The 57671-nt window shown below is 43.6% G+C and carries 35 protein-coding genes, 1 tRNA gene and 1 pseudogene (1 of these 37 running past the window's edge); 19 read left to right on the top strand and 18 right to left on the bottom strand.

Going from position 1 to position 57671, the window contains the following annotated elements; all coding sequences use genetic code 11:
- Positions 1 to 984 carry the 3' portion of a translational GTPase TypA gene (typA, locus tag Q1W14_RS08225; RefSeq protein ID WP_300700595.1) on the top strand. Its footprint begins 816 nt before the window's first position, so only the last 984 of its 1800 coding nucleotides appear in the window; its start codon lies beyond the left edge, outside the window; its stop codon occupies positions 982 to 984.
- Positions 985 to 1058: 74 nt separating this feature from the next.
- Here typA and Q1W14_RS08220 read toward each other — a convergent pair whose 3' ends face one another.
- Together Q1W14_RS08220 and pckA are read right to left on the bottom strand one after the other, a co-directional pair.
- Positions 1059 to 1706 carry a nitroreductase family protein gene (locus Q1W14_RS08220; protein WP_300700592.1) on the bottom strand — a complete coding sequence of 216 codons (648 nt, stop codon included), beginning with the start codon at positions 1704 to 1706 and terminating at the stop codon, positions 1059 to 1061.
- A 198-nt stretch (positions 1707 to 1904) separates the two neighbouring features.
- The gene (gene pckA, locus Q1W14_RS08215; protein WP_300700590.1) at positions 1905 to 3512 is read right to left on the bottom strand and encodes a phosphoenolpyruvate carboxykinase (ATP); all 1608 of its coding nucleotides are present in this window, start codon (positions 3510 to 3512) and stop codon (positions 1905 to 1907) included.
- 322 nt (positions 3513 to 3834) lie between these two features.
- On the opposite strand from pckA, the gene upp reads away from it, so the two are divergent.
- Complete coding sequence (gene upp, locus Q1W14_RS08210) at positions 3835 to 4494, top strand: uracil phosphoribosyltransferase (RefSeq protein ID WP_300700588.1); 660 nt, start codon at positions 3835 to 3837, stop codon at positions 4492 to 4494.
- A 149-nt stretch (positions 4495 to 4643) separates the two neighbouring features.
- Here upp and Q1W14_RS08205 read toward each other — a convergent pair whose 3' ends face one another.
- On the bottom strand, positions 4644 to 5237 hold the full coding sequence (locus Q1W14_RS08205; protein ID WP_300700585.1) for a hypothetical protein: 594 nt from the start codon (positions 5235 to 5237) through the stop codon (positions 4644 to 4646).
- Positions 5238 to 5383: 146 nt separating this feature from the next.
- Here Q1W14_RS08205 and Q1W14_RS08200 point away from each other — a divergent pair, with 146 nt between their 5' ends.
- Positions 5384 to 6592 (top strand): HAMP domain-containing sensor histidine kinase, encoded by a 1209-nt coding sequence (locus Q1W14_RS08200; RefSeq protein ID WP_300700582.1) that lies wholly within the window; start codon positions 5384 to 5386, stop codon positions 6590 to 6592.
- A 116-nt stretch (positions 6593 to 6708) separates the two neighbouring features.
- Here Q1W14_RS08200 and Q1W14_RS08195 read toward each other — a convergent pair whose 3' ends face one another.
- Entirely contained in the window at positions 6709 to 10143 is a 3435-nt protein-coding gene (locus Q1W14_RS08195; RefSeq protein WP_300700579.1) for a bifunctional proline dehydrogenase/L-glutamate gamma-semialdehyde dehydrogenase, read from the bottom strand.
- Positions 10144 to 10461: 318 nt separating this feature from the next.
- Positions 10462 to 11334, bottom strand: a complete 873-nt coding sequence (locus Q1W14_RS08190; RefSeq protein WP_300700577.1) for an AraC family transcriptional regulator — start codon at positions 11332 to 11334, stop codon at positions 10462 to 10464.
- Between the two features lie 218 nt (positions 11335 to 11552).
- Here Q1W14_RS08190 and Q1W14_RS08185 point away from each other — a divergent pair, with 218 nt between their 5' ends.
- The 3 genes and pseudogenes from Q1W14_RS08185 (at position 11553) to Q1W14_RS08175 (ending at position 16566) form a co-directional block, all read left to right on the top strand.
- Positions 11553 to 12509, top strand: coding sequence for a DUF4432 family protein (locus Q1W14_RS08185; protein WP_300700575.1), 957 nt, complete (start codon positions 11553 to 11555; stop codon positions 12507 to 12509).
- A gap of 27 nt (positions 12510 to 12536) precedes the next feature.
- Positions 12537 to 14735, top strand: coding sequence for a hypothetical protein (locus tag Q1W14_RS08180; RefSeq protein ID WP_300700573.1), 2199 nt, complete (start codon positions 12537 to 12539; stop codon positions 14733 to 14735).
- Positions 14736 to 14763: 28 nt separating this feature from the next.
- A pseudogene (locus tag Q1W14_RS08175) lies at positions 14764 to 16566 on the top strand (hypothetical protein).
- Positions 16567 to 16772: 206 nt separating this feature from the next.
- On the opposite strand, the gene Q1W14_RS08170 reads toward Q1W14_RS08175, so the two are convergent.
- On the bottom strand, positions 16773 to 18479 hold the full coding sequence (locus Q1W14_RS08170; RefSeq protein ID WP_300700571.1) for a hypothetical protein: 1707 nt from the start codon (positions 18477 to 18479) through the stop codon (positions 16773 to 16775).
- A gap of 39 nt (positions 18480 to 18518) precedes the next feature.
- Positions 18519 to 20762 (bottom strand): GH92 family glycosyl hydrolase, encoded by a 2244-nt coding sequence (locus Q1W14_RS08165; protein ID WP_300700545.1) that lies wholly within the window; start codon positions 20760 to 20762, stop codon positions 18519 to 18521.
- Positions 20763 to 21283: 521 nt separating this feature from the next.
- Between Q1W14_RS08165 and Q1W14_RS08160 the strand changes: the two genes are divergently transcribed.
- The 7 genes from Q1W14_RS08160 to Q1W14_RS08130 all read left to right on the top strand — a co-directional run bounded on the left by Q1W14_RS08160 (position 21284) and on the right by Q1W14_RS08130 (position 34832).
- Positions 21284 to 24421 (top strand): TonB-dependent receptor, encoded by a 3138-nt coding sequence (locus tag Q1W14_RS08160; RefSeq protein ID WP_300700543.1) that lies wholly within the window; start codon positions 21284 to 21286, stop codon positions 24419 to 24421.
- A 7-nt stretch (positions 24422 to 24428) separates the two neighbouring features.
- Positions 24429 to 26351 (top strand): RagB/SusD family nutrient uptake outer membrane protein, encoded by a 1923-nt coding sequence (locus Q1W14_RS08155; RefSeq protein ID WP_300700540.1) that lies wholly within the window; start codon positions 24429 to 24431, stop codon positions 26349 to 26351.
- A gap of 18 nt (positions 26352 to 26369) precedes the next feature.
- Positions 26370 to 27065 (top strand): DUF3823 domain-containing protein, encoded by a 696-nt coding sequence (locus tag Q1W14_RS08150; protein ID WP_300700538.1) that lies wholly within the window; start codon positions 26370 to 26372, stop codon positions 27063 to 27065.
- A gap of 222 nt (positions 27066 to 27287) precedes the next feature.
- Entirely contained in the window at positions 27288 to 29312 is a 2025-nt protein-coding gene (locus Q1W14_RS08145) for a hypothetical protein (RefSeq protein WP_300700537.1), read from the top strand.
- 18 nt (positions 29313 to 29330) lie between these two features.
- The gene (locus tag Q1W14_RS08140) at positions 29331 to 31421 is read left to right on the top strand and encodes a DUF6259 domain-containing protein (RefSeq protein WP_300700535.1); all 2091 of its coding nucleotides are present in this window, start codon (positions 29331 to 29333) and stop codon (positions 31419 to 31421) included.
- Between the two features lie 25 nt (positions 31422 to 31446).
- Entirely contained in the window at positions 31447 to 32544 is a 1098-nt protein-coding gene (locus Q1W14_RS08135; protein WP_300700534.1) for an alpha-mannosidase, read from the top strand.
- Positions 32541 to 34832, top strand: a complete 2292-nt coding sequence (locus Q1W14_RS08130) for a GH92 family glycosyl hydrolase (protein WP_300700533.1) — start codon at positions 32541 to 32543, stop codon at positions 34830 to 34832. The genes Q1W14_RS08135 and Q1W14_RS08130 overlap by 4 nt, the downstream gene beginning before the upstream one ends.
- A gap of 104 nt (positions 34833 to 34936) precedes the next feature.
- On the opposite strand, the gene Q1W14_RS08125 is transcribed toward Q1W14_RS08130, so the two are convergent.
- Positions 34937 to 35941 carry a 2-oxoacid:ferredoxin oxidoreductase subunit beta gene (locus Q1W14_RS08125; protein ID WP_300700532.1) on the bottom strand — a complete coding sequence of 335 codons (1005 nt, stop codon included), beginning with the start codon at positions 35939 to 35941 and terminating at the stop codon, positions 34937 to 34939.
- A gap of 24 nt (positions 35942 to 35965) precedes the next feature.
- The gene (locus Q1W14_RS08120) at positions 35966 to 37813 is read right to left on the bottom strand and encodes a 2-oxoacid:acceptor oxidoreductase subunit alpha (protein WP_300700530.1); all 1848 of its coding nucleotides are present in this window, start codon (positions 37811 to 37813) and stop codon (positions 35966 to 35968) included.
- Positions 37814 to 38020: 207 nt separating this feature from the next.
- Between Q1W14_RS08120 and Q1W14_RS08115 the strand changes: the two genes are divergently transcribed.
- From Q1W14_RS08115 to Q1W14_RS08100, 4 genes are all read left to right on the top strand, one after another.
- Positions 38021 to 38092 (top strand) — tRNA-Arg (locus Q1W14_RS08115).
- A gap of 6 nt (positions 38093 to 38098) precedes the next feature.
- A complete protein-coding gene (locus Q1W14_RS08110; RefSeq protein WP_300700529.1) occupies positions 38099 to 38533 on the top strand; it encodes a hypothetical protein in 435 nt (144 codons plus the stop codon).
- A gap of 118 nt (positions 38534 to 38651) precedes the next feature.
- A complete protein-coding gene (locus Q1W14_RS08105) occupies positions 38652 to 40889 on the top strand; it encodes a TonB-dependent receptor (RefSeq protein ID WP_300700527.1) in 2238 nt (745 codons plus the stop codon).
- A gap of 46 nt (positions 40890 to 40935) precedes the next feature.
- The gene (locus Q1W14_RS08100) at positions 40936 to 41247 is read left to right on the top strand and encodes a heavy-metal-associated domain-containing protein (RefSeq protein WP_300700525.1); all 312 of its coding nucleotides are present in this window, start codon (positions 40936 to 40938) and stop codon (positions 41245 to 41247) included.
- A gap of 110 nt (positions 41248 to 41357) precedes the next feature.
- Here Q1W14_RS08100 and secDF read toward each other — a convergent pair whose 3' ends face one another.
- The 5 genes from secDF to Q1W14_RS08075 form a co-directional block, all read right to left on the bottom strand.
- A complete protein-coding gene (gene secDF, locus Q1W14_RS08095) occupies positions 41358 to 44372 on the bottom strand; it encodes a protein translocase subunit SecDF (protein WP_300700523.1) in 3015 nt (1004 codons plus the stop codon).
- Between the two features lie 83 nt (positions 44373 to 44455).
- The gene (locus tag Q1W14_RS08090) at positions 44456 to 46540 is read right to left on the bottom strand and encodes a M3 family metallopeptidase (RefSeq protein ID WP_300700522.1); all 2085 of its coding nucleotides are present in this window, start codon (positions 46538 to 46540) and stop codon (positions 44456 to 44458) included.
- A gap of 33 nt (positions 46541 to 46573) precedes the next feature.
- Positions 46574 to 47677 carry an endonuclease/exonuclease/phosphatase family protein gene (locus Q1W14_RS08085; protein ID WP_300700521.1) on the bottom strand — a complete coding sequence of 368 codons (1104 nt, stop codon included), beginning with the start codon at positions 47675 to 47677 and terminating at the stop codon, positions 46574 to 46576.
- Between the two features lie 13 nt (positions 47678 to 47690).
- Positions 47691 to 48578 (bottom strand): rhomboid family intramembrane serine protease, encoded by an 888-nt coding sequence (locus Q1W14_RS08080; protein WP_300700520.1) that lies wholly within the window; start codon positions 48576 to 48578, stop codon positions 47691 to 47693.
- Positions 48562 to 49242 carry a rhomboid family intramembrane serine protease gene (locus tag Q1W14_RS08075; RefSeq protein WP_300700518.1) on the bottom strand — a complete coding sequence of 227 codons (681 nt, stop codon included), beginning with the start codon at positions 49240 to 49242 and terminating at the stop codon, positions 48562 to 48564. The genes Q1W14_RS08080 and Q1W14_RS08075 overlap by 17 nt, the downstream gene beginning before the upstream one ends.
- 237 nt (positions 49243 to 49479) lie before the next feature.
- On the opposite strand from Q1W14_RS08075, the gene Q1W14_RS08070 reads away from it, so the two are divergent.
- The gene (locus Q1W14_RS08070; RefSeq protein WP_300700516.1) at positions 49480 to 49746 is read left to right on the top strand and encodes an HU family DNA-binding protein; all 267 of its coding nucleotides are present in this window, start codon (positions 49480 to 49482) and stop codon (positions 49744 to 49746) included.
- A gap of 215 nt (positions 49747 to 49961) precedes the next feature.
- Positions 49962 to 51779, top strand: a complete 1818-nt coding sequence (gene argS, locus Q1W14_RS08065) for an arginine--tRNA ligase (RefSeq protein WP_300700515.1) — start codon at positions 49962 to 49964, stop codon at positions 51777 to 51779.
- Positions 51780 to 51920: 141 nt separating this feature from the next.
- Here the strand turns inward: argS and Q1W14_RS08060 are convergent, their stop codons facing one another.
- The 4 genes from Q1W14_RS08060 to Q1W14_RS08045 form a co-directional block, all read right to left on the bottom strand.
- Complete coding sequence (locus Q1W14_RS08060; RefSeq protein ID WP_300700514.1) at positions 51921 to 52358, bottom strand: hypothetical protein; 438 nt, start codon at positions 52356 to 52358, stop codon at positions 51921 to 51923.
- Positions 52359 to 52363: 5 nt separating this feature from the next.
- On the bottom strand, positions 52364 to 54157 hold the full coding sequence (locus Q1W14_RS08055) for a tetratricopeptide repeat protein (protein ID WP_300700513.1): 1794 nt from the start codon (positions 54155 to 54157) through the stop codon (positions 52364 to 52366).
- A 737-nt stretch (positions 54158 to 54894) separates the two neighbouring features.
- On the bottom strand, positions 54895 to 56802 hold the full coding sequence (locus Q1W14_RS08050) for an LruC domain-containing protein (protein ID WP_300700511.1): 1908 nt from the start codon (positions 56800 to 56802) through the stop codon (positions 54895 to 54897).
- A 233-nt stretch (positions 56803 to 57035) separates the two neighbouring features.
- The coding region (locus tag Q1W14_RS08045; RefSeq protein ID WP_300700510.1) for a topoisomerase C-terminal repeat-containing protein at positions 57036 to 57671 on the bottom strand (636 nt) is incomplete at its 5' end.

The raw sequence follows: 57671 nt of genomic DNA, 5'->3' as shown, positions 1-57671 counted from the left end.
GCGTTGGTAGGTATCGATGGATTTGAGATTGGTGACACTATCTGTGATTTTGAAAATCCGGAAGCATTGCCACCTATCGCTATCGACGAACCGACTATGAGCATGTTGTTTACTATCAATGATTCTCCTTTTTATGGTAAAGAAGGTAAGTTCGTTACTTCTCGCCACATCCATGACCGTCTGATGAAGGAATTGGATAAAAACCTTGCCCTACGTGTACGTAAGAGTGAAGAAGATGGTAAATGGGTTGTTTCGGGCCGTGGTGTACTCCACTTGTCGGTATTGATCGAGACTATGCGCCGCGAAGGTTACGAGTTGCAGGTTGGCCAGCCGCAGGTTATTTTCAAGGAAATTGATGGTGTAAAAAATGAGCCTATTGAAGAGCTTACCATTAATGTTCCCGAAGAATATGCCAGCAAAATGATTGATATGGTAACTCGTCGTAAGGGTGAAATGGTGAAGATGGAAAGTGCAGGCGAACGTGTAAACCTCGAATTCGATATGCCGTCACGTGGTATTATCGGTCTGCGTACCAATGTACTGACTGCATCTGCCGGTGAAGCTATCATGGCACACCGCTTCAAAGAATACCAACCTTTTAAAGGTGAGATAGAGCGTCGTACCAATGGTTCTATTATTGCTATGGAGTCGGGTACAGCTTTTGCTTACGCTATTGATAAATTGCAGGATCGTGGTAAATTCTTTGTCTTCCCGCAAGAAGAAGTTTATGCCGGACAAGTAGTAGGTGAACACTCTCACGATAATGATCTTGTGGTGAATGTTACCAAGTCTAAGAAGTTGACCAATATGCGTGCTTCCGGTTCCGACGATAAAGCTCGTTTGATTCCTCCCGTACAATTCTCTTTGGAAGAAGCATTGGAGTACATTAAGGAAGACGAGTATGTAGAAGTTACGCCGAAGTCTATGCGTATGCGCAAAGTTATTCTGGATGAAACAGAGCGTAAGCGTGCGAATAAGAATTGATTTTTTGCATATATTATAAAAAAGGAGTGCCTTGCAAAAGCGAGGCACTCCTTTTTTATTGCTATTCCTTATAATTAATCTATGAACCTGATTTTTGCGGCATTTCTAGGTTTTGCATCCGGTGTTTCATCAGGATATCCGAAAGCGATGCAGTAAAGCAGCTGATAACCTTCTGGAATATCCAGCCTCTTCAAGTATTCGGCAGCACCGGGAGAAGACATCATAAATCGGGTAGGCCCACCGAGACAACAGGAACCGATGCCCATAGACCATGCGGAAAGAATCATATTCTCACCCAACAATCCACAATCAATTTGCGATAAGTCATACGATAGGTCGTTGGCTATAAATATTACGGTAGAAGCATTGCGGAACATATTTTTGAAGTTCGGATCTTTCGTAGCATCCGGATTCTCCTTCTTATATACCTCAGTAATGCCGTTGATGAACTCCGGATTATCTACTACACGTATTTCCCAGGACTGTTTGTTTTGTCCGTTTGGAGCATTGATGCCACAATCAAGGATAATTTGCATTGTATCACGATTGACAGCTTGTGGTTTATATTTGCGGATGCTACGTCGTGACATTATGTTTTCTATCACAGCATTTTCTTTACTTCCATTTACATCGGTAGCTGTACTCTCTTTTTGTACTTGTGTGCCGCATCCACAGCACAATAACAGGCTGGCGCCTACTAACATCAGTTTGATACTTTTCATATTGCTTTATTGGGTTATGGTTTCTGCAAATCTAATAAAACTTTCGGATTATTGAGGTATACATTCTCATTATATAATCCTGTTGTTGAGTTTATCTGCAATTGTGATATTTTGCAATGCTTTTGCTGACTTCAGAAAAAGAAGAAGGTGCCTCTCGAAAGAGGCACCTTCTTACATGTATAACTGGTTTTATGCAAATTATAATTTCGGACCAGCAGCAACCAAAGCTTTACCAGCTTCAGTTCCAGTGAACTTAGAGAAGTTCTTGATGAAACGGCCAGCCAAGTCTTTTGCTTTTTCTTCCCATTGACAAGCACATTCGTAAGTGTCACGAGGATCAAGGATCTTCGGATCAACACCCGGCAATGCAGTCGGAACAACGAAATCGAAGAAAGGAATAACCTTAGTAGGAGCCTTGTCGATAGAACCGTCAAGGATAGCGTCGATGATACCACGAGTATCTTTGATAGAGATACGCTTGCCGCTACCATTCCAACCAGTGTTAACCAAGTATGCCTTAGCACCAACCTTCTGCATCTTCTTAACCAATTCTTCTGCATATTTAGTAGGATGCAAGCTCAAGAAAGCAGCACCGAAGCAAGCAGAGAATGTAGGAGTCGGTTCAGTGATACCACGTTCTGTTCCAGCCAACTTAGCAGTGAAACCAGACAGGAAGTAATACTGAGCTTGTTCTGGGTTCAGGATAGATACCGGAGGCAATACACCAAAGGCATCAGCTGACAAGAAGATTACTTGGTGAGCGTGAGGACCTTTAGAGATAGGCTTAACGATATTGTCAATGTGATAGATAGGATAAGAAACACGAGTGTTTTCAGTTGCGCTCTTATCTGCGAAGTCAATCTTACCAGCAGCGTCAACGATTACGTTCTCTAACAGAGCGTCACGTTTGATAGCAGCGTAGATATCCGGTTCGCTTTCTTTATCCAAGTTGATAGTCTTAGCATAGCAACCACCTTCGTAGTTGAATACACCTTCGTCATCCCATCCGTGTTCGTCATCACCGATCAACTTACGTTTCGGGTCAGTAGACAAAGTAGTCTTACCTGTACCAGACAGACCGAAGAAGATAGCAGAGTCAGTGCCTTCCATGTTAGTGTTAGCAGAGCAGTGCATAGAAGCGATACCACGAAGAGGGTTCATGTAGTTCATGATAGAGAACATACCTTTCTTCATTTCACCACCGTACCAAGTATTCAAGATAACTTGTTCTTTAGTCTTCAGGTTAAATACTGTAGCAGTTTCAGAGTTCAGACCCAGTTCTTTGTAGTTGTCAACTTTTGCTTTAGAAGCGTTGAAACATACGAAATCAGGTTCTCCGTAAGCAGCAAGTTCTTCAGCAGTCGGGCGGATGAACATGTTAGTTACGAAATGAGCTTGCCAAGCAACCTCTACAATGAAACGAACTTTCATGCGAGTAGCCTCGTTAGCACCACAGAAAGTATCAACAACGAACAAACGTTTGCCGCTCAATTCCTTAACAGCTTTAGCTTTCAAGTCATTCCAAGCTTCTTCAGTACAAGGTTTGTTGTCGTTTTTGTATTCTTCAGAAGTCCACCATACAGAATCCTTGCTGGCTTCATTCATTACGAAAAATTTATCTTTAGGAGAACGACCTGTGTAAACACCTGTCATTACGTTTACAGCACCCAGTTCAGTTACTTGACCTTTTTCGAAGCCTTCCAGACACGGTTTGGTCTCTTCAGCGAACAATACATCATAAGACGGGTTGTGGATGATTTCCTTTACGTCTTTGATACCGTACTTGCTTAAATCTAAATTTGCCATTTCTTTTAAGATTTTTAAATTGGTATTTGGTTTATAATCTCTTTTCTTATCTCTTTTTACCTTTCGTAAGGGGGAAAATCAGTATTAAGAATTCTCTTTTTTCACTGCCTTTTAGTAGGCCCCTTGTTTTTCGCCTACAAAAGTAATACTTTCTTTTGAAAGACGAACTTCATTACAGAAATTTTTCTTTAATGGGAAATCTTTTATAAAAAGGTAACAATATCTGCAAACTGAACGTTGCAAATTTAAAGGAAATCGCTTCCTTTGTATTCGCTTTTCATAAATGAGCAATAACTAAAACATATTAACTTGATAATAAACAATGAAGATTGTCAATTTTGCTGAGACTAATTCTGTCTTGAACCAGTACGTAGCGGAGATTCGTGATGTAGCAGTCCAGGGCGACCGTATGCGATTCCGTCGGAATATTGAGCGTATCGGAGAGATAATGGCGTATGAGATGAGTAAGGAACTGACTTACTCCGTGAAGCAGGTACAGACCCCTTTGGGGATCGCACCGGTTAGTACATCCGATAATGATGTAGTGATTGCTACTGTTTTCCGTGCCGGATTGCCTTTGCATACCGGTTTCCTGAATGTATTCGATCGTGCCGGAAATGCTTTTGTTTCTGCATATCGTTATTATAAAGATAAAGAGTGCCGTGTGGTAGATGTGCATATTGAGTATATCGCGACTCCCGATCTGACTAATAAGACTTTAATGTTGGTCGATCCGATGCTTGCCACCGGCGAGAGTATGGAACTTGCTTGGCGAGGCTTTCTGACGAAAGGTATACCTGCCAAGCTGCAAATAGCTTGTGTTATTGCTAGCCAGCAGGGAGTAGATCACTTGGCGAAGCTCTTTCCTGATGATGAGGTGACTTTGTGGTGTGCAGCTATTGATCCTGATATGAACGAGCACTCATACATTGTACCCGGATTGGGTGATGCGGGAGATTTGGCGTTTGGAGATAAGATATAGTATCAACTGATTTTATCCCATTTGTCAAACACTGGTGTTCCGCTTGTCAGGCACCAGTGTTTGTCACGATAAACACCAGCCTTTGTCGCGATACACGCCAGTGTCTGACAAGCGGAACACCAGTGTCTGACAAATGACTTATACCGCCGTTAATTGTTCTTTCTGTAGTTACGTTTAATGATAGTAACATCGTAGAAGCTATTATTTGCCAATAACAGGTCTTCTTCATCGAAAGGACGGAGTTTGTACCAGAAATAAGTATCAGCAGAGGCAGTCAATAAGCCAAACATTCCCATATAAAATACGATTGCATTTCCTGTGCAAAAACCGTGAATGGTAGGTAATAATCCTAGTAATATGCCAGGTAATAATAAGGCAACCCGGTAATATTTCAAAGTAATAGGGCAAGTCAGATAGAATCCGACTCCAGTTAAACTGCCTTGCCAACGCAGTGATTTTCTATTCTTTCCGCTGAACCAATAAAGAACACCAGTCTGAATTAACATATAAACAAGGGCAAGTAGTAGTAAAAATAAGATGAATCCTCCGTCTTTGAACTGTTTGCCGATGGTGCCCATTCTATATCCTATATTATAGGAAGAAAACTCGTCCCATACATAGACAAACAAGCAAGTGCCTGCTATTAATAAGATAAAGAAGTATATCAATCCTCTGATGTTAATTGATTTTGCTGATAATTTTACTTCTACACCATCGGGGTGACTAATGTTTTCCGTATCCATATTTTTGTTTCTATTAAGTTATTCTATTGATTTGTATGCTGCAAAGATAGGGAAGTATTGAAAGGTAGAAGGTTATCAGAATGTTATCTTTATGTTAAGACGGAAGGAAAAGATTGCTTATATTTGCCCAAAATACCGTGTGCTTGATGAAAAAATCATATTATATACTTCTTACAGTTACAGCGACCGCCGTCGTCCTGTTTATGATGGGCAACTGGATAGGGCGTAACTTCAAGATGAACAAGCAACAAGTGATGCGAAACATACATGAAGCTTACTGCCACGCTACAGATACGTATGAAGCTGATAGCACGAAGGTGCTTTCTGATCTTTTCCGTAGTGAATTGGATGAAGTAGGGTTGCTGCGTATTAAGTTCCGGTTGGATACTGTATCTCTAGTGAGTGATTCGGTGGCTTTGAAACAAGACTTGCGGTATTTTTCCGATTATCAGAAGTTACTTGATAATCATTATACTTTTGCATGCCCTATTAATAATACGCAAGGTGTTCGTGCCCGTATCTTGAACTTCCGTGCCGAATTTGTCGGTAAATTGCTCTACAATTTCTTTGGGACAATATTAGCTTTGGGCGTATTACTATTTTGTATTCGCAAACAGGTGGATATTATCCATCGGCAGGATGAACTGGCACGAATACGAGAGGATTTCTCTTATGCAATGATCCACGACATGAAGAATCCTATCAGTTCCATCTTGATGGGGCTCAAAGTTCTTCGTAGCGGTAAAGTAGACGATAATCCCGACAAACGTGAGAAATATTTCGAGATACTCGATACAGAGTCGCAGCACTTGTTGGCTCTTACCAATAAAGTGTTGACCATCTCCAAGCTAGAACATGGACAATTGTTGTTGGACTTGGATTTGATCCATCTTCGTCCTATGATTGATGAATTGGTGAATACTTTCACTGCCAAAGCCGAAAAGCCCATAACCTTTCAGGTTAATTTGCAGGAAGATGCCGTATATGCTGACGGAGAATATCTGAAAGAGGCATTAAGTAACTTGATAGAAAATGCTATAAAGTATTCGAAAGATACGGTGAATATAGAAATTACATCTAGCCTTTATAATCGTTTTACCCAAATCAAAGTGAAGGACAATGGTATAGGTATCCCTCTTGCCGCACAGCGAACGGTATTCGATAAGTTTGAGCGGGTAGTATCTAAATCGGGCGGAAATGCAAAGAAGATTTCCGGTTTTGGATTGGGACTTAACTACGTGATGAATGTGGCGAGAGCGCATGGTGGCTATGTCAGTGTAGAGAGCAAAGAAGGAAAGTACAGTGAGTTTACCGTATCATTGCCATTGCCTGCAAGGAGTGAAGAAGATAATTGAAGCCTCTTTTAATAAAGTAAGCAATTTGTTAGCTTAAAGAAAGTTTCCCCAATATACCTGTAAAATTTTGGATTGTAATCCTAATAGTTATAGGCATATTGGGGATTTAGTATACATTATTCTACCGGTGGTACTTCCGATATACTACCATAGCGATGATACTCGAACGAGATACTTTGTTCCTTAATGTAGTGGATCAGTTCTACACGTCCGTCTTTTACCGGTGGTGCAGTAGCGATATATTTGTCAAAGTGTGCGGCATGTTCGTACATCTTCATCGGGATATCGGCACGACAAGTACGGATACGTTCGTAATCTTTCATTGTAGAGAGGAATTCGTCGAGTGATTCCTTTATAATTTGGCAGCCGGTAGAGGCTAGCGTTTCCGTGCGGTCATCAGTAGGATCGCAGCTGATAATGAGCGGAGTGTGACAAGTTTTTGCTGCCAAAGCTACCATATGGATTTGTTCGTCGCTATCACCGGGGAAGAGGCGAAGTACCATATTCTTCAGGGATAAATAACGGAAAGCATTCTGCTCGCCATAAAGGTTGTTGATGTCTCGGGTACGAGCAAACTCCTTCTTGTAGGCTTCTACATAACTCTTCTCATAATCAGTAATACTGCCGGGCTTGTCGGTGATCTTCAGGAAGCAGGCACAGTAATTAGGACCTCCTGCCTTTACGCCACCACCAAAAGCTGATAGTTTCATGCCACCGAATGGCTGACGGTTAACAATAGCTCCCGTAATGCCACGGTTGATATAGAGATTTCCAGCCTGAATAGAGTCTTTCCATTCTTTCTGCTCTTTTTCGTCAAGGCTTTGCAGGCCGGATGTCAGACCATAATCGAGACTGTTAACCAGCTTGATGCCCTCTGCTAGATTCTCGATGCAGACTACACTAAGCATCGGCCCGAACAACTCTGTACGGAATGAATAATTTCCGGGCTTTACCCCCCATTTTACAGTGGGGGCAAGAATGTACTCCTTTTTGTCAAGGAAACGGGGTGCTACCAGCCATGATTCTCCCGGTTCGAGTTTAAAGGCAGCAAGCAATTTTTCATTCTTGTTGGTAATCATCGGTCCTACTACGTTTCCGCAATTCCATACGCTACCTATTTTCATACTGGTAGCAGCGTCTTTCAATTTATCTTGGAAGTTTTTATCTTCGTAGACTGAACGTTCAACCAATAGCAAGGAGCAAGCGGAACACTTCTGTCCTGCGTTGCTGAAAGCGGAGGTTACGATGTTCATGATAGCATGGTCGCGGTCGCCCGATGCAGTAAGGATGATCGCATTCTTACCGCCTGTTTCGGCAGAAAGAGGAGTGGCAGGGTTGGAGTGGGCTATATTCTGGGCTGTGTCGGTTCCACCGGTCAGGATGATATGCTTGATGGCGGGGGCGGTACTCAGCACGTTTAGCGCATTGCGGTCGGTGATAATTACTTGCAAGGCTTCTTTCGGTACACCCGCATCCCAAAATGCTTTGGCAAACATCCAAGCTACAGGGGCGGCAACGGTTGCCGGTTTCAATATTACTGTGTTTCCGCCAGCCAGTGCTGCTGCAATACCGCCGATAGGAATAGCACACGGGAAGTTCCATGGAGAAATGACGAGAATAGTTCCTTTGGGAGCTATATCTACATCGGGCAATGTAGCAAAAGTCTGCATCGAGGTAGTGTAGAAACGGGCATAGTCTATACCTTCCGAAACTTCCACATCGCCTTCGACTACGGTTTTTCCGGTGACTGCACACATACAACCTATCAAGTCACCACGCAAGTCGCCGAGACGGTTGGCTGCTTCGTACATGATGCGGTGGCGCTCTTCGAGAGTTGTATTTCGCCAGCCTGCGGGATCTTTCTCGGCGATGTCGATTATCTGCTTCACTTGTTCGCTATTGGCTTGTGACATTTCGCAGATGCATACTTCATCGTCTAGGCAACGGTCCATGTATTTGTAACGCTTTTCACATACCACGGTCTCAGCACCTATCTGCAAAGGAATAATTTCGGGAGTATCATTGGGAGATTTCTTCCATTTGGCGAAAATATTTCTTACCCATTCCTGATTCTGAGCCAAGTCGAAGTCGGTGTCCGGTTCGTTCTTCATAATTTCTTGCGGCGGTACAGGTTGATAAGGTTTCAATCTGTTCTGTGTACGGGTAGGAATATGAGAGATACTGTCTTTCATACAGTAAGCATCTTCGAATTGCTTTTCCAAGAAATGCCAGGTATCTGTGTCTGGTTTCAGGTTGAAGGAGTGGGTCAGGAAATTGTCGGGTGCCGTATTCTCATCCATGCGGCGCACCAGATAGGAGACTGCATTGAGAAAATGCTCGTCCTTAACGACAGGAGCATAAAGAATGACATGATTACCCAGTATGGATTGTGCCCGCCATACATGGTCTGCCATTCCTTCCAGCATTTCGAATGTCATATACTCTGCACTACCTAGTTTTTGACTTAAGAGATAGGCGTATGCTATTGTGAAGAGATTGTGCGAGGCCACACCCAGATGGAGTGCTTTTGCATTTTCGGGCAATAGGGCGCGTTCTAACAGATGCAGGTAGTTGGCATCCACTTCGGTCTTTGAGGAACGTATCGGGTTGGCCCATCCACGAAGGGAAGATATGACGGTTTCCATCTCCAGATTGCAGCCTTTTACGATGCGCATTTTAAGAGGTGCGCCACCATCGGCAACACGGGCCTTGGCAAATTCCAGTAACTCCGTTTGGAAGTCGTATGCATCCGGCAAGTAGGCTTGTACTACGATGCCTGCTGAATAATTCTTGAATTCAGGTTTGCTAAGTACCGTCTTAAAGAGGCGTAACGTGAAATGGGTGTCTTTATACTCCTCCATGTCCAAATTGACAAACTTAGCATGTTTTATTCCGTTGTCATCTACATAAGGAAAATCTATTGCTTTCTGATAGAGAGCGGTCATGCGGCGTACTAATTCAGGGAAGCTTTCTTCATAGTTCAGCGCATGAGTCTGGGCATAGATACCGGATATTTTGACGGAAATGTAATTGATGTCAGGTGCTTCCAAAGATTCCAGATAATGGAAATAGCGATGATCGGCTTCTCCATTTCCCAGAACGACTTCTCCTAACAGGTTTACATTCTGTCCTATGTTTTGTTTGGAGCGCTCGGCAAGGTGTTCAGTCAGCTTTGGTCTTGCTTCGTCGAGGATTACCTTAGCAGTGTCCATGCGCAGTCGCTTCTTTATAATAGGTATAGCGATGAAGTCGAAATGATGTCCGAAGACTTGATACATCTTGAAGAGGAAAGCATCACGCTTATTCAGAAATTGAGGAATACCGTAACGGTCTATCAAGGTTTTGATGCGGGCAGCCAGTTTTTTGCGGTCGCGTATTTGGGACGATTCGTCCAGCATCTTCACAAGAAAACGTTTGTCTTGTGGGCGTTGCACCATGACGGCATATTTATGCTGTTCCCGGCGTTCTTCGTCAGTAATGGTTTGTTCACAGGTATTATAAAGCTTCAGTACCCATTCTTGTACTTCAGCGACGGTTGGTTTGTTTTCCATAATGATTTCCATGTTAAAATAGTGAATACACAGGTTTGTACCTCTCTTTTTCTAAAAGAAAAGTATCTCGGTTTATTGAAACATGGAAGGAAGGGGAGGACTGAACATGACTGCACGGTATCGATGCAAGGTTTGGAGGGCTTGCTGTGAAAACCGGTCAAAGAGAAGTTCTCGGTCCATAAAAAGTAAGATTTAGAGGTATATAACAACGTATGCAAATATACACTAATTCTTTTATTATCAAAGGAAAAGATATAACTTATTTTTCTATTTGCAGGTGAGTATAAGAAAAAAGACTTTTCTTCTAATGTCGGTCTTCTATTCTTCTTTTGGGAATTCGTTTTCCTGTATCTTCTTCCTAAATTCCAATGGAGTCATTTGTACGGTCTTTTTAAACTGTCTGTTGAAGTTTGAAGGGCTGTTGAAGCCAGAATCATAGCATACTTGTTCTATGCTATATTCTTCGGAATAGAGCATTTTGCATGCATGACTGATTCTTACCTCATTGATGAATTCGGTTAGCGTCTTTTGTGTCCGTTCCCTGAAGTATTTACAGAATGCTTGTGGGGTCATGTTGGCAATATCAGCTATCTCTTGCAATGATATATTTTCTTTATAATTAATGGTGATATACTTGAAGACCTTGTTCATACGCTGTACTCTCTCTTCATTGTGGGTATTCCGGAAACCATAGTAAGATAATTGTGTCTTGTTGGGGGAACTGGCGAGGTAGTTCAACAGCTTCAATAACTCGATGTCCCTGTCGAACTCATCCATCTGAAGCATCTGTTCCATCTGTTCTTTGACAATAAGAGCGACTTCATCCTTGAAACAGACTCCTAGTTCCGACTTCTTCAACAATTCGTTGATGCCGGTGAAAGGATATAGATCGAAGAAATCTTGCCCGAAGATGCTGTCGGAGAAGTGGATGATAATTTGATAGTCCGTAGAACCGATCTCTTTCTTGTTAACCTGCCAATTGTGTGGCAAATAAGGCCCTAATAAAAGCACTTCATCCTTCTGAAGTAGGTCAAAGTGGCTGCCTACGTGCTTGGTTCCGTTAGTCACATGGATATAAGCCAATTCATATTCCAGATGTACATGCCATGGAACTTGTACGCTGTGGAAGAACTCCTTTTTCAGGTTGTAGCGATTGTCCTTCTTGGGTATCGCTTCATACTTAATATTCATAGTATAGATAATATTAATTATTATGCGCCAAATATAATGAATTAAGATAAAATAATACCATTATTCATTAAAAAGGTGAAAGAGCTCTCTGCATTAATTTCCTACTTTTGCGGGAACGTATTGATTTACAGTGCAAGATGCAGAAAAAGAGGCATTGTGCATCAATTAATGTAGTTAGAAGAAAAATAGGTTATTTTATAGTAGATTAATAGAGCAATATGGTGAATAATAACTTTCTTTTAGAGTCTTATGAAGATAAGATTTCTAATTATAGTCAGATTGGGGGCATTGAATTAGCAACCATTCGAGGAGGAACCGGAGACGGAACTCAGATAGCATGGTTCAATACGGGTAGTGGACTCCGTTTCAAGGTAGTGATAGATTATGGGTTGGATATTGCGGATGCGTTTATCAACCAATATGGCTTGGCATGGATTAGTCCTTTCGGACCTGTTGTGTCGGGGATGTATATACATAGTGTATTGGAGAAGCAATACTATAATGTGGGAGGCTTGCTGACTACTTACGGCAACAAGGGGGAAGATGTAGGAGCTTGGGATGCGCAGATCAGCCGTTATCCGGCAACCATTGAATCGGTGTTGCAACCCAATCCGTTACGGGGTGAGTATGCTATGAGTATTTGTGGTAAGATACTCCAGACTACTCCTTCGGGCGATTATATAGAGTTGAGGAGAACGATTTCTGCCACTTTGGGCAAGTCTAAGATTACGATTAAAGATACGATCATCAATTTGGGAGCTTCCCGGATTCCATATCTCTTCTCTTATCAATGTAACTTCGGCTATCCTTTGGTAGATGACGATACACATTTGGTTTTTCAGGGAGCACCTATTGCATGGGATGTAAATGCTGAGGCTGGGCAAGAACAAGATCATCAGTTGAATCTTATCGACTTGGATGTTGATAGACGGGGTTTCAGCGAATGCGGGCTTTGTAATGATAAATTGGGCTTTGAGGTGAGCTTGAAATACAAGAAGAACCAGTTTCCCATATTGAAAACCTGGCAATCATTCAAGAAAGGCGGCTATATGATCGGGCTAAATCCATGTGCCGATAGGAAGAGTGAACTTGATAGTAACCCAGAATTGTTTTTTCTCGATTCGATGGAAGAACGTTCCTATAGCTTGGATATCGACATCGTTCATAAGAAATAGTATATATATAATTAATGTGTAAGGGATATGAAAAACATTCATTCAAGATTAGCCTTTTGTACTGTGTTAGCATTTATGCTGAGCAGTTGCACCTCTCCGGTAATGGTGAAGAGGGATGCAGAGAGAGAAAAAACAGCTTTTCAAACTAATACGCCTTGGAAAGAAACGTTAGATAACAGAGCGGACATCGCCATTGTCTACGGCATGGACGAAACTCCGGAGATGTCGTTTGAGCAACGTATGCAGTCGTGGAAAGATCGGGGCTACCGCATTCACTACATGAGTGGTATCGCCTGGGGCGGTTATCATGATTATTTCATGGGCAAATGGGACGGTGTCAGTCATTTCGATGAAGCACAAGTGACGCAATCCGGAGACACTTTGTGGCATGGCCGTCCGGTGCCATATCTGGTTCCGACAAAGAAATTCATTCGATATATGCAGGAGAAAGTGGTGAAACGGGTGATTGATGCCGGTATAGATGCTATTTATCTGGAAGAGCCGGAGTACTGGGCACATGCTGGCTATAGCGATGCGTTCAAGAGAGAATGGAAAGACTTTTATGGCTTCGATTGGAAGCCTCAGCACGAATCGGCCGAGAATACCTATCTTTCCAATAAACTCAAATACCACTTGTATTACAGGGCATTGGACGAAGTTTTTAGCTATGCCAAAGCGTATGGGAAGACGAAAGGCATGGACATACGTTGCTATGTTCCCACGCATTCGCTCGTCAACTACTCTGCCTGGTCCATCGTGAGTCCGGAAGCTAGCTTGGCATCCCTGTCGTGTGTCGATGGATATATTGCACAGGTGTGGACGGGCACTTCGCGAACTCCCAATTATTATAACGGTGTGAAGGCAGAGAGAGTCTTCGAGAATGCTTTTCTGGAATACGGCTCTATGGAGTCTATGACGGAGCCTACGCATCGTAAACTCTACTTCCTTACTGATCCGATTGAAGATTGGCCGCGTGACTGGAATGATTATAAAGTCAACTATCAAGCCACTTTCACTGCACAACTGCTTTATCCCAAGATTGCTAATTATGAAGTGATGCCTTGGCCCGATAGAATTTACGAAGGGCTTTTCTTGAATCCGAAGACCGGAAACCGAGAGCGTATCTCACGGGATTACTCCACGCAGATGCAGGTAATGATTAACGCATTGGGCATGATGCCTGTTTCTGATAATAAGGTGTCCGGTTCCGATGGTGTTTTTGTGATGATGAGTAATTCATTGATGTTCCAGCGTGGAGCAGTGCACAAAGGATATGACGACTCGGATTTCTCTAATTTCTACGGGCAGACCATGCCGCTAGTAAAGAGAGGAGTGCCAGTACGGATTATGCATCTTGAAAACGTTTCCTATCCGGAGACTTGGAAAGATGCCAAAGTTGTGGTATTGTCATACGCCAATATGAAGCCTATGGACCCCGAAGCACATAAACATATTGCCGAATGGGTAAAGCAGGGTGGAAACCTTGTGTATTGTGCCCAAGACAAAGATCCTTACCAGCAGGTATTGGAATGGTGGAACCAGAAGGGCAATAATTATCTTTCTCCGTCTGGTCATTTGTTTGAGCAGATGGGCATGAAGCCGGATGCCGCTGCCGGTGAATACCGTTATGGCAAGGGGGCTGTTAGAATTATCCGTGAAGACCCCAAGGGATTTGTGCTACAGGCTGATGCTGACAAAGAGTATATACAAGCTGTAAGGGAAATGTATGAACGTGGAGGCGATGCCGGGAAACTCTTGTTCAAGAACTCCTTCTATCTGGAACGTGGTCCGTACGAGATTGCGGCGGTGATAGATGATGGAATTGATAATACTCCGCTTGTATTGGAGGGCCGGTTTATCAATCTTTTCGATACTTCATTGCCGGTAGTTTCAAAGTTTGTAGTAGAGCCGGGCAAGCAGGCATTACTATATAATATCGATAAAGTGGAGAATCCCGAAGTGCCCCAGGTTCTTGCTGCTGCCGCTAGGGTAGAGGAAGAGACAATTGACAATAACACTTATACGGTAGTCATGAAGTCCCCGAAAGAGACGACGAATGTGATGCGTGTATTACTCCCTGCCCAACCTTCTGTGGTACAAATTTTAGATACTGATGGTAATAGTATGCGAGAAATGGAGTTTACATGGGACGAAGTTTCAAAAACCTGTTTCCTCAAGTTCGAGAACTCACCCGAAGGTGTCCGTGTCAGATTTGTGCTGAATTAAGGGCCCCTTCCTAAATCCTTTTAAAATTATGAGATCCCCAATACATACTCCTAAACTTCTTATTCTTTTGTTATTCCTGACTTGTGCCGGCTTGCGAGCACAAGACAAGTTCAACATTCGTGGTGTACTCCCCTGGCATAACTTCCTTTCCGGTCCTACCGCATGGAGTTTGGAAGATTACCGGAATTATCTGGACGAATGCCAGAAGCATGGCATTAATTTCATTGGATTCCATAACTATACGGGAGGTGGCGAACGCTATGCCACCTACGTGGAACCTATGATTAAGATAGAATACAAGAATATTCTTCCCCAGGCATGTTTCGACAACTCTCTGACCGCCCGTTGGGGCTATCTGCCGATGAAAGTGAAAGACTATGCCTTCGATACCGGCCGTATTTTCCCTTTGCCTACGGGCGCTGAAGCTTTCGGAAGTGATGCCTCTATAACATCATCCACTCCCCGTGAACACTATGACAAGGCCCAGTCATTGATGCGCAATGTATTGGCTATGGCACATGAACGCGGCATACGTATGGCGATGGGTTTTGAGTTCGGTGTGCTCCCCCCGGAATACTTCTCCTTGAATATCATGGGCGACTGTTTCTACTGGCCGGGCGAAGCCAATATGGTTCCCAATCCGAGAAACCAGTTGGCGATAGAACTGCATTATGCAGCCCTCGACAATATTTTGGAAACCTATCCCGATATAGATTATATATGGATGTGGTTGAACGAACACTCCTTTATGGGCGTCAACGTACAGAAAGCTTTGCAAAATTCCTCTTTTGCCGAGGCCTACAAGACCGGAGTGAGCTATTTTGAAGAAGTAACTGATGAGTCTGCCCGTTTCGTAGGTGTTTGGGCGTTGGAATATATGAAACTGACCACCTAATACTTGAAATCCAAAGGCGCTAAAGTGCAGGTTATCTTGGGCGGATGGGGAGGTGGAAACCAACTGCCATCCATCTTGAAGGGCCTGGATAAAGCCCTGCCACGGCACGTTATTTTCAGTTGCCTCAACCCCGATTTAGGCAAAGCTCCCCAACCGGATTTTCTGACGGATATTGCCCGGAACAGAAATGTATGGGCAGTGCCCTGGCTGGAAGGCGACGACCAACTCTGGCATTTTCAACCTCGTGTAGAGATGATGCGTGACCACGTGAAGCTGGCTGCCCGGCAAAATCTGAATGGTGTGGTTGCCATCCATTGGCGTACGGAAGAGCCTCGTTTCAACTTCAAGACCTTTGCTCACTTTGCTTCCGCTAATGAAGATGACAAGACAGTAGAGCAACTCTACGAGGAGTACCTCACGGAAGAGTTTGGCAAAAAAGCAGCTAAAGCATTAGCTCCCCTGCTAGCGCAGATGGATATCAACCAGAAGCACAGATATATTGCTTCCCCTGAATATTTCGCCTATTCTCCTGAGTGGGGATTACTGAACGAGGAAAGCATCAAACTTCGGGAACATCTGATTCTTACAGCCGGTCAAGCGTTGAAAAAGGTGGAAGGCATTCAACGTGAGAATTTGGAAAGGTTCATAGCTATGTTTCGTTTTGAACTTCTGCTGAACGAAGTGGATAGAGCGATGTTGCCTGCCTATCAGTTGAAGAAGAATGACAGTAAAAGTGGTAAGCGGAGTTCTCGTCAAGCGTACGAGGCAGCCTATCAAAGTCTGATGACCGCTCCGATTAAGGAGATGTTCGATACTTATGTAAAAAGAGTTCATTCCCGTGGAGAGCTTGGCGTATTGAGTTCTTTGAATCAACGTGTATGGCACGAATATAATGAATTGAAAGCATATCTGAGAAAAGAATGTGATAATGTTTAAATATAATCAAGTTTTCTTTCTTATGAGCCATCCCTAGTCAGTACACCTTCTGACTAGGGTGTTTCTCCGACGCCGATGAAGGAGGGGTTCGGCACCGAGGAACCCCTTGCTCGACACCGAGGAACAAGACCTTCCTCGGTGCCGGAAAAAACAAGGATGAGTATGGCTATTTAGAATGTAATGTATTCACACTGTATCCTGTTGTCTTACAAATCCACTTTTATACTTACCTTTTTCTTATTTCCCTTTATGTTCTTGACCCATATCCAGGAGACATCTCCGGTTTGTTCTATTTCGTAGTTCTTCGGATTCTTTAGTTGACGGGGGAACGGGCCGACACGTAGGTCTATACCTGCTAATCCTTCGGCTCCCTCTATTTCTACTGTGCAACTTCTCAACCATCTTTGGTGGCATATTTTTAAGTGAATGCGGTGAGTATTACCGTTTTCATCTACTACAGGCCAGTCCCGGCACTCCATCTCATTCCACATCCAAGGCAGACGTGGCATTGCGATGAGACGGTTGCCCTCACAGCGTATGCCTGCAACCATAGTCAATGCTTTGATAATCTCGGCCTCTTGCACCAGGTTGCCCTCATCACCGGGATTTTCCATAATCTCCCTTCTCCCTTCGGAGTGTACACCGAAAGTATGGTCGAGACCATGCTCGTAATTGTCGTAGTTGAAACATTCGTGCATCACGAACGGGTTCTTTTCGTAGGATAACTGCTCTATCACTCCGCCGTCATACCCTAACCGGGCTATGCCTTCCAGACATTTGGTATAAACGTTCACATCGTCGGCCATTAAGGCTGCTTGGGAGAAGAAACCTTGCCCGTATCCGCACATGGTTTCGTCGTGGCGACCACCCATGCCGGTCCAGCCGCTATTACTTACAAAGCCGTATTTGCAGAAATATTCCCCTTTTGCCATCCAGGTGCGCAATAGTTCGTAACTTTTCCGGTGTGTTTCGCTGAATGTGCCGTCCGGACGAGGCGATGCGTAATCGTAGTTCAGAATATAAGGCACTTGCCGGGTCCAGTGCCAGATGGGCCATGCAGTGCCATCCCATTCGGAGATGTCGTAGGCTCTGCCGTTCCGGCTATCTATGCCGTTGAACCAGCATCCCTGTGGAGCATAGCTGAAACTCCCGTCAGAGATAAGTCTTTTCAGTGCCGTTTCCAAAGCGGAGTGTGTGCGGGCGGCTAAATCTTGCAATTCGCTATCACCTGCTTTTTCAGCCATATCGGCTATCTGAGCCATAGTAGCATACATGCCGTAATTGCCAAAAACACTATACACCGGATAATCCGTACTCGGATTACCGGATAATTCGGAAGATGAGGGTAGGAGCCCGCCGTATGGAGAAGCTTTTACTAATGAGTCCACCCACTGAACTACGGGTTTGATGCCGTTACAGAATTCCTTTCCGATGTTTGAACTCATCCCATTGGCTTTCCAAGTGGCGCATATAGCGGAGAGAATCAGTGCGTTAGCATCTAGCTCACAGGTGCCGGAGGCGTGTTGCTGATGTAGCTCCCTGCCCCACTGATTGCCTTTGGTGATGTGAGACAGGAAGTAACGGGAGATGTTCAGGGCATCTTCCGCAAATCCTAATCTTGACAGTTCAATAACGCCTCTGCCGCAGTCACGTCCCCACATGTCTTTGTAATATTGCGGAACACCAGCCTCTTCGGTAGAGGTATGGAAGAACCCCAATGGGTATTTAGGATTGCTGCCGTCCTCTATCTTATTTCTCATGTCTTGCAGGGTTTCTGCAAAGATAGCGCTTGCTTTGTCTGCGAATTCATCTCCGGAGAATTTGATCCGTGGGATTGTCTGCTCCTGCGCGTGAAGGCAGGAACAGACGGGAATAGCTACTAAAAATGCAGCAAGTTGTTTGAGGTATTTCATTTGCTTCTTTTGTTTTTGGAAGTTCATAAATGGAAGTGATTATATTGTTGAAACCGGCCTACTTTCTACTGCCGCCCCAAATTCTTTGTTGGGGGTTCCGCTCATTTCAAATTGTAATTCACCACCGTTCATGATATCTTCGTACGTGATATATGCCTTCGTATATTCCTTACCATTGAGTTGTACGGACTGGATATATGGATTATTGGCAGGATCGTTGGTCGCAGTAATTGTGAATGTCTTTCCGTTGGGTAGATTGATTGTGACTTTGTCTAATAACGGACTTCCGAATACGAATACACCATTGGACGGATTGACTTGATAGAATCCCATAGCAGAGAGGATGTACCAGGCAGACATTTGCCCGCAATCTTCATTACCGATGATGCCGTCTATCCCGTCTGTATAGAAATTCTTCTGAATATAGCGGACAATTTCTGCGGTCTTCCACTGCTGGCCTGCATAGGCGTATAGATAGGCCACATGATGACTTGGCTCGTTGCCATGAGCATACATTCCGATCAATCCGGAGATATCCATAGAAGCCTTTTCACCCATATCGCCTTCCAGCTTGAAGAACTCGTCCAAGCGGGCGATAAAAGCTTGGTCATCGCCCATCAGTTCTATCAAACCTTCCGGATGCTGCGGCACGAAGAATGAATATTGCCAACCGTTTCCTTCGCAAAAGTGTCCTACGCCGTGTATGGACTCGATAGGGTCGTAAGGGGTAAGCCACTCGCCATTATCCAACTTCGGGCGAATAAGGCGGAGATCTTTATCAAAATATTGCTCGTAATATTTCCCTCTTTTGAGGTATTCATTGTAATCCTCCTGATTACCCAGTTTCTTGGCAACTTGGGCTACACCCCAGTCTCCTACGGCATATTCCATAGCGATGGAAGTAGCTTCGGCTACTTTGTCATCGGGGATATATCCTTTCTCCAGAACATATGGTACGCCATTTTGTAACGGGTAGACGGTAGATGCCTTCATATAATTATAGGCTCTCTCCACATCGAATCCGGGTATGCCCTTGACGATGGCGTCTGAAATAACCGGAACGGCACTATATCCGGGCATCTGATTGGTTTCGCCTCCTACCAAAGGCCAAATAGGGAGTTTGGACTGTTGCTCGTGAATAGAGAGCATAGAGTTTATCATGTCCGGTAGCACATCCTGGCGGGTAAGTGTGAAAAGCGGGTGCAGTGCCCTGTAAGTGTCCCAAAGTGAGAAGGTAGAATAATTCTTCCAGTCGCCCTTGATGATGGAGTCGTTGTGTCCTCTGAATTCTCCATTGACGTCACAATAGGTTACGGGAGCGATGATCGTGTGGTACATGGCGGTATAGAATATCTTCTTTATCACTGGATCGGAACTTTCAATGTCGATTACTTTCAACTGATCGTTCCACTGGGCTAATGCGTTCTGGTGTGTCTTTTCAAAATCCCATTCGGGGAGTTCGGCAGTCATATTGGCTGCCGCATTGGCGCAACTCACGGAGGAGATAGCTACTTTGAGCATTACTTGCTCTGCCTCTCCGAATGTAATGACGCCTTTTGAGCCTGCACACTGGATAGCCTTTTCTTCTCTGGCATTATCCCCGTCGAAAAGTGCTACGGATAGCATGGGCTGATCCGATTTCAGGGTGAAATAGACATGATGCCGGGTCCATCCTTCCGAGATGCGGTGACCTTCCACGGTATATTCATCTATTTGCTTCAAGTAAGTATCTACGGCTCTATCCCCGTTACCTTCCTGAAGGTTGATGAGTAATCGGTGCTCATTACCTTGAGGATAAGTAATGCGATGGATGGCTGTGCGGGTCGTGGTGGTCATTTCCTCTTTGATACCATTGTCCATCAGTAGTGAGTAGTAGCCGGGAGTGACGGTTTCGTTCTTGTGGCTATAATAAGAAGAGCAGGAGTTATCGATATTGTCCTGCTCGCCCCGGCGGGTGCGCACCTCTCCGGTGAAAGGCATGATAAGCACGTCGCCTAAGTCGGTACATCCCGTTCCGCTGAGGTGCGTATGGGCAAAGCCGATGATGATGCTGTCCGAATAATGATAGCCCGAGCACCAGTCCCAACCTTTGTGTATGTTCTGTGGACCGGCTTGGATAGCTCCGAAGGGCACGTTGGCTCCAACGAAGACATGTCCGTGTCCGCCGGAACCTATATAGGGGTCAACTGAATTTATCAAATCAGGATGGGTGACTTGGGTACAGGACGTCCCCAAGAGAATACTTAGAGAAAGCGTAAAGAAGTGAAGCCATTTCTTTTTCATTGTTTTGGATGTTTTTATGGTTTGAATTTTAGATCGTTGTCCGCAAAAGTAACTAAAAAGTGAAGCTTGCTACCATAATAACCACTAAAAAAATGCTTATGGTTAAAATAGTACCAACATTGGTTAATTCACGGTTTTTTAGTCGAAAAGTAATTTGAAACGGGTATATAGTGGTTAAAATAATACCAAAACTCATTAATTGAGGCAGCACCTAAGAAAGACGCCCACGCTATATTTGCAATAGTCAATTTGAAGAACAAACATGAAACAAAATATCGGATATACTATGATATACTGGCTTTTTCAGAAGTGCTGATTCCTTTCTCTCTGAAAGACACCCGGAATATTGTGAATCTCGAAAAAAAGAAAGGAGGGCAATATATATATAATAATGTAAATGCTTTGGTGAATTTAGTATTAAAGAGACGCTTTCGTAAAGAATGTCTTCTCTCTACCTCAATAGATTCTTTATTTATGAATAATAATAATTTTAGTTGTTAACCTTTTTAACCATCTGTAATATGGGAAAAGAAAACTTTGTAGCATCGTTTAGTCAAAAGAAGACCATGAGTCTGATTTTGCTGGTTATGCTTTTATTTATGGCTCCTGCTTTCGGGCAGAGCGGACTTTATGCTCAGGTCAAAGCCTCGGGCGTTGTAACTGATGAGTCGGGCGAACCAATTATTGGTTGCTTGGTTAAAATTAAGGGAGCTGCCGAAGGTGCCATCACTAATGTTGACGGTCAATTCTCCGTGAATGCTCCTAAATCTGCTGTACTGGTATTCTCTATGGTGGGACTGAAAACACAGGAACTCCCTGCAAGACCAGACATGAAGGTTGTGATGAAAGACGATAACGTTCTTCTCGACGACGTTGTAGTGGTAGGTTATGCCACACAGAAGAAGGCTAGCTTGACAGGTGCTATCTCCAGTATTAATAATGAAGAGATTCTGACGACCAAAACCCCGTCACTAGCTGTGGCATTGACCGGTAAAGTGCCGGGTTTGAGAATCCGCCAGAACAACGGTATGCCTGGTGGTTTCGACACAAAGATTGATATCCGTGGTATGGGTACTCCGATGATTGTTATCGACGGTGTGGTGCGTAACGAGACTACCGAGTTCCAGAAACTGAACCCGGAAGATATCGAGAGTATCACTGTACTGAAAGATGCTTCTGCTGCAATATATGGTATCAATTCAAGTAACGGTGCCATCATTGTAACTACGAAGACAGGTAAAAAAGGACCTATGAAGTTCTTCCTGAATACCAACTGGGGCTTCTCCAAACCGACTACACATACGGATATGTTGAACTCTGCCCAATATTGGGAAATCAGAAATGAGAATGAAGTAAACTCAGGCCGCTCGCCTTATTTCTCTTCCAGAGAAGAACTGCTGAAGGCACAAGCACTTCCTAATGTAAACTGGTATGACGAAGTTTTCAAACCGTCCGCTTTCCAGCAATCTTATAATGTAGGTATCGAGGGTGGTGGAGAGAAAATATCTTCTTACACCAATATCGGGTATATGACGGATAACGGTCTGCTTCGTAGTGGTGATATCGGTTATCATAAGTACTCTTTGCGCAACGGAACTCAATACCAGATTAATAATAACCTGAAAGTTAATCTGAGTTTATCCGGATATACCGACATGCGCAAACAACCGGGTACATGGGACGATGCATTCTTCTATCTGAACAAGGCTGCACATGGCATTATTCCTTCGGAAACGGTGTATGCCAATAACAATCCGCTTTATTTTAACCGTCCGCGTTCTTTGAATGATAATCCGGTGCAGTTTGCACAGAGAGAACAAGTGGGTTATAGCGAATGGAGAGACCAGTTCTTCCAGGGGATGTTGTCCGTTACATACGATATACCCCAAGTGAAAGGACTTTCTTTGAAGGCACAAGCCTCTTTCGATTCTAAAACTACAGTGAAAACTAAGGTACAGAAGAAAGCTACCGGTTATCTTTATTCCGAGTCTGACGACAAGTATGAGCCTTTCACTATGTTCAATGACCCAAGTATCGAGGAAGAAAACTGGCTGACACAGCGTTTTAACTTCCAAGGATCTATCAACTATAAGAATACTTTTGCAAATGCTCATAATGTAAGTGCGGTTGCCGTATTTGAAACTCGCCAGGACAACAGCCGTTATTTAGGAGCCAAGCGTTATTATGACGGAGATTTCTTTACGACCGATAACATAGACCGTGCTCCCGAAGCCAAGATGGTGGGTCGTGGTAATACCGGCGAAACCTCCTTTGTATCTGTAGTAGGGCGTTTCAACTATGATTATAAGAGCAAATACTTGATAGAGTTTGCTTTCAGAGAAGACGGCTCATACCGTTACCATCCCGATCAACGTTGGGGATTCTTTCCTGTAGTGTCAGGAGGTTGGAGATTGTCTGAAGAATCATTTATCTCAGAAAACCTTCCATTTATTACCAACTTAAAGATTCGTGGATCTTGGGGACGTTCCGGTGAGGACGCAGGCGCTCCATTCCAGTATATCCCTGCTTATAAAGCTTACAACGGTTATGTACTTGGCAGCGGTTCTTATACGAACGGTTATGCAAGTTCGGGTTTGGTGAACAGCTATTTGACATGGGTAACCACCGAAATGTCGGATATCGGTATAGATGTCTCTTTGTGGAACGGCTTGTTGGATTTCTCTGCCGACATCTATCGCAGAGACCGTGATGGATTGCTGGCAAGACGTTTGCAGGCACTTCCGAATACTTTCGGGGCTACTCTACCCGAAGAGAACCTGAACAGTGACCGTACGGAAGGCTTTGAAATGACGATTGGACACCGCAACCGTGTGGGTGAGGTTTCTTACGGAGTTTCTGCCAATATGAACTTCAGCCGTTCCATGACTACTTACCAGGAACGTGCACCTTTCCGCAGCAGTTGGGATCGTTGGAAGAATGGTTCGGTAGACCGATACCACGGCATCGGATGGGGTTATCAGTTGGACGGCCGCTATACCAGCTACGAGCAGATACGTAACAATCCGTTCATGGAAACCGGTGCACATGGCAACACCAAAACCCTGCCGGGTGACTACAGGCATCTCGATGTCAACGGTGACGGTCTTATCAGCGGCAATGACATGATGCCTATCTTCTGGGTAGACGACCCGAAGATGACTTTTGGTATCTCGATGGATGCTGAATGGAAAGGCTTCGATATAAACATGTTGTGGGCAGGTGCTTGCAAATATACAGCCAAATACAATGAAATCTTGGGTAATGTTCTTGCACTCGATGCTTCAAACTCACCTGCCATGTACTATGACAGATGGCATTTGGAGGATGTTTATAATCCTGACAGCAAGTGGATTCCCGGACGTTTTCCGGCAACTCGTAAGGATGATTCGGATAATGGTGCCAACCGTTTGGAAACTGAGATACAAAGAATCAACGCTGCCTATTTGCGTCTGAAGAACGTCGAAATAGGTTATACTATTCCTGCTCAGTACTTGAAGCGTTTCGGTCTTTCTAAGGTCAGAGCTTACGTCAATATGACGAATCCATTTGTGTTTTGCAACAAGGATCTGAAGGAGTTTGACCCGGAAATCTCCGCTGGCAACGGATTTGCTTATCCTTTGCAGAAATCGTATAACTTTGGTTTAAACATTAATTTCTAATAAGAAGATGAAGAAGACAAATAAATATTCGATATTAGCGGTAGCAGCAACCATGCTGTGCTGCTCTTGCAGCGACTTTCTGGAGATAGAACCGAAAGACCGTATTACTGGTGACGCTCTTTTGTCAACCGATGGAGGTATCAATTCCTATATGGCTACTCACTATTATAATCTTCCTATTGAAGACTTCCGCTTCGACTTTACGAAAGATAATACGGATGGTTTCAATATCGGTCGTTGCGACGGTGGAAAGACGAACATGATGTCCGGACCCGAGGCTGTGCACTCAGAGTGGGGCGACTTCATCGGCGAGACAAACAGATACCAGAACTGGGATAAGATATACACCTATATCCGTGGATTCAACGAGTTGAAAGCGAATATTCCGTTGATGAAGCCCAGCAATCCGGCTACTATCAATCAGATAACCGGTGAGTATCACTTTATGATGGCATACGCTTACTATGCGTTGGCAAAACGCTATGGCGGTGTACCTATTATTGAGAATGCACAAGATTTCAATGGCGACTATGAAGCCGTGAAAATACCGAGAAGCACCGAAGTGGAAACCTGGAAGTTCGCCCTCCGCATGTGCGATGAGGCTGCCAAATTCCTGCCCGATGCCACTACTCAGGAACGTGCCAATAAATGGACTGCCTATGCTTTAAAGTCAAGAATTGCTCTTTTTGCCGCTTCGGTAGGTAAGTTCTGGAACAGAGATGGAGCGGCACTTACCGGCGTGGCTGTAGATGAGAAGTTGGTAGGCGGATTTACGCAAGCGGACGTTGACTTCTTCTATCAGGAGTGTATCAATGCTTCGGCCGAAGTAATTAAAAGCGGTAAGTTCGCCCTCTATGGTGAGAATCCTGCCAGTGTGGAAAACGTCATAGAGAATTATGGCAAACTCTTCACAGCTGGTAAAGGTATATCCGAAGTTATCTTCCTGAGAGACTATGTTTATCCGGGTATCTCGCACAATATGGGCAAGTGGCACGAACCCAACCAACTCTCCAATGAGTACGGCGGTCGCTGTAATCCTACTCTGGACATCGTAGAGGCATATGCCTATATGGACCCGATGACGAAGACGGCTACCTATAACAAACCTTTAGTTACAACTACCGACGGTGACGAGGATTATGCTTCGTACAATCCTTATCAGAAACGTAACTATAAGAAGTACGACAATCTATCGGAGATATTCGCCAACCGTGACCCTCGTCTTTATGCGTCGGTTATCCTTCCCGGTACGCAGTGGGGTGGTCAGACCATCCTTATTCAAGGCGGATTGGTACGTGAAGACGGTAGCGCCATGTGGATGGCAAACGATCCGTACGACTTCAATGGTCAGGTATATTATGGTAAAGGCAATGCCAGCGAAGGCCAATTCTCCGGTTGGGTAAACAATCGTGCCAACGGTACACGTACCGGCTTCTTGTTGAAGAAATATCTGAAAGGTACAGGCGACCAGACCTGGGATCAGGTGACTACTCCCTTCGTTGATTTGCGCTACGCCGAAGTCCTGCTGAACTATGCCGAAGCCGTAGCCGAAAGCGGTCTGCCCGATGCACCAAACTGTATCACCGCTAAAGAAGCCCTGAACAAGGTACACCACCGTGCCGGCTTCATGGACGATCTGGACTGCTCACCTGAGTTGGTACGTTACGAACGCATGGCTGAGTTTGCCCTTGAATACAATTCTGTTTGGGATTACTACCGCAGACGCGAACTGCACACGTTCTTCGATGGCTCTCACAATCGTGGCGGACTGGTGCCGATGCTCGACTTTACTACGGGTTCCAAGAAGTACATCTTTGTACGTGCTTCCATCGAAACCGGAAACATACAGAGACGTTTTGAAGAGAAAGCTTACTACCGGTTTATTCCGGGCATAGCAGGAAACTCATTGATTCAGAATCCTAACTATTAATCTTTATACAGAGTAATCATGAAAACAATAAATACTATTCGCTTTATGGCACTGGCTGCAATGACAGCTTTTGCACTTACGTCTTGTGAACTGGATAATTACGATGGTCCGGATGCTTCCATCAGCGGTGAGGTCCGGGATATAGAGACGGGAGACTTGATTGAGCAGGACATCAGCAACGGCAGCAACATCATCTTTATGGAGCATGGCTTTGAGAATCCCGAAGAGCAAAGAATGATTTTCAAGGTAAACGGCGAATATACCAACAACTTGATGTTCTCCGGTGTGTATGACTTTTATTTCAATGAAAGCAACTTCGTAAAACCCGAGAAGCTTACAGACTACCGTATCAAGTCGGGAGCTAACAAACTCGATTTTAAAGTGCTGCCCTATATACGTGTATCTGATGTAACGATTCAGAAGGTGGGCGACAAGATTGTGGCTAAGTTCAAGATTACCCCTACGGTAGATAACAATGTCCGTGAGGTCGGTCTGTTCGGTCACACAGATTTCATTGCAGGTGCACAGTATGCCCACGACCGGGCTACGGCATCGGTGAATGAAGCTTTCAAGGGAGTAGCCCGCGAGTTTACCCTTGAGATGAGTGACAATCAGTTCAAGAAGGGAAAAGAATATTATTTCCGTGTAGGAGCCATTATAGATGTGCCCAACTCACGATATAATTATGCTCCTTCGTTGAAGCTTACTATCTAGGGTATATAAGAGGTTGGCTATTCAGGCTAACAGAATAGGGGGGGAGACCGCGTGCGTCATTAGGGTGAGACCCATTGCGTCATTAGGGCGACGCTCATCACGTCATTAGGGCGACGTTTGTTGCGTTGTTAGTGCGAGGCAACAAACTCCCATTTATAGCGGATCCCCCTTCTTTATATCGAACTTACATTAATACAAGAACTAATAAACAGAATTACTTTTATGAGAAAAAAAGCTCTATTAGCTTGCGCCTTTCTTTTCTGTACTTCCCTCTTTGCCACTGAGGCAGGGAAGACCCTCACGTTGGAGAATAAAAACGTAGAGGTGGTTTTCGACGCAGAAAGCGGTGCGTTGCTACGGATGACCGACAAGCATTCCGGATGGGAAATTATGAAACGAGAGGTTTTGGGTCAGTCTTTTGAATTGCTCCTGCCAATGGAAGGTACTGAGATGACCGATGCTGACCGACGCTTCAACGTGGTGAAAGGTATCAAGCAAGCTAATCCTGCGATTGAAAAGGCAGGCAACCGAATCACCTTTACCTGGAAAGGCATGAAGTCCGAGTTCATGACTCAGGAAGTGGATATTACCTTCAAAGGGGTAGTCAGCCTGACGGACAAAGGTCTTGAATTTTCCGGTAATGTGACCAATAACAGTATATATCCTATAGAGTACGTCTCCTGGCCCTGCATAGGCGAAGTGACCGTACCCGACAAAACACAACCACTTCATCATAGTACCCGTAACGATCAACGGGATTTGTTTCCACATTTCTTCAATCAACATGGTTATTGGGGGGTAGATTATCCCACATCGACCTACGTACTGCCCGAGAAATCTTTCTTGCAAGTGAACGACCGCGAAAGAGGCTTCATGGTCTATAACCGCGAAATGCCGAACTACATGACCATTACTTCCTTCGAACTGATTCCCGGCTACGAGATACGTGGCGTGAACCCTTACGAAGACGAGATAGACGGCGAGATGGTACGCATCCAGTTCAAGGCAAATCATGTGGTTTATTGCGAACCGGGCAAGGCTGCCACTCTCGACCCCGTGCAATTCGTAACCTATAAAGGCGACTGGTTGACAGGTGTAGACATCTATCGCAACGACCGCGTGAAACTGGCGTCTGTACAGAAAAAAGCCACTCCCCAATGGCTTGCAAGCCCCTTGAATTGGCAGAAGGTAGGTATCGGTAATGGAGCCGACTTGCTACGCTATGCTCAAGAGAGTGCCAAATGTGGTGTAAATGTACTCTTAGTACGTGGCTGGTACAGAGGCGAAAACGGTCATATTACCGAAGTGCCGGGTTTGGAAGAAGCCATTGCCAAATGTCAGGAACAAGGCATGCGCATAGTCCTTGAAACCAACTGGACCAGTGTAGACCGTCATGCGCAGGGCTACCGTGAGAATTTCAGAAAGTATGTGATGGTAGACCCCTTCAACATGCCTTACAACTTTAACAATATGTGTCCTAATGCCCCCGCCATCCAGCAATGGGTGAAGTCGGAATGGCTGAAACTGCCTGCCCTTCGTGTTGCCGACGGATACATGAACAACGATCACAACCACAACAACAAAACCTTCATGTGCTTCGACAAAAGCCATAACCACCGCTTTGGCGAGCCTACCATCAACGGTATGATGAAGATAGACACCGAGATGGCGAAAGCACTTGCCACCGGTGCTGATAAAGTAGCTTTGGGACAAGACTTCATAGAACACCAGCAAGACATCTATGACGGATGTATGGTGAATGTCGGTGATAACTTCTACGCCAAGAACCGCTACATGAATTCCTCATCTCCAATGCTGGTTCGCGTAGAAACACGCAATGCGCGTCGTGGCATCAACCAAGCGCTGCTTAACCGGATGAATGTTATTTACGACCTGAACTTCTTTAGTAACAACTTGGCAGACTATCCTCACATTACCGAATATGGCACTTTAGTGAAGGCATTTCGTAGCCTCTATGCGGAAGCTATTTGGAATGCTAAGTTCGACGGACGCAATGGAGCGGTTGTCAATGGCGATAACCTGGATTATTCCGTATTCGTAGCCAAGAACGGTAAGCGTGCGGTGGTAGTAGCCAATATGAGCAACGACCGTGCTTCCAAAGCGAGCGTTGCGTTGAATAATAACGCAAGCCTGGTATATGCCACTCCCGAATCACCGGAACAGATGGCTTTCGGCGGCAGCGTGGAACTAGCTCCTCTTTCTGCTGTAATAATCATGGAAAAATAGTATAACCCCTCAATGTATATGAAGAAAATATCAATAATAGTATCCATGCTTCTACTCACTATGGGGTTGGGAGCACAGCAGAAGTATTTGCTGGAAAATGAGAAGATGAAAGCCGAAGTAGACTTGGCTCAAGGAGCTTTGATGGGCCTACAGAGTAAGGCTACCGGCTGGAATGTGATGGATGACGAAAAGGCTGCCTGTTCTTTCGAAGCGAATGTAAAGCTTGCCAACGGCAACTTCTTTGTAATCAATGCCGCTTCACAAAAGCGCCCGGAAGTAACCATACAGGGAGATATGCTCACCTTTGTGTGGAAGGGCTTGAACGTCGGTGGTCAGCAACTGGATGTCACCTTTACGGGGACTATCACCATGACTCCGGACGGACTGGTTTATGGTGGAAAAGTAGTGAATAACTCTGATGTCATCATTGAACAGTTGGCATGGCCTTTCGTGGGTGAAGTGTCTATTCCTGCCGATACGGAGAGATTGCTTTTGCAATACATGAACTACACCAAGTTCAATACCGAGGAACTTTATCCCAGAGAAGCCGGCAAAGGCTGGTGTAATTTCCCGGAACATTCGTTCGCACTGATTAATAACGGCAAGCAAGGTTTGTATCTTTCCAGCATGGACCACAAACTGGATGAGTATGTTCGTTGCGAATACGAGACGGTGCCTACCCCTGCATATGCCGCATTTATCGGTACTGCCACTTCAAAGAAAGGAAATGGAGAGCGCCGGTTGATGAGAACACGCTTGAGAGCGGCTAGAATGCTTTATCTGCAAGCACATTCGGATAAAGAGCTTGTGCCGTTTATCATGACTCCATACGTGGGTACTTGGCACAATGGTGTCGATATTTATAAGAAGTGGCGTGCAACATGGTTTGTTTCGCCCCATCGTGCGGAATGGCTGAACCGTGTTAGCTCCTGGCAACAACTCCAAATCAACTCCTCGGAGACGAACATTAACTTCAAGGTGAAAGATCTGAACAAATATGTTGATGAATGTAAGAAGTGGGGTGTAGATGCCATCCAATTGACCGGATGGACCAAAGGCGGACAAGACAGAGGCTTGCCTTCTCATTCCCTAGACCCTCGTCTGGGTACAGTAGAAGAATTCAAGAAGCAAATTGCCGATGCCAATAAGAAAGGTGTGAAGATCTTGCTCTTCACGAAACTTACGTGGGCGGATCTTACAACGGACTATCACGAACAGTATTTGCCTAATCTTGCCTGGAACGCAGAGGGAGATACCTGTATCCATCCGGGATATAATTACAACACCTATACACAGTTGGAAGGCGTCAATACCCGTCGCTTCGGTATCTTCTGTATGATGGATAAGAGCCTTCGCGAGAAGTTGCACGGAGAATTTCAAAAATGCCTCGACCTGGGTGCTCCGGGTATGGTTTATGACGAGAACCAGCACCATGCAGGAACCATGCTTTGCTTCAACCCGAACCACGGGCACAAAGTTCCGGGCTTCAACTATCAGGGAGCCGATCTGCTGGGACGCGAGTTCTATGAGATGTGCCAGAAGTCTAATCCGGACTTCCTGATGACCGGCGAAGGCCCGTATGACTTGCAAGCACAATATTATGCTACTTATACCCGTGCCGACTACAATCATGAACCTGTACTGCGTTATATTGACTCGGAAGTTCCGGTAGCTTGTGCCGTGATAGACCACAACGACAAGAACCATGTGAATATGTGTGCCGCACTGAAATACTCCATGAGCTATGAAGTCCGCAATTTCAAGGGAAGCCTGAATGAATTCCCCCGTGTCATGGCTTATGGTCAACAAGTGGATAAGCTGAGAAAACGCTATGCCGACTACTTGTGGAATGCAGAATTCCTCGATGTACTGGGTGCTAAAGTAACCGGAGATAATATCCGATATACTGTATTCCGCAATGGAAAGACGGGTAAGAAAGCGGTAGTGGCATATAATGTCGATACACAGAAAGCTCATACGGCTACTGTTTCTATCGACGATTCTAATGCTCCTCTGGTTATTGTTTCTCCCGAGAAACAGGCGCCATCCAAATTCAAGGGACAAGTAGAAATCAGACCTCAGTCTATGGTCGTAGTTATGGAAAAATAAATTGATACATTGAATCATTACCTATATGAATAAATTCTTTTCTAAAGCCTTGTCTCTTGCCTTGGGCATGTTGGCAACGGCGCAATTTTCAAGCTGCACGGAGGCAAAGAATGTCGAACCTGAGAAGTGTGTGTTTGCTTTCTATTATAACTGGTATGGCAATACCGAACACAATGGTAAAGAAGTCCACTGGGAACATGGCGTGATAAAGAACGCCGACTATAAAGGCAATGCCGATGACATCAAAGGGCAGGATAATCTTGCCACAAACTTCTATCCGGAGTTGAAGAACTATAGCAGCACCGATCCTGTAACGGTAGCACGCCACATGGAAATGATGGCAAAGGCCAAGGTCGACGTGGTAGTAGTAACTTGGTGGGGAGCGAATGACTTCGGTTCTCCTGCCTTGCCTACTCTGTTCGATGAGGCTGCCAAACACAATATGAAAGTTTGCTTCCACATAGAGCCATACGCTGGTCGTGGTGCCGAAAGTCTCCGTGCTAATATAGCCGACCTGACGAAACAATTCGGCTCTCATCCGGCTTTCTACCGCATGGAAGGCAAGCCCTGCTTCTTCATCTATGACTCTTACCTGACTCCTGCTTCCGAATGGGCGCGCGTATGTACTCCACAGGGAGATCTTACCATCCGCGGAACGGAACTGGATTCTAAAATCATAGGTCTGTGGGTAAAGGATAAAGAACAAGATTACTTCCTGGAGTCCGGTCTCGACGGCTTCTATACCTACTTTGCCGCCACCGGGTTTACATACGGCTCTACTCCGGCAAACTGGAAAGGCTTGCAGGAATGGGCAGTGCAAAACGGTAAAACATTTATCCCTTGTGTAGGCCCCGGTTATATCGACACCCGTGTACGTCCTTGGAATACTGCAACCACACGTGACCGCGAGAACGGAAAGTACTACACCGATATGTTTCAGGCAGCTACGGAATCGGGTGCTCTTAATATCGGCATCACTTCGTTCAACGAGTGGCACGAAGGTACGCAGATTGAACCTGCCGTACCTTTCGATAGCGATTTATTCGAGTATATCGACTACTCTCCGCTGGCTCCGGATTATTATTTGACTCGCACTGCGGAATTAGTATCAGCATGGAAATGAGGAAGATAAAGACAACGTTGCTGCTAGTATCACTCATGCTTTCTGCCTGCCGCTTGTGTGCGGCAGGCGAGAGTCGTGATTATGCCGACTATGTGAATCCGTTGATGGGTTCGCAGTCGGTGCATTCTTTTTCTACCGGCAATACCTATCCTGCCATAGCTACCCCGTGGGGCATGAACTTTTGGACTCCGCAAACCGGAAAGATGGGAGACGGATGGGCTTATACCTATACCGATACTAAAATTCGTGGCTTCAAGCAAACACACCAGCCTTCCCCTTGGATCAACGACTACGGGCAGTTCTCTGTAATGCCCGTTGTGGGGAAACCGGAATTCGACGAAGAACGTCGTGCCAGTTGGTTCGGGCATAAGGCGGAAATTGCAAAGCCCTATTATTACAGTGCTTATCTGGCAGACTATGATGTGGTTGCAGAAATCTCTCCCTCGGATAGAGGGGCTGCGTTCCGTTTCACCTATCCTGAGAACGAGCATTCGTATGTGGTGATCGATGCTTACGACAAAGGTTCATACATTAAGGTAGAGCCGGAGAAGCGGAGAATTGTCGGCTACTCTACGCGCAATAATGGCGGTGTACCAGATAACTTCCGCAACTGGTTTGTGATAGAGTTTGAACGCGATTTCGAGTTTGTGAATACGGTTGCTGAGAAGAAGATTTTTAATACTCTGGAGCAGAAAAGCAATCATGTAGGTGCCATTGTCGGTTTCAAAACCCGTAAAGGGGAGCAGGTACAGATGAAGGTCGCTTCTTCATTCATCAGCCTGGAACAAGCGCTGCTCAATTTGCAGGAAGTAAAGAACAAGAGCTTTGACCAAGTGCGTGAGTCTGCGAAAAAGCGGTGGAACGATGTCTTGGGACGTGTGGAAGTAAGCGGTGGAACCGATGACGAGCTGAAGACGTTCTATACCTGTCTCTATCGTTCTACCCTCTTCCCCCGTAAGTTCTACGAACTGAATGAGAAAGGAGAATTCTATCATTATAGCCCCTACAACGGGCAGGTACTTCCCGGCTATATGTATACGGATACAGGCTTTTGGGATACTTTCCGTTGTCTCTTCCCACTCTTGAATCTGATTTATCCTTCGGTTAATAAGGAAATTCAGGAAGGATTACTCAATACCTATAAGGAGAGTGGCTTCTATCCGGAATGGGCAAGCCCCGGTCACCGGGATTGCATGGTAGGTAACAACTCCGCTTCGGTCATCGTCGATGCTTTTCTGAAAGGGGTGAAAGTAGAAGATGTAGAGACACTCTACAAAGGTCTGATTGCTACTGCCAACAAGGAGCATCCCACTGTGAAGTCCACCGGACGCTGGGGTTGTGAATATTACAACAAATTAGGATATGTACCTTATGATGTGAATATTCGCGAGAATGCTGCCCGTACACTGGAATATGCTTACGATGACTGGTGTATCTATCGTATGGGTAAAGTCTTGGGACGTCCTAAATCGGAAATCGACTTGTATGCCAAACGGGCCATGAATTATAAGAATCTGTTTGATAAGGAAACATCTTTGATGCGAGGCCGTAATAAGGATGGTAGTTTTGCCGCTCCTTTCTCTCCTTTCAAGTGGGGAGATGCTTTCACCGAAGGAAATGCATGGCATTATACTTGGTCTGTTTTCCATGATCCGCAAGGATTGATAAATCTTATGGGAGGAAAGCGGCAGTTTGTATCCATGCTGGATTCTGTATTCATTGTTCCCCCTGTCTTCGATGAGAGTTATTATGGAAGTGTTATTCACGAAATACGTGAAATGCAGGTGATGAATGTGGGTAATTATGCGCATGGCAATCAGCCCGTGCAGCATATGATTTATTTGTATAACTATGCCGGTACGCCATGGAAAGCGCAAATGCGACTTCGTCAGGTGATGGATAAGTTCTACGCACCAACTCCCGATGGTTATTGCGGCGACGAGGACAATGGTCAGACTTCTGCCTGGTATGTCTTTTCCGCTCTAGGCTTTTATCCGGTGTGTCCTGGTTCAGGACAATATGTCTTGGGTTCTCCTCTTTTCCGTAAGGCAGTGATTCATTTGGAAAACGGCTCGGATATAACTATCAACGCACCTGAGAATAATGCGGTGAATCTATATATTGATGAACTCACAGTCGGTGGAAAGAAATATGAGAAGAATTATCTGGAGCACGATAACTTGCTTCAGGGTATAAAGATGAACTTCCGGATGTCCGATAAACCTAATACCCGGCGAGGTACAGCGGACTCGGATGCTCCTTATTCCTTCTCCTTAGAGAAAAAATAAAGTGTAATTATAATATTGATTTTCAGGATTACTTGTATTTCTAAATTGATGAGGCTGTCTAAACTTGTTAGACAGCCTCTGTTTTAATTTATAGCGATAAGAGTTTATTTCACTTCCCAAGTATCATTTGTCATTAGCAATTCCTGGAAGTTGTGATACTTCTTTTTGTCGGAGATCTCTTCGATCTGTGCGTGAACTGCTTCGTCGTAGGTAGGAGCATCTACGTCGCGGATTACACCGAGTGCAATGGGGAAGTCAGGACCTTCCATCAAAGCAAGCTTCAGCTGTACAGTGTTATCAGCGCAGTGTGCATCGTGTACAAGGATATCTTTTTCGGTGATACCATTCTCGCCAAGCTTCACGACTTTCAGACCGAAACCTTGCTGCATCAGACCGAACTCGTTGTTCTCACCGAACAACATTGGTTTGCCATGTTGCAGGTAGATAGCGTTTTTGGCACGGCCTTCTTTCTTGTAAACTCCGTCGAAAGTGTTGTCATTGAAGATAACGCAGTGCTGCAAAATCTCGCAAACGGTAGTTCCTTTATGTTCGGCAGCGGCTTTCAATACATCTACTGTTCCGGCTGCATCGGTTGCTACGCAGCGTGCAAAGAAGCGTCCACGGGCACCAAAGCAGAGCTCTGCCGGGTGGAATGGGTCTTCTACTGTACCGTAAGGAGATGATTTGCTGACGAAACCACGAGGAGACGTCGGAGAATATTGTCCCTTTGTAAGACCGTAAATACGGTTGTTCAACAACAGGATGTTAATGTCGATGTTACGACGAATAGCGTGGATGAAGTGATTACCACCGATAGCCATACCATCACCGTCACCGGAAACCTGCCAAACACTGAGGTTTGGATTGGCTACCTTGCAACCGGTAGAGATGGCGGCAGCACGTCCGTGGATGGTCTGCATCGCATACGTATTCATATAATAAGGCAAGCGGCTGGAGCAACCGATACCGGAGATAACGGCTGTTTCGTTCGGTGCGATACCGATTTCTGCCATTGCCTTGTGCAGTGAAGCCAAGAAGAAGTGGTCACCGCAACCCGGACACCAACGAGGTTGTCCTTTTTTGAAATCTTTCGCTGTATATTCGCTCATGATGTTTCTTTCTTTACGGGGTTATTACTTGTTTAAAATCTCGGTGAAGGCGTCAACCAATTCAGCTACTACGAACGGTTGTCCCTTGACTTCATTGAACTGATAAGGAGTGAAGTTGTCTATCTTCATGCGCAGGTATCCGGCGAATTGTCCCAGATTCTGCTCAGCAACTACCACTTTCTTGTATTTCTTCAGTACGGCTTCCGTATTCTTTGGCAACGGATTGATGTAAGTGAAGTGAGCGAGTGCTACTTTCTTGCCGGCTTTGTTCATTTCCTCAACGGCAGAATACAAGTGACCGTATGTACCACCGAAACCAACAACTAACAGGTCAGCATCGTCTACGCAACCTTGTACTTCTACATCAGGCACCTGAATCTTGGCAACCTTCTCGGCACGCAGGCGACACATCAGGTCGTGGTTTTCAGGATCAGTAGAAATTGCTCCCGTATTACTGTCTTTTTCCAAGCCACCCAAGATGTGAGTATATCCTTCCTGACCCGGGATAGCCCAGTAGCGTACACCGGTTTCCGGATTGCGTTTGTAAGGAGCATAGTTATCTTTCATCTCTGGAGTAACGTACGGAGGATTGATGGTAGGATATTCATCCATGTTAGGCAACTTCCATGCACCCGAACCGTTAGCAACGAAACCATCGGTCAACAGGACAACCGGAGTCATGTGTTCCAAAGCTATTTTACAAGCATTGAAAGCAGCATCGAAGCAGTTTGTAGGAGAAGTAGCAGCGATAACCGGCATCGGGCTTTCGCCGTTGCGTCCGAATAAAGCTTGCAACAAGTCAGTTTGTTCCGACTTCGTAGGCAGACCGGTAGAAGGGCCACCGCGCTGAACATCGAGAACGACCAACGGAAGTTCGGTAATTACTGCCAGGTTCATGGCTTCCGACTTCAGGCAGACACCGGGACCGGAAGTAGTGGTTACTGCCAGTGCACCTGCGAAAGAAGCGCCGACTGCTGTAGCACAACCCGAAATCTCGTCTTCACATTGTACGGTCATTACACCCAATGATTTATGTTTGGCAAGTTCGTGTAGTACATCGGTTGCAGGAGTGATAGGATAAGAACCTAAGAAGAGCTTCAAACCTGCTTTTTCGGCAGCGGCCATGAAGCCGTAAGCAGTAGCCTTATTACCCATGATATCCATGTAAGTACCTTTGGCTTTGGCCTTGCTACCAATCTTATAAGTGTGGGCTACGGAAGAGTGTGTATTATGTCCGTAGTCGTAACCGGCATGCATCACCTTGATATTTGCCTCGGCAACTTCGGGTTTCTTTCCAAACTTCTCGCGCAAGAATTCTTCTGCTGCTTTCATGTCGCGGTTGAACAACCAGAATACCAGACCTACAGCAAACATATTGCGGCTTTTCAGCATGGCTTTGTTGTCCATTCCGGTATCTGCCAAGCAATCTTTTACCATTTGGGAGATAGGAGCGGCAATAACATCTTGCTTGATACCCATTTCTTCAATAGGATTATCGGTTTTGAAAGCAGCTTTTTCCAAGTCTGACTTCTGGAAAGCATCTGTATCGATGATGATACAAGCAGTAGGTTTAGCAAACTTATACTGAGTCTTCAATGCGGCGGCATTCATTGCTATCAATACGTCACATTTATCACCCGGAGTATAGACTTTATCCGCTCCGATATGTACCTGAAAACCGGATACGCCGGTAAGTGAACCTTGCGGGGCACGGATATCTGCCGGGTAGTCGGGGAATGTACTGATGTCATTTCCCGCCGTAGCCGAAACTGTTGAAAAGATGTTGCCGGCGAGTTGCATACCATCACCGGAGTCTCCGGAGAAGCGGACTACCACTTGCTCCAGTTCTTGGACCATCATGTCGTTAGCCATAACTTAGATTTATAATGTTATATAATGAATTTGTTTCTGAATTTGTTTCGAGCGCAGGCAAATTTCGGAAAGTTAATCGGATTAACAAAACTTTTTTCGGAAAATCAGCAGAATACATTATCTTTGTGCCCGCAATCTAACTGCGCGGTGTAGAAAAGACATAGAAGTTCTACAAATATTCTACAAAAAGGGCTGATTGTCTATCAAGGTCTTGTAGTTCAATGGATAGAATAGAAGTTTCCTAAACTTTAGATCCGGGTTCGATTCCCGGCGAGACTACACAACATGATAAATACGATGAATGCTTATCGCTACATAGCAGCTGTATTGTTCTCTCTGCTCATTATTTTTGCGGGGGCAGGCGTTGCTGTGATTCATTGTTACTGTGTAAGTTGCCGAATTACACACGAATGTTGTGAAGGACAGCACGAACATCATGCTCAACAGACTTATCAGGCAGACCAACATACTGCCTTGTCTCATACCGACTACTCGGATGAAGAAGACTGCTGTACTTCCACTGTTTATAAAGTAGATTTATTGAAAGGGCAGAATCCAACGCCCGTAATGACTCCGGTTATGTTTTTGCTTTGCAAAGAATTGGTACAGTCGCTCATGCCTGTGCCTGTTGCTACATTGCAGACGTCTTTATACACATTTCCACCCTCTCCACCGGAACCCAGGCGGTATCTGGCATTTTATTCCGTATTCATAATTTAGATATTGATTGTACCTGTATCGGTTTGCCGATATGGGTTATGGTTGGCTGATGCCCTATTGACTCACAAGCTTTGCCTGTGGTAAGGCTTGAGTTATTAACAAACAATCATTATTTAAAATGAAATCGACGAATTATTTAACAACGAAATATCTCCTTTTTTTCCTTCTCCTCTTCCCTTTACAATTTGCTTCGGCACAGGTGCAGGGTACTGTAAAAGATGCTGCTGGTGAGGTTATTGCCGGTGCAAATCTGTTTTGGCTGGGTACTACAAACGGTGCCACTTCCGATGCCGAAGGTCACTTTAAAATTGTAAAGCCTAAGAATGCCCATCAGTTGGTGGTGAGTTTTATCGGTTTTGATAACGATACGATCCGCGTAAAAAAAGCAAATGAAACACTTGACATTACTTTGCGCGAAGGCATACAGCTTACCGAAGTCAATGTAGTAAGCCGACGCTTGGGAACGATGAAGCTCCGGAACAGTGTGATGAATGAAGATGTAATCAGTGCTGCCGAGTTATGCCGTGCGGCTTGCTGTAATCTGGGTGAAAGTTTTGTAACCAATCCCTCGGTCGACGTAAGCTACTCGGATGCCGCTACAGGAGCTAAGCAGATTAAGCTTCTCGGCCTGTCGGGTACCTACGTGCAGATGCTTACCGAGAATATACCCAATTTCCGTGGTGCTGCCTCTCCTTACGGGTTGGGTTATGTACCGGGGCCTTGGATGCAAAGTATTCAGGTGAGCAAAGGAAGCTCATCGGTGAAGAATGGTTATGAATCCATCACCGGACAAATCAATGTGGAATTCAAGAAACCTCAGTTGCCGGAAGCCGATTGGGTATCTGCCAATCTCTTTGCCAGTACTACCAATCGCTACGAAGCCAATGCAGATGCTACTGTGAAGTTGGGACAACGATGGAGTACTACCTTGCTGGCGCATTATGAGAATGAAACTAAGATGCACGATGCAAATGACGATGGTTTTGCCGATATTCCCCGTGTGGAGCAATATAACCTGTGGAACCGTTGGGCGTATATGGGTGATAATTATGTATTTCAAGCTGGTATCAAAGCCCTTTCGGAGAAACGTGAAGGGGGACAGGACGTACATGGTGGCGAATCGGTACACGATCCTTATCGGATTAAAGTGAATACAGACCGTTATGAGTTCTTCACCAAGAATGCTTATATATTTAATAAGGAGAAGAATACTAACCTGGCCTTCATGTTGCAGGCTGCTCTTCACAACCAGGATGCCGTATACGGGCGTAAACTCTATGATGTAGACCAAATCAACGTCTACGGTACTTTGCTTTTTGAAACAGAATTTACTCCTCAGCATAGCCTTTCTACCGGATTAAGCTTCAATTATGACGGCTATGATCAGCGTTATCGCCTGACGAATGATGCCAACTTGGGTCGTACCAAACAATTTACTAAAGAATCAGTCTTTGGCGGACATGCGCAATACACCTACAATCTTAATTCCAAATTGATGCTGATGGCAGGTATTCGTGGTGATTACAGCAGCCAGTACGATTTCTTTGTCACTCCACGTGCTCATGCTAAGTACATGCCAAATGAATATATCAATCTTCGTCTATCGGCAGGAAAAGGTTACCGTACCAATCATGTATTGGCCGAGAACAATTACTTGCTTGCCAGTAGTCGCAAAGTAGTGATTGCTCCTAACCTCAAGCAGGAAGAAGCCTGGAACTATGGTGCCAGCCTTTCTACTTATATTCCTTTGTTCGGTAAAACGCTTAATATTAATGCCGAGTATTATTATACCGACTTCCAGAATCAAATGGTAGTCGATATGGATAGCAATCCGCACGAGATAGCATTTACAAACCTTGATGGTCGTTCTTACTCGCACGTCTTCCAGGTAGAAGCTACTTATCCTTTTATTACTGGTATGACACTTACGGCTGCCTATCGTATGACCGATGCCAAGAGTACCTATAATGGGGAGTTGCTCGAAAAGCCGCTTACCAGCAAGTACAAGGGGCTGGTCACTGCTTCGTATCAGACACCGCTTGGACTTTGGCAATTCGATGCTACACTTCAACTCAATGGAGGTGGACGCATGCCGAAGTCTTATGAACTGGCAGATGGTACTCCTGCATGGGAAGCCCGTTATGGCGCTTTCGAGCAGGTCAGCGCACAGATAACCCGCTATTTCCGTCGTTGGTCTATCTATATTGGTGGTGAAAACCTGACTAACTTCAAGCAGAAGAATCCCATCATAGATGCTGCCAATCCTTGGGGTGACAACTTTGATTCTACTATGATTTGGGGACCGGTACATGGAGCCAAAGGATATATTGGCATTCGGTTTAACCTGGCACGATGATTAGATTATAAGTAACATTATTTTAAACCTTTAAATAGAGACAATTATGAAAACGAAAAGAATGGTTACTGCCCTTGCAGTTGTATTATTGAGCGCCGCATCTGTTGTGGCAAAAGACTTCCGCACTGTAGTATTCAAGGTTGAGCAACTGCATTGCGAGAACTGTGAGAAGAAAGTAAAAGATAACATCAAGTTCGAGAAAGGTGTAAAGACTTTCTCTACCCAGCTGAAAGAAAAAACAGTTACCGTGACTTATGATGCTGAGAAAACCAACATCGATAAGCTGAAAGCTGGCTTCAAGAAATTTAAGTACGAAGCGGTAGTGCTGAAGGAGACAAAGGAAGGCGATCAGAAGTAAACGTTGCCGATAGTTTCAATCATTGAAACTGAGAGGTATCTAAATATATAAAGGGAGAAAAACTTGCGAGGTTTTCTCCCTTTTTATATTTAGATACCTTGTATCAGGTCTTATTTAGCTACTTCCACTTCGGGTTCAGTGCCTTTCTTATTCTTCAGCATCATATAAGCAATAGGTGATGCAACGAACAATGAAGACAGTGTACCGATTACTACACCCAGAATCATAGCGAATGCGAAGCTGCGGATAGAATCACCACCAAGGATGAAGATACACAACAACACGATTAATGTACTAAGTGAAGTATTGATAGTACGTGCCAGTGTAGTATTCAATGAATCGTTGAACAGCATGCGTACATTACGTTTCGGGTAGAGACCGAAGAACTCACGCACACGGTCGAAGATTACCACCTTATCATTGATAGAGTAACCGATAGCCGTCAGGATAGCTCCAATAAACGTTTGGTCGATTTCTAAGGAGAATGGCATCCAACCCCAGCAGAGTGAATAAGCACCCATAATAATTAATGTATCACTAGCTAATGCGAGAACTGAACCCACACTATAAGCAATATTGCGGAAACGAATCAAGATGTACAGACCGATAGCAATCAAAGCGAAGAGTACAGACCAGATGGCGCCAGTTTTGATATCGTCTGCAATACTCGGACCTACTTTCTGAGAACTGATGATACTACCACCTGTGTGATTGTCGCGGTCAATGAAGGTAGCCAAAGAAATATTCTGAGTAAGCAGAGGTTTCACGGCTTCATATAAATATGCTTCAATTTCCGAGTCAACAGTTGGTCCATCTTCCTGTATACGGTAGTTGGTACTGATACGTACAGTTTTCTTGTCTGTACCGATGGCGATAACGCTTACGTTGGCATCACCGAATTTATCGGAAATCAACGTACGTACTTGTTCCGGTTCGATAGGTTGCTCAAATTGTACTTTGAAGTTACGTCCACCGGTAAAGTCAATGCTCTGACTGAATCCTCTGATGAACATAGAACCAATGCAGATTACCAAAACAACACCGGTGATTGTGAACCACTTCTTGTTACCACCCATGAAGTCGAAATGTGTATTCGTAAACATGTTCTTGGATAACGGAGAAGAGAACGTCAAGTTCAAGAACTTATCCTTAGCCATGAAGTGCTCGTAGAACAGACGTGTCATAAACACGGCAGTAAAGAATGAGCAGAGAATACCGATAATCAATGTAGTGGCGAAACCACGGATAGGACCTGTACCGAAGTAGAACAGGATCACACCTGTGATGATTGATGTTAGGTTGGAGTCGAAGATAGCGGAGAATGCGTTGGAGTAACCGTCGGATAATGCTTTCTTCACACCCTTGCCGGCACGAAGTTCTTCTTTGGTACGTTCGTAAATCAATACGTTGGCATCCACCGCAATACCCAGTGACAACACGATACCGGCGATACCGGACATGGTCAATGCAGCCTGGAAGGATGAAAGAATACCCATTGTGAAGAAGAAGTTCATGAATAACGCACCGTTGGCAACCATACCCGGAATAAATCCGTAGAGGAAGCACATAAATGCCATTACCATAACAAGAGCTACAACAAATGAGAACATACCGGCGTTAATAGAGGCTTGTCCCAAAGACGGACCTACGATATCTTCCTGTACGATGTGGGCAGGAGCCGGCATCTTACCAGATTTCAATACGTTAGCTAAGTCCTTTGCTTGTTCAGGAGTAAAGTGACCCGTAATTTGTGAGTTACCACCGGTGATTTCCTGATTTACATTCGGTGCAGAATATACATAACCATCCAATACGATAGCGATGCTCTTACCGATGTTCTGTTTAGTCAATTGAGCCCAACGGCGTGCACCGTCGCTGTTCATTGACATACTTACGGCAGGTTTACCGAAGTGGTCGAATTCATCTTTTGCATTTACTACTACATCACCTTCCAGCGGAGCTTTACCGTTGCGTTCGGTAGACTTGATAGCATAAAGTTCGAAAGTCTGAGCCTTAGGATCGTTTTCAAAAGCAGAAACACCCCACTTCAGACGCAGGTCTTTAGGCATTTCAGCTTGTACTTCCGGCATGGAGAGGTATTTGTTGATCTCTGCTGTATCCTTATAGTTAGCATAAGCAGCTACCGGACCTTGTCCACTTGGGTTAACTTGCAACATAGCCAACAAAGGATGTTCCTTCTTGATTTGTGCAAGGTCAGCTGCTTGTGCTTTGGTTTCACCCTTCAAGGCAGCAGCAAGGCTATCAGCTGTGCTGGTTGTTTTAGCTATGGCAGGAGCGGCAACTGCAGCACTGTCTACTGCTGTGCTGTCTGTGCTGTTAGCTGGCGTTTCGTTAGAAAGAATTGCACGCAACTTAGCATCAGCCGATTGCAAATACGGAACAACATCCTTAGCTGTGTATGTTTCCCAGAATTCCAAGTTAGCAGAACCTTGTAGCAATTTTCTTACACGTTCAGGTTCTTTGATACCCGGAAGTTCTACCATGATACGCCCCATCTTGTCTTCCAGACTCTGGATGTTAGGCTGAACTACACCAAAACGGTCGATACGAGTACGAAGTACATTGTATGAGTTGGCAACGGCAGCTTTCACTTCTTCGCGCAGTACTTTTTCAACTTCTGCGTCAGACGTTTTTTGGTTTACTTTGTCTTTTAATTGTTGAGTTGCAAACAATTCGGCGAGACTGGCACCCGGAGCGAGTTTATGATACTCCTTCACAAACAGGGTGATGACGTCTTCCTGACTCATGGTTGCCTGTTTTGCGGCGTTTGCCAATGCTTGATTGAATGCTTCGTCAGATTTGTTGTCCGCCAATGCTTTGATAACATCGGGTACGGAAACTTCAAGGATAACGTTCATACCACCCTTTAAGTCCAAACCTAAACTGATTTCCATTTCGCGACATTGTTTCAGCGTCCAATTGCCGAACCACACTTTCTCATTTGATAGAGAATCAAGGTAGTCTTGCTCCACTTTCACATCGCCTTTTGCGAACTCTTTTGCCTTACTTGTATAGTGGCGAGTCACAAAAGAGAAGGAGAGATAGAACACACACACCAGTGTGAGCAATACCGCAAAAATCCTTACAAATCCTTTGTTTTGCATGTTACTTTAGTTTATTATGATTACTTTTATAATTGATTTCTGTCGTATATAAGGCTGCAAATATAGCTTTTTTTTCACAAATCTTACTTCATACCGCGATTTTTTAACATCGGGTCTAATTGAGGCTCAGCACCTCTGAAGTTCTTGTAGAGCGTCATTGGGTCTTCACTGTCTCCTTTCTCCAAAACATTCTGACGGAAAAGGTCGGCGGTCTGCTTGTCGAAGATGCCATGTTCCTTGAAAGCTTCGAAGGCGTCATTATCCAGAACGTTTGCCCAAAGGTAGCTATAGTAACCTGCTTCATAACCTCCGATAATGTGATTGAAGTAGGTGGTGCGATAGCGTGGAGCTATTTCGGGAATAAGGCCGAGCTTATCCATGGCTTCTTTCTCGTATGCCACTACGTCGAGTCCTTCGGTACTTGTCAGGTTATGCAGGTTCATGTCAAGGATAGCGGCGGCAAGCAGTTCGGTAGTCATGAAGCCTTGGTTGAAGGTCTTCTGATTCAGAATCTTTTCGATAAGGCTGTCGGGGATAACTTCGCCGGTTTTATAATGTTTGGCGTACATCTTCAATACTTCAGGCTCGGTAGCCCAGTGTTCGTTGATCTGTGAAGGCAGCTCTACAAAGTCACGTACCACGTTGGTGCCGGAAGTACCTTTGTACTGGCATTGAGTCAGTAAACCATGCAGACCGTGACCGAATTCGTGGAACAAGGTTTCTACTTCGTCGATGGTCAGCAACGAAGGAGTGTCGCCTACGGGTTTAGTGAAGCTGCATACGTTGCATACCAACGGGCGGATGTCTCCGCTTTGCTCACGATAGTTGCTCATCCATGCACCGCCACTCTTTCCGGGACGGGGGAAGTAATCAACGTAGAAGATACCGAGTTGTGAACCGTCGGCAGCTTTTACTTCGAACACTTCTACATCGGGATGATAAACGGGAATACCGTTCAGTTTGGTCAGAGTGATACCGTACAACTTGTTGGCAACGGCAAAAGCACCTTCGCGCACATTCTCCAGTTTGAAGTAGGGCTTGATATCTTCTTCTTCGAGGTTGTATTTTTCTTTGCGCAGTTTCTCGGTGTAATACCACCAATCCCATGCTTCCAGTTTCTCACCTTTACCCTCTTTATCCATTACCTTTTGAAGTTCGGCAGCTTCGGCTTTGGCTTTAGGCAGGGCGTAATTCCAGAGGTTGTTCAAAAAGTCCATTACTGTGGCGGAATTCTTTGCCATCTTGGTGTCCAGCTCGAAGTTGGAGTAGCAGTCGAAGCCCAGTAATTGAGCCTTTTCAAGGCGGAGGCTGATGATTTCGGTCAGAACCTTCTTGTTATCGTTTTTATCGTTGTTGTTGCCACGGTTGATGTATGCTTTGTACATCTTTTCACGCAACGGGCGGTTGGCGGAATATTGCAGGAAGGGGAGGCGACTGGCGTTGTGCAACGTAAACAGCCATTTGCCTTCTTGTCCATCGGCTTTGGCTTCTTCGGCAGCACTTTGGCAGAACCATTCGGGTAGTCCGGCAAGGTCTTCTTTCTTATCTACGAAGAGCTTGAAGGCGTTATTCTCGTTCAAAGTATTGTTGGTGAAGGTAACGCTCAAGGTAGAAAGTTGCTTGTTGATTTCGCGCAGGCGGGCTTGCTTGTCTGCGGGCAGGTTGGCACCGGAACGGACAAAACCTTTGTAGGTCTTGTCCAGCAGTCTTGCCTGTTCGGTTGTTAGTCCCAGGGCATCTTTTTGTTCATAAACGGCGCTTATCTTCTTGAATAAGTTCTGGTTGAGGTAAATATTGTCCTCATGTTCGGTTGACATCGGAGCCAGCTTTTTGGAAAGTTCGGTCAGTTCCTCCGTCGTTTCGGCTTCTGTCATGTTGCCGAATACTCCTTTAACACGATTCAGCATAGGAGAACTGTTGTCGTAAGCCACGATCACATTCTCGAATGTGGGAGCTTCGGCATTGTCGATAATTGCCTGGATATTGGCGTTTTGCTCTTCCATACCTTTTAGGTATGCAGGCTCATAGTGTTCCAGTTTGATTTTATCGAAAGGAGGAACACCATTCGGAGTTTGGAACTCGGTAAAGAACGGATTGCTTTCCGTTTTAGTAGCACAAGAGTACATCATACAGCATGCAGCTAAGATTAGAATACTTTTCTTAAACATCGTTTTTCAGTATTAAATATTTAGTCTTATTTCTTAATTCTCCTTTTTCGAGATGTAACACCATATAGGATAATGATCGGACTCGTTTATCGAACGGTCTACGGTGCAATTATATGATTGCAGGTTTTTACTTATCAATATATTGTCTATCCGGAAATAGAATTTATTCTGGTTGTAAGAGACACCTAAACCGCGTCCTGATTGAGTGAATGCGTCATTCAAATCTTGTGCGATGGTCTGATGTGCATAAGAAATGGGAGTGTCGTTAAAGTCGCCGCAAACAATGATATATGGATGCGGGGAAGAAGCTATGTCATTGGCGATACTGTCAGCCTGTGGAGCTCGTATGGCAGAAGCCTCCGCTAGTTTTCGGATCAATAAACGCAAGCCGCTTTTTACTTTTTCTTTTTCGGGAGCTTTCAGCATAGCTTCATACACCACTTTGTCGGCTTTTGTTAGTTTGTTCGACTCCAAATGATTGTTGATAAGGGTGATGGTATCTTTACCTATCTTAACCTCGTATATAACGGAACCATTGTACTCACTCGGATAATCTAATACATGAGTTGAGAGAATAGGATATTTGGAATAGCAAGCTATCTTATTGGTGCGCCCCTTGCCACGGCCTACTGTATTGATGCGATGATGGGGATATGCTTCCAGTTCCCGCTCCACGTCTTTTTGTGAAAGGTGGCGACCTGATTCGACTGTGGAATATTCCTGCAAACAAAGAATATCGGCATTGCTTTCTTTCAGATAAGTCAGGATAGGATTTTTTCCATCTTTCTTGGTGGCGCCGTCAAATCCCATGATATTATACGAAAGCAACTTGATGCTTTCTTCAGGCAAATTGTCTGTACGGAAATTGATGGGCAGGTAAGTTCGTATCTGCGAATTGCACAACAGGAAGCCCAATAAGGGTAATAATGCGGATTTGTATCGTTGAATCACCAACCAGAATAGAAGAAAGCATCCGTTTATCACCAGAAAAATGGGAAACGTCAACCCCAGGCACGAAAGAACCGGATGCGTCACCGGTTGGATGTGCGGACTATATGCGGTAAATAGTAACAGCCCCGTAAACAGAGCATTGACCGCCAGAATGAGGAAAGCGACAAAATCGCCGAAATGCTTCACTTATTTAATTGATTTAACGTTTGCTCGCATCAAACAAGCTTTTCTTTTCATCAGATGTCAGGCTTTCATATCCTGACTTCTTCAATTTGTCGAGAATACGGTCTATTTCTTCGGATTGAACTTTTTTCCGGGTGTTATAATCGTAATCTTTTTGTCTGTTGGTACCATAATGTACCTTCATCTTTGGCTTGCGAGGCTTGAAACTGAACAGGGAAACAATGACATCCAGGATTTTATTAATCCAGGATGTGATGTCGGTACCCTTACTGAGCCCGGCAGCAAACCAAAGTCCTGCAAGTGCGCCGCCAAGGTGAGCTATATGCCCACCGGCATTGCTGGAAGTAATAAACAGTAAATCCGTACCTATTACTATCAATGCCAGATATTTCAGTCGAACGGTTCCGAAGAGAAGCAAACGAATCGGATAATTTGGTTCACGATAAGCGGTAGCGGCAACAATGGCAAGTACCGAGGCCGAAGCACCTAGCATGAACGAATAGTCTATCATCGGACTGAAATAGGGGAAAATGTTATAAGCTGCCATGTAGAGCAAACCGCCACAAATACCTCCTAGAATATATAAACCTCGCAGATGTTTCGCCGAGAAGAAATTCAGGAACAGTGCACCAAACCAATAGAGCCAAAGCATATTAAAAAGAATATGCATCAATCCGGCATGCATAAACATGTAGGTTAGTAATGACCACGGCTGAATAATAAACCGCGTGAGCGATGCAGGCAGTTCCAGCCACTCGAATGCACCTTCCAAACTACGGTTAAAAAGTTGCAGCATGACTTCCAGCAACGTGGTGAGGATAAATACTCCCGCGTTGATGTAAATCAGTTGAATGTATATGTTCCCTCTGCGGAACGTTTCTTTCAAATCAGTTATAATAGCCATTTCTTTTGTTCTTTTTTCTCCAATACATTATCAGGAAGAAACCGAATATCATACCACCTAAGTGTGCAAAGTGTGCTACGTTATCGCCGGCACTATTAGCAAATCCTGAATACAGTTCGATTGCGGCATATCCGATTACGAAATATTTTGCCTTGATAGGAACCGGCAGCGGGAAGATGAACATCTGTTGGTTAGGAAATAACATACCGAATGCCAACAGAATAGCGTATACTGCACCCGAAGCGCCTACAGTAGTCATCATGTTGAGGTATTCCTTCATAGGGATAACGGAATATCCTGTATTGACACTATCGTATGCCGAAAGCACTGTTTCGTAATGGATGTATTGCACAAGTTCCTGTATAAGACCGGCACCTATACCGCACACTAAGTAATAAAATAAGAAACGTTTCGGTCCCCACACTTGTTCGAGAATACGTCCGAACATCCATACTGCAAACATATTAAAAAATATGTGGGTAAATCCGGCATGCATGAACATGTATGTGATAAGCTGAGCTACATTAAACTGATCGGAAAGGAAGAAATGTAATCCTAGATAATCAGCAAGATCTATTCCGTAGCGTTGAGCGACGAGCGTACCGAGAAACATCAGTACGTTAATGATTAGTAGGTTTTTGGTAACGGTTGGTATAGTATTCATAATCTGTTATTTCGTTCAATTCAATGAAGCATTTTATTAGCTTTGCTTGGCAAAAATACGAATAAATTCTGTTCTATAACAGAAAAAGCCTAGTCTATTGTTTCTTTTTCGCTATTTTCCCATCTTTTTTTAATGTTTTTATTTGATATTCAGAAATATTGCTCTATTTTTGTGAGGGTTTGTGATGAAATATGAAGATATCTTTTGTGTAACATATTAATTAATCAATTGAGCATTATGAATAAAGCAGAACTCATTAGCGCTATGGCTGCTGAATCGGGCTTGTCAAAGGCAGATTCTCAGAAAGCATTGAATGCATTTATTGCATCTGTAAGTAAGGCTATGAAAGCCGGTGACAAGGTTGCATTAGTTGGCTTTGGAACTTTCGCTGTAGCAGAAAGAGCATCACGTATGGGCATTAACCCTTCTACCAAGAAACCTATCGAAATTGCGGCAAAGAAGGTGGTTAAGTTTAAAGCAGGAGCAGAATTGAAAGCTGAATAAGCGCGTAAAGGATACTCAAGTTTATGAAACAGAGAAGGAGGCACTGAAAGCGTCTCCTTTTTTATTTAATATAGATTGATGTAACTTCTCTCGGTTTGCATTATCTTTGCTCGAAAAGCGAAGATAAGCTGCACCTTTGCATAAAAAATGAACACGTTCATTTTATTCTGCTCTCGGTTTGCATTATCTTTGCAGTCGGAAAATACATTTAAATCATGAATATAGAACAAAAACTGGTGACGTCCGTCATTAGCGGACTGAAAGCACTGTACGGACAAGACGTTCCTGCCGCACAGGTGCAGCTACAAAAAACGAAGAAAGAATTTGAGGGACACCTTACTTTGGTTGTTTTCCCTTTTCTGCGTATGTCGAAGAAAGGACCGGAACAAACTGCACAAGAGATTGGTGAATACTTGCTGGCAAATGATCCGTCAGTATCAGCATTCAATGTTATCAAGGGTTTCCTGAATCTTACGATTGCTTCTTCTGCTTGGATTGAATTGCTGAATGGCATTCACGCTGACAAGCAATACGGAATTGTGACTGCTACTGACAATTCTCCGTTGGTAATGATTGAATATTCATCTCCTAACACCAACAAGCCGCTCCACTTAGGACATGTGCGTAACAACCTTTTAGGTGGTGCATTGGCAAATATCATGCAGGCAAATGGTAACAAAGTGGTAAAGACCAACATTGTAAACGACCGTGGTATCCACATCTGTAAATCCATGTTGGCATGGCAGAAGTACGGTAACGGTGAAACACCAGAGACTTCCGGAAAGAAAGGTGACCATTTGATCGGTGATTATTATGTAGCTTTCGATAAGCATTACAAAGCGGAACTTAAAGAGTTGATGGCAAGATATCAGAGCGAAGGCATGAATGAAGAAGAAGCCAAAGCTAAAGCCGAATCAGAATCTACTTTAATGAAAGAAGCTCGCGAAATGCTCGTGAAATGGGAAGCCAACGACCCTGAAATTCGTGCTCTTTGGAAGAAGATGAACGATTGGGTATATGCCGGTTTCGATGAAACATATCGCATGATGGGAGTTACTTTCGACAAGATATATTACGAATCAGAAACTTATCTTGAAGGTAAAGAGAAAGTAATGGAAGGTCTGGAAAAAGGTTTCTTCTACAAAAAGGAAGACGGTTCCGTATGGGCAGATCTTACCGGCGAAGGATTGGACCATAAACTTCTTCTCCGTGCCGACGGTACATCTGTTTATATGACACAGGATATTGGCACTGCCAAACTGCGTTTTGCTGATTTTCCGATTGATAAGATGATTTATGTCGTTGGTAACGAACAAAATTATCACTTCCAAGTACTTTCTATACTGTTGGATAAGCTAGGCTTTGAATGGGGTAAAGGATTAGTACACTTCTCGTACGGTATGGTGGAACTTCCCGAAGGTAAGATGAAGAGTCGTGAAGGTACGGTAGTAGATGCCGATGACTTGATGACGGAGATGATTAGTACTGCCAAAGAAACCTCCGACGAATTGGGAAAACTGGATGGTTTGACGAAAGAAGAAGCCGATAATATTGCTCGTATCGTAGGACTTGGTGCTTTGAAGTATTTCATTTTGAAGGTAGATGCTCGCAAGAACATGACTTTCAATCCTAAGGAATCTATCGACTTTAACGGTAATACAGGTCCATTTATTCAATATACATACGCACGTATTCAATCTGTTCTTCGTAAGGCGAAGGAAGCGGGTATTATAATTCCTGCAGAATTGCCTATCGGCATTGAACTGAGTGAGAAAGAAGAAGGTTTGATCCAAATGGTTGCTGATTTTGCTGCTGTAGTGAAACAAGCTGGTGAGGATTATAGTCCTTCGGGTATTGCAAACTATACGTATGATCTCGTGAAAGAATACAATCAGTTCTATCATGACTTTAGCATTTTGCGTGAAGAGAACGAGGCTGTGAAAGTATTCCGTCTTGCTTTATCAGAGAATGTAGCGAAAGTGGTACGTTTAGGTATGGGACTGCTTGGCATTGAAGTGCCCGATAGAATGTAATCAAAGTATCTATAAGATATTAAATAAGGCTATTCTTGAATATTATAATCAAGAATAGCCTTTATTATTGGGTTTTCATGATCTAGATTTAACTACATAAAGAATGTGTCTTGTAGATAAATGACTGATCTTAAATGCTATTTATTTTAATAGGTATTGCTGATCTTCAAATATTACTTTCATTTTTATAGGCATATTATTGGGAGAAAAACTATCGATAGTAGTTCTTTCTTTGAAATTATAACTTTCAATTATGATAGTTACTTTTTCTGTATTGCTAACTTTTATAAGTGTATTCTCTTCTTGAACGATAGCTTGAATATTAGGAATGATTTCTTTATTTCCATAAACTAAAACTCCATTTGGTGAATAAGTAAATTCTGTTATATCCATCGAATATATTCCATAGTATATAAATATTTTGGCTCCATAATCTGTGTGTAAGCCCTCTTGATCCTCATATAGCACAACGATATTAGCAGATTTTTGATCTATTATATTGCTGCTGTCATTGTTGCAATTATAGCAGAATAGAGAGAATAATAAAAGAATAGCACTTGTATAACGATGTCGACTCATAATATCTAATTTATTGGACCAGGGGCAATATATAATCTATACCATCCTGTATAATACTGTGATGAGAAATTGGGATAGGTGAGAAGTCTATTTGGACGCTGATAGTGTGAAGACCATTCGCGTATTGTATTTGTTGTATCAGCTAGTACTATATCTCCAAAATTGACGACTATCTCACCTAATTCATCATTACCTAAAGTCGTTGTTTTCTCAAAACTGACAGTTTTACTATTTTTAGTACTAGCACCAAATTGTGCTCCTAATTTCAGAGTTTTCCCAAGAGTCTTATCAAAACTAAAGTTAGTTGCAAAGTCATTTGTAGATGAAATTGTATTTTTAATAACTTCATTAGCATCAACTTCTTCTATTGAAATTTTGATAGTACTGCTATAATCTTCTAAAGACTGTGCTTTTATATCTGTTACTATATGGCTATTCAAGAGAATAATTCTTTCTTTTTGTTCCTGTAATAATCTTTGCATGTCGTCATTATGAGAATCGCTTTCTTGCAAGGCTCTTTCTAACTCTTCTATTTTCTGATTGTTTTCCTCGATGAATTGACTACTTTTGCGATACTGTTCTTCTTTTAACTTCTCTAGTTTCTCTAATTTCATTGTTAATTGAAGTTTTTTGCGCTTGCTATATTGTAGGTGTGCTGCAAAATATAATATTAGAATGAGAATTGCAAGTATACTATAATTGATCAACTGTCTTTGTAGAGCATTATTCATCTTTAGTTGGAGATTTTCCTTTTCACGTAGTTGATAGTTATAGAGTGATTGTGCTTTTCGAATAGTTTCGCTATCAGTAATTTTTCTGATGGAATCCGTCCACATGTTGTATAGGCTTATATGCTTCAAAGTAGATTGGCAATCAAAGTGCTTTTGCGCAATTTCTGCCAACCCCCAATGCGCACCTTGTTGAGCATATACATCATTAATTTTTAGTAGTTTTTCATAATAGTATTTAGCTGAATCTAAATTTTCTGTTTGGAGGAATAAATCTGCAACAATTGAATTATAGGCTATTTGTGTGTGTGGCTCGGAGACACTCAATGTTTGTAATGCAATTCTTGCTGAATCGTATTGCTTAAGTTGAGTGAATAAATCAATTAAAGAACTTTGCGCCTTATCAATGAGCCTCTTTTTTCCGCTCTCTTTCGCTATTTGATTGGCTTTTTGATAATAAAACATGGCGCTGTCTGTATTGTTTGAAAAATTGAAAACAGATCCAATATTACATAGATTGACTACAATACCCTCTTTATCTTTGGTATATACTTTATCATAATAGTAACTTTTTTTGTATGCTTTCATAGCTTTATCATATACATCTTGGAAAAAAAACAAATCACCCATTTGGCTATAGAGTACTTCTTTTAGTCGATAATTGGTACTCTCTTCTAATAATTCAGCAGCTTTTTGATAATAATCCAGTGCCTGCGGTGCATCTCCTAGATCACTATATACCCGCCCTGCATAATAGTAAGCCTCAGGCAAATGTTTTTCATCTTCTTTATCTTCATAATAGTGTAAAGCCTTCAGAATAAGGCTATCTGAAGAATGCACAACATATGCTTTGTCTTTGGCTTTGATGGTCAGTAACCAATAGTACATTTGTGTTGCTTCGGGTTCGGAAGTTATGCTGTCCTCTATATGCTCCAGTAATGCGATGGCGCTATCTGGATTGTTGTAAACCAGTGTATCTACTACCTGCATTGTATTGGGGTAAGGTTTGTTGCCACACGCATAGAGACATAATGGTATCAAGATAGCTAATGTGGATTTTATCATTTTCATAATAAAGTTTATTTCATAGCATTTCAATATTCCGGTGTTATGAATGCTGCTTTCTATACATCAAATATATGATATTCTTGTTTGTATAACAAGATTATTGGAGCGAAAATCATTTTACATGTATTTCTTTTGCAAAGTTGCATACTATTGTTTTGATAATAAAATAAAGTTGTGTGGTTTTTGTACTGATTTTATTTTATGAGCGGATTTCTAGATTGATGATGTCTAATTATTCGATTAGATAATAATTTCTTAAAAAAGTATAGCTTATTGATCGTATTTCTGAGATATTACTAACTCCTACTTTCCGCTAAAAGCGTGAAATAGAAAAAGAATGCATATTCCTAAGAATAAACATGCGTTTAAATTTTGTAATATACGGATATTATACAGAAAATTCGAATAAATAGTTAATATCATGCGATGAATCTATTAACTTCGTGTATGCAATAAGTTAATATGGTGTAGCATAAAGTTAGTTTCACTACGGGAAACACTTTGTTCGGCACCGAGAAGCCTATCGTTTCATTACGGGGAACGAGAAAGAGAAGTATTTGAGGCGCATTAGTGAATTATTAGGGATGTAAGTATTTTGATATTGTACTGATAGTGTGATTGATACTAAAAGTGGATGCGCTTTTCGTTACCAACTCTAAGTCTGGTTCGAAAAGTGCAGCCATTTGTGATTAGGAAATACAAAGTGTCAGAATGTCAAATCGTGATTAATGATCTTTGTGTCACTTCTTATACCAGTCAGTTGCTTTTTGCCCTTTAGACTTTACCCATTCTATAAATTTGGGATAGGTCTCATAAATCTTCACACTTTCGTCAGAGTATTTGAAGTTAAGAACCGGAAGATTGATGCAGTACGGCATAAGCTCTACATCGTCTTGATAGCGTGCAATATAATAAACTCCGGCAGAAACATTCGATACATCATCTTCTGTATTGAAAAGCTCCATATTGGCCTTTTCGGTGGGTGGATAGTTCACTAAATGCACTTCTTTGCTTCTGTCGTTGACAAAGATAAACGGGTTATAAGGAGGTGTTACCTGGCTCTCTATTACATCTGATAATTCAATCGTGACGGTGATTTTCTTTTCTAGCACACTTTTTAGATTATCAAATAAGATTATGGTTGGATGAGCTTGATCGGTTTCAACTTTCCAACTGGTTGAACCTGAAACTTCGATCTTAGTTACTCTGCTCGACTCGACGTTGCTTAACTGATAACCGAATCCACAAGTATAAATTCCTCCACTATGTACAGGAGTAAACTCATCTACTATCTTGTAGATTTTATTGCTTACTGCGTTTTTGTAGAGAGTAGAATTATATTCCACTATCACATCATTCATATCGTAATCACCTTGCAGAGGCCATTGATCTTCGAAAGCCAACGTTCCTATAGTAGTACTTGTTACATTCTTAGGGGGATCGACCGGAGGCAATGAGGGGATGTCTGCGGAGATAGCTCCAGATTCTGCTACCTTTACGTAGAACGTAGCATCAGTATAGTTGAAATCTTCACTATCTTCGAAACCAATTGCAACGAGTTGATCTGATTCGGCATGTCTCAATGCTACTACACGCTGTCTACCATCCTCTCCATTCATGGTACCATATGAATAGCGGGTGGGGGCGTATCCTTGTTTTGAGATGTTACCTTTATTAAATGAGTTCCCTTCCAGATACCATCCTATACTTACACCTGAAGGAAATTTATCTTTGAATTGCTCTCCATCCCAATATTTAAGCTTTACTTCATGACCGCAAATCATAGCTCCGGCACGAACTCCATTATTGATTTTGCTGATAGGAGATATATTGGGAAAAGCAATAATTCTCTTTATTGTTTTTTCTGTAGGAATCGTACCGGAAGGATATGTAAAATAACCTACGGTATTATTCCAACTGGCTCCACTGTTTATGAATACAAGACTGATCTCTGTATCTTTTATGATTTTTATTTCGGAAGTGTTAGTATTGTTACACCATTCCGGATGGACTTCTGTTATAAACTTATTTTTTGCGCCGTTATATGTGTCCTGAATGCTATACAATATATCTGCTGGAGGCATACTTAATGTCGGTTCAATATTGGATGGCAATCCGTAGACATCCCAATCCACTCCGGGCATAATATCTCCTACATTATCATATTTGTAACCACCGTTGGTTATTCCTCTGGTGCGAGTCTGTAAGGACGCGATATAGTCGTTCTGATTAAAGCTTATTTGACCATTGGCTATAGTCAGTTTCACTGGAGAAACTACTCCCAAGTATTCACTATAAAGCCATACTTCCGTGATATCCGACGGCAGAGTTATAGTACCCGAATATTGACCCTTTTTATCGGTTGGGGCAGTATAAACGGGTTTAAGCTCTTCATTCTTTATCCACGAATCTTCTTGTTCAATCATTGGATTCTGATCGTATAGTTCGAAGATAATGTAGTAATCGTTTGTGAAGCCATAGTTAACACTCAATTTAACTTGTTTCGTCAAACTGAAATCAAATACCTCTGTTGGGTTTAGAGGTTCGTTTTTGCCTCCTTGGTATAAATCTTTCTCCATGCAGCTGGTAAGTGCAAGGACGAAAGACAGGGAAACAAATGTACTTTTGGTAAAGAATAATTTGCTCATGAAGATTCCCATTCTATTTTTGTTTGTTTGCGTAATTGAAATTATTACAAATATATATATACTTTTGATATGAAAAAGAAATAACTGCTTTTTAAGGGGGGAATAATCGATAAATCTGGTTTATTACTTGAAAATAAGCACTGTTTTCTAGGGATGAGGAGATAGAAAATAGAATTCCCCCTTTCTTAAATGGATATTCAAGAAAGGGGGAACTATGATCTTGTTCTATTAATTTATTTCTTCTTAGCGGTTTTAGCTGTTGCTTTAGCCGTAGTCGAAGTTTTAGTTTTAGCTGCTGTTTTGGTTGCTTTAGGTTTCGTGGTGGCTTTATCTGCTTTAGTAGCTTTGGGCTTGGTAGCAGGCTTGGCTTTCGGTGTCTTGGCGGCACGTTTAGTCTTGCCCGGTTCCTTTTCCTCTTGAAGTCTGACAATCTCTTTGCAGGCAGTCAAACTCAAATCTTGTGGAACGATGTCCTTGGGGATTTTGTAGTTGCTTCCTTTATAAGAGATATATGGGCCGTAACGTCCGTTCATGATTTCAAGATCAGGATCTTCCTCAAATTTCTTAAGGTGTCTTTGGGCGGCAGCTTCTTGTTTGTTCTTGATCAGTTCGATGGCTTCTTCCAGAGTGATAGTCATCGGGTCTGCTGTTTTGGGTAATGAAGCATACAAACCGTTGTGTTGTATGAACAGTCCGAAACGTCCACTACCTACAGTTACGGTTTTGTCCTCATACGTGCCAAGAGTACGTGGAAGCTTGAAGAGTTCCAGTGCTTCTTCCAATGTGATGGTTTCGAGGGACAAATCTTTGGTCATCTGTGCAAAACGGGGCTTTTCCTCATCTTCTACAGTACCCATTTGTACTACAGG

The organism is Bacteroides sp. (genome assembly GCF_030151085.1).
GTDB lineage: Bacteria > Bacteroidota > Bacteroidia > Bacteroidales > Bacteroidaceae > Bacteroides.
Note: the sequence above shows the minus strand (reverse complement) of the source record. Positions and strands in the feature narration are given on the sequence as shown.

What these genes read in the sequence shown, in the direction of transcription:
- Q1W14_RS08220 (WP_300700592.1), bottom strand. Translation starts at nt 1,706, where the DNA reads ATGAAAAGTATCAAACTGATGTTAGTAGGCGCCAGCCTGTTATTGTGC.
- pckA (WP_300700590.1), bottom strand. Translation starts at nt 3,512, where the DNA reads ATGGCAAATTTAGATTTAAGCAAGTACGGTATCAAAGACGTAAAGGAA.
- upp (WP_300700588.1), top strand. Translation starts at nt 3,835, where the DNA reads ATGAAGATTGTCAATTTTGCTGAGACTAATTCTGTCTTGAACCAGTAC.
- Q1W14_RS08205 (WP_300700585.1), bottom strand. Translation starts at nt 5,237, where the DNA reads ATGGATACGGAAAACATTAGTCACCCCGATGGTGTAGAAGTAAAATTA.
- Q1W14_RS08200 (WP_300700582.1), top strand. Translation starts at nt 5,384, where the DNA reads ATGAAAAAATCATATTATATACTTCTTACAGTTACAGCGACCGCCGTC.
- Q1W14_RS08195 (WP_300700579.1), bottom strand. Translation starts at nt 10,143, where the DNA reads ATGGAAAACAAACCAACCGTCGCTGAAGTACAAGAATGGGTACTGAAG.
- Q1W14_RS08190 (WP_300700577.1), bottom strand. Translation starts at nt 11,334, where the DNA reads ATGAATATTAAGTATGAAGCGATACCCAAGAAGGACAATCGCTACAAC.
- Q1W14_RS08185 (WP_300700575.1), top strand. Translation starts at nt 11,553, where the DNA reads ATGGTGAATAATAACTTTCTTTTAGAGTCTTATGAAGATAAGATTTCT.
- Q1W14_RS08180 (WP_300700573.1), top strand. Translation starts at nt 12,537, where the DNA reads ATGAAAAACATTCATTCAAGATTAGCCTTTTGTACTGTGTTAGCATTT.
- Q1W14_RS08170 (WP_300700571.1), bottom strand. Translation starts at nt 18,479, where the DNA reads ATGAAATACCTCAAACAACTTGCTGCATTTTTAGTAGCTATTCCCGTC.
- Q1W14_RS08165 (WP_300700545.1), bottom strand. Translation starts at nt 20,762, where the DNA reads ATGAAAAAGAAATGGCTTCACTTCTTTACGCTTTCTCTAAGTATTCTC.
- Q1W14_RS08160 (WP_300700543.1), top strand. Translation starts at nt 21,284, where the DNA reads ATGGGAAAAGAAAACTTTGTAGCATCGTTTAGTCAAAAGAAGACCATG.
- Q1W14_RS08155 (WP_300700540.1), top strand. Translation starts at nt 24,429, where the DNA reads ATGAAGAAGACAAATAAATATTCGATATTAGCGGTAGCAGCAACCATG.
- Q1W14_RS08150 (WP_300700538.1), top strand. Translation starts at nt 26,370, where the DNA reads ATGAAAACAATAAATACTATTCGCTTTATGGCACTGGCTGCAATGACA.
- Q1W14_RS08145 (WP_300700537.1), top strand. Translation starts at nt 27,288, where the DNA reads ATGAGAAAAAAAGCTCTATTAGCTTGCGCCTTTCTTTTCTGTACTTCC.
- Q1W14_RS08140 (WP_300700535.1), top strand. Translation starts at nt 29,331, where the DNA reads ATGAAGAAAATATCAATAATAGTATCCATGCTTCTACTCACTATGGGG.
- Q1W14_RS08135 (WP_300700534.1), top strand. Translation starts at nt 31,447, where the DNA reads ATGAATAAATTCTTTTCTAAAGCCTTGTCTCTTGCCTTGGGCATGTTG.
- Q1W14_RS08130 (WP_300700533.1), top strand. Translation starts at nt 32,541, where the DNA reads ATGAGGAAGATAAAGACAACGTTGCTGCTAGTATCACTCATGCTTTCT.
- Q1W14_RS08125 (WP_300700532.1), bottom strand. Translation starts at nt 35,941, where the DNA reads ATGAGCGAATATACAGCGAAAGATTTCAAAAAAGGACAACCTCGTTGG.
- Q1W14_RS08120 (WP_300700530.1), bottom strand. Translation starts at nt 37,813, where the DNA reads ATGGCTAACGACATGATGGTCCAAGAACTGGAGCAAGTGGTAGTCCGC.
- Q1W14_RS08110 (WP_300700529.1), top strand. Translation starts at nt 38,099, where the DNA reads ATGATAAATACGATGAATGCTTATCGCTACATAGCAGCTGTATTGTTC.
- Q1W14_RS08105 (WP_300700527.1), top strand. Translation starts at nt 38,652, where the DNA reads ATGAAATCGACGAATTATTTAACAACGAAATATCTCCTTTTTTTCCTT.
- Q1W14_RS08100 (WP_300700525.1), top strand. Translation starts at nt 40,936, where the DNA reads ATGAAAACGAAAAGAATGGTTACTGCCCTTGCAGTTGTATTATTGAGC.
- secDF (WP_300700523.1), bottom strand. Translation starts at nt 44,372, where the DNA reads ATGCAAAACAAAGGATTTGTAAGGATTTTTGCGGTATTGCTCACACTG.
- Q1W14_RS08090 (WP_300700522.1), bottom strand. Translation starts at nt 46,540, where the DNA reads ATGTTTAAGAAAAGTATTCTAATCTTAGCTGCATGCTGTATGATGTAC.
- Q1W14_RS08080 (WP_300700520.1), bottom strand. Translation starts at nt 48,578, where the DNA reads ATGGCTATTATAACTGATTTGAAAGAAACGTTCCGCAGAGGGAACATA.
- Q1W14_RS08075 (WP_300700518.1), bottom strand. Translation starts at nt 49,242, where the DNA reads ATGAATACTATACCAACCGTTACCAAAAACCTACTAATCATTAACGTA.
- Q1W14_RS08070 (WP_300700516.1), top strand. Translation starts at nt 49,480, where the DNA reads ATGAATAAAGCAGAACTCATTAGCGCTATGGCTGCTGAATCGGGCTTG.
- argS (WP_300700515.1), top strand. Translation starts at nt 49,962, where the DNA reads ATGAATATAGAACAAAAACTGGTGACGTCCGTCATTAGCGGACTGAAA.
- Q1W14_RS08060 (WP_300700514.1), bottom strand. Translation starts at nt 52,358, where the DNA reads ATGAGTCGACATCGTTATACAAGTGCTATTCTTTTATTATTCTCTCTA.
- Q1W14_RS08055 (WP_300700513.1), bottom strand. Translation starts at nt 54,157, where the DNA reads ATGAAAATGATAAAATCCACATTAGCTATCTTGATACCATTATGTCTC.
- Q1W14_RS08050 (WP_300700511.1), bottom strand. Translation starts at nt 56,802, where the DNA reads ATGAGCAAATTATTCTTTACCAAAAGTACATTTGTTTCCCTGTCTTTC.